At 74.3% G+C, this 55,888-nt stretch carries 41 protein-coding genes, 2 tRNA genes, 1 pseudogene and 1 riboswitch; of the genes and pseudogenes, 13 read left to right on the top strand and 31 right to left on the bottom strand.

Going from position 1 to position 55,888, the window contains the following annotated elements; genetic code table 11:
• Window positions 1-441: 441 nt before the first annotated feature.
• The gene (locus AB0E19_RS24990; RefSeq protein WP_360604667.1) at window positions 442-1,008 is read right to left on the bottom strand and encodes a MarR family transcriptional regulator; all 567 of its coding nucleotides are present in this window, start codon (window positions 1,006-1,008) and stop codon (window positions 442-444) included.
• A 166-nt stretch (window positions 1,009-1,174) separates the two neighbouring features.
• On the opposite strand from AB0E19_RS24990, the gene AB0E19_RS24985 reads away from it, so the two are divergent.
• The gene (locus AB0E19_RS24985; RefSeq protein ID WP_362184272.1) at window positions 1,175-2,443 is read left to right on the top strand and encodes an MFS transporter; all 1,269 of its coding nucleotides are present in this window, start codon (window positions 1,175-1,177) and stop codon (window positions 2,441-2,443) included.
• A 57-nt stretch (window positions 2,444-2,500) separates the two neighbouring features.
• Here the strand turns inward: AB0E19_RS24985 and AB0E19_RS24980 are convergent, their stop codons facing one another.
• Window positions 2,501-4,168 (bottom strand): SpoIIE family protein phosphatase, encoded by a 1,668-nt coding sequence (locus tag AB0E19_RS24980; RefSeq protein WP_362184269.1) that lies wholly within the window; start codon window positions 4,166-4,168, stop codon window positions 2,501-2,503.
• 106 nt (window positions 4,169-4,274) lie between these two features.
• Window positions 4,275-5,678 carry an NAD(P)/FAD-dependent oxidoreductase gene (locus AB0E19_RS24975; RefSeq protein WP_362184266.1) on the bottom strand — a complete coding sequence of 468 codons (1,404 nt, stop codon included), beginning with the start codon at window positions 5,676-5,678 and terminating at the stop codon, window positions 4,275-4,277.
• Between the two features lie 323 nt (window positions 5,679-6,001).
• Between AB0E19_RS24975 and AB0E19_RS24970 the strand changes: the two genes are divergently transcribed.
• Both AB0E19_RS24970 and AB0E19_RS24965 read left to right on the top strand, forming a co-directional pair.
• Window positions 6,002-6,847 carry a helix-turn-helix domain-containing protein gene (locus AB0E19_RS24970; RefSeq protein ID WP_362184263.1) on the top strand — a complete coding sequence of 282 codons (846 nt, stop codon included), beginning with the start codon at window positions 6,002-6,004 and terminating at the stop codon, window positions 6,845-6,847.
• A gap of 215 nt (window positions 6,848-7,062) precedes the next feature.
• Window positions 7,063-9,105 (top strand): sigma-70 family RNA polymerase sigma factor, encoded by a 2,043-nt coding sequence (locus AB0E19_RS24965; protein WP_362184260.1) that lies wholly within the window; start codon window positions 7,063-7,065, stop codon window positions 9,103-9,105.
• Here the strand turns inward: AB0E19_RS24965 and AB0E19_RS24960 are convergent.
• The 3 genes from AB0E19_RS24960 to AB0E19_RS24950 form a co-directional block, all read right to left on the bottom strand.
• Window positions 9,092-12,493, bottom strand: a complete 3,402-nt coding sequence (locus tag AB0E19_RS24960; protein WP_362184257.1) for a BTAD domain-containing putative transcriptional regulator — start codon at window positions 12,491-12,493, stop codon at window positions 9,092-9,094. The two genes, AB0E19_RS24965 and AB0E19_RS24960, sit on opposite strands and share 14 nt — an antisense overlap.
• A gap of 73 nt (window positions 12,494-12,566) precedes the next feature.
• Window positions 12,567-13,163, bottom strand: coding sequence for a Uma2 family endonuclease (locus tag AB0E19_RS24955; RefSeq protein WP_362184254.1), 597 nt, complete (start codon window positions 13,161-13,163; stop codon window positions 12,567-12,569).
• 97 nt (window positions 13,164-13,260) lie between these two features.
• Entirely contained in the window at window positions 13,261-15,468 is a 2,208-nt protein-coding gene (locus AB0E19_RS24950) for an asparagine synthase-related protein (RefSeq protein WP_362184251.1), read from the bottom strand.
• An 849-nt stretch (window positions 15,469-16,317) separates the two neighbouring features.
• Between AB0E19_RS24950 and AB0E19_RS24945 the strand changes: the two genes are divergently transcribed.
• The 4 genes from AB0E19_RS24945 to AB0E19_RS24930 all read left to right on the top strand — a co-directional run bounded on the left by AB0E19_RS24945 (window position 16,318) and on the right by AB0E19_RS24930 (window position 21,486).
• Window positions 16,318-17,772 carry an MFS transporter gene (locus tag AB0E19_RS24945; RefSeq protein WP_362184248.1) on the top strand — a complete coding sequence of 485 codons (1,455 nt, stop codon included), beginning with the start codon at window positions 16,318-16,320 and terminating at the stop codon, window positions 17,770-17,772.
• 108 nt (window positions 17,773-17,880) lie between these two features.
• Window positions 17,881-19,065 carry an L-2-hydroxyglutarate oxidase gene (lhgO, locus tag AB0E19_RS24940; RefSeq protein ID WP_362184245.1) on the top strand — a complete coding sequence of 395 codons (1,185 nt, stop codon included), beginning with the start codon at window positions 17,881-17,883 and terminating at the stop codon, window positions 19,063-19,065.
• A gap of 175 nt (window positions 19,066-19,240) precedes the next feature.
• Window positions 19,241-19,960 carry a tRNA (guanosine(46)-N7)-methyltransferase TrmB gene (trmB, locus tag AB0E19_RS24935; protein ID WP_362184291.1) on the top strand — a complete coding sequence of 240 codons (720 nt, stop codon included), beginning with the start codon at window positions 19,241-19,243 and terminating at the stop codon, window positions 19,958-19,960.
• A 263-nt stretch (window positions 19,961-20,223) separates the two neighbouring features.
• On the top strand, window positions 20,224-21,486 hold the full coding sequence (locus AB0E19_RS24930) for a PrsW family intramembrane metalloprotease (RefSeq protein WP_360604689.1): 1,263 nt from the start codon (window positions 20,224-20,226) through the stop codon (window positions 21,484-21,486).
• Here AB0E19_RS24930 and AB0E19_RS24925 read toward each other — a convergent pair.
• The 9 genes from AB0E19_RS24925 to AB0E19_RS24885 all read right to left on the bottom strand — a co-directional run bounded on the left by AB0E19_RS24925 (window position 21,483) and on the right by AB0E19_RS24885 (window position 30,095).
• Window positions 21,483-22,442 (bottom strand): aldo/keto reductase, encoded by a 960-nt coding sequence (locus tag AB0E19_RS24925; RefSeq protein WP_362184242.1) that lies wholly within the window; start codon window positions 22,440-22,442, stop codon window positions 21,483-21,485. The two genes, AB0E19_RS24930 and AB0E19_RS24925, sit on opposite strands and share 4 nt — an antisense overlap.
• A gap of 81 nt (window positions 22,443-22,523) precedes the next feature.
• Entirely contained in the window at window positions 22,524-23,735 is a 1,212-nt protein-coding gene (locus AB0E19_RS24920) for a M23 family metallopeptidase (protein ID WP_362184239.1), read from the bottom strand.
• Window positions 23,736-23,746: 11 nt separating this feature from the next.
• A riboswitch (cyclic di-AMP (ydaO/yuaA leader) is annotated at window positions 23,747-23,897 on the bottom strand.
• Between the two features lie 240 nt (window positions 23,898-24,137).
• Window positions 24,138-25,307 carry a PP2C family protein-serine/threonine phosphatase gene (locus AB0E19_RS24915; RefSeq protein WP_362184288.1) on the bottom strand — a complete coding sequence of 390 codons (1,170 nt, stop codon included), beginning with the start codon at window positions 25,305-25,307 and terminating at the stop codon, window positions 24,138-24,140.
• A 198-nt stretch (window positions 25,308-25,505) separates the two neighbouring features.
• A complete protein-coding gene (locus AB0E19_RS24910; protein WP_362184237.1) occupies window positions 25,506-26,804 on the bottom strand; it encodes an MFS transporter in 1,299 nt (432 codons plus the stop codon).
• Window positions 26,801-27,898, bottom strand: coding sequence for a PLP-dependent cysteine synthase family protein (locus tag AB0E19_RS24905; protein WP_362184234.1), 1,098 nt, complete (start codon window positions 27,896-27,898; stop codon window positions 26,801-26,803). The genes AB0E19_RS24910 and AB0E19_RS24905 overlap by 4 nt, the downstream gene beginning before the upstream one ends.
• An 87-nt stretch (window positions 27,899-27,985) precedes the next feature.
• A complete protein-coding gene (locus AB0E19_RS24900; protein ID WP_362184231.1) occupies window positions 27,986-28,414 on the bottom strand; it encodes a hypothetical protein in 429 nt (142 codons plus the stop codon).
• 98 nt (window positions 28,415-28,512) lie between these two features.
• Window positions 28,513-29,253 carry a MerR family transcriptional regulator gene (locus tag AB0E19_RS24895; protein ID WP_362184228.1) on the bottom strand — a complete coding sequence of 247 codons (741 nt, stop codon included), beginning with the start codon at window positions 29,251-29,253 and terminating at the stop codon, window positions 28,513-28,515.
• A 133-nt stretch (window positions 29,254-29,386) separates the two neighbouring features.
• Window positions 29,387-29,460, bottom strand: a tRNA-Met gene (locus AB0E19_RS24890).
• 131 nt (window positions 29,461-29,591) lie between these two features.
• Window positions 29,592-30,095: a rhodanese-like domain-containing protein gene (locus AB0E19_RS24885; protein WP_362184225.1), complete on the bottom strand. Its 504-nt coding sequence runs from the start codon at window positions 30,093-30,095 to the stop codon at window positions 29,592-29,594.
• A 408-nt stretch (window positions 30,096-30,503) separates the two neighbouring features.
• On the opposite strand from AB0E19_RS24885, the gene AB0E19_RS24880 reads away from it, so the two are divergent.
• Together AB0E19_RS24880 and AB0E19_RS24875 are read left to right on the top strand one after the other, a co-directional pair.
• On the top strand, window positions 30,504-31,391 hold the full coding sequence (locus tag AB0E19_RS24880) for a sigma-70 family RNA polymerase sigma factor (protein WP_362184285.1): 888 nt from the start codon (window positions 30,504-30,506) through the stop codon (window positions 31,389-31,391).
• Between the two features lie 26 nt (window positions 31,392-31,417).
• Window positions 31,418-32,125 carry a class I SAM-dependent methyltransferase gene (locus tag AB0E19_RS24875; protein ID WP_362184222.1) on the top strand — a complete coding sequence of 236 codons (708 nt, stop codon included), beginning with the start codon at window positions 31,418-31,420 and terminating at the stop codon, window positions 32,123-32,125.
• A gap of 13 nt (window positions 32,126-32,138) precedes the next feature.
• On the opposite strand, the gene AB0E19_RS24870 is transcribed toward AB0E19_RS24875, so the two are convergent.
• From AB0E19_RS24870 to AB0E19_RS24845, 6 genes are all read right to left on the bottom strand, one after another.
• Complete coding sequence (locus AB0E19_RS24870; protein ID WP_362184282.1) at window positions 32,139-32,678, bottom strand: phosphatase PAP2 family protein; 540 nt, start codon at window positions 32,676-32,678, stop codon at window positions 32,139-32,141.
• A 158-nt stretch (window positions 32,679-32,836) separates the two neighbouring features.
• Window positions 32,837-34,285 carry a diacylglycerol kinase family protein gene (locus AB0E19_RS24865; protein ID WP_362184218.1) on the bottom strand — a complete coding sequence of 483 codons (1,449 nt, stop codon included), beginning with the start codon at window positions 34,283-34,285 and terminating at the stop codon, window positions 32,837-32,839.
• 106 nt (window positions 34,286-34,391) lie between these two features.
• Complete coding sequence (locus AB0E19_RS24860; protein ID WP_362184215.1) at window positions 34,392-35,588, bottom strand: FtsX-like permease family protein; 1,197 nt, start codon at window positions 35,586-35,588, stop codon at window positions 34,392-34,394.
• On the bottom strand, window positions 35,585-36,268 hold the full coding sequence (locus AB0E19_RS24855; RefSeq protein WP_362184212.1) for an ATP-binding cassette domain-containing protein: 684 nt from the start codon (window positions 36,266-36,268) through the stop codon (window positions 35,585-35,587). Before AB0E19_RS24855 ends, AB0E19_RS24860 begins: the two co-directional genes overlap by 4 nt.
• Window positions 36,269-36,356: 88 nt before the next feature.
• Complete coding sequence (locus AB0E19_RS24850) at window positions 36,357-37,856, bottom strand: hypothetical protein (protein ID WP_362184209.1); 1,500 nt, start codon at window positions 37,854-37,856, stop codon at window positions 36,357-36,359.
• A gap of 160 nt (window positions 37,857-38,016) precedes the next feature.
• Window positions 38,017-38,478 (bottom strand): hypothetical protein, encoded by a 462-nt coding sequence (locus AB0E19_RS24845; protein ID WP_362184206.1) that lies wholly within the window; start codon window positions 38,476-38,478, stop codon window positions 38,017-38,019.
• 534 nt (window positions 38,479-39,012) lie between these two features.
• On the opposite strand from AB0E19_RS24845, the gene AB0E19_RS24840 reads away from it, so the two are divergent.
• Genes AB0E19_RS24840 through AB0E19_RS24830 form a run of 3 tightly spaced genes read left to right on the top strand, consistent with a single transcriptional unit; the run spans window position 39,013 to window position 40,145 of the window.
• Entirely contained in the window at window positions 39,013-39,384 is a 372-nt protein-coding gene (locus tag AB0E19_RS24840) for an RNHCP domain-containing protein (RefSeq protein ID WP_362184203.1), read from the top strand.
• A 27-nt stretch (window positions 39,385-39,411) separates the two neighbouring features.
• Window positions 39,412-39,840: an RNHCP domain-containing protein gene (locus AB0E19_RS24835; protein WP_362184200.1), complete on the top strand. Its 429-nt coding sequence runs from the start codon at window positions 39,412-39,414 to the stop codon at window positions 39,838-39,840.
• Between the two features lie 56 nt (window positions 39,841-39,896).
• On the top strand, window positions 39,897-40,145 hold the full coding sequence (locus AB0E19_RS24830) for a hypothetical protein (RefSeq protein ID WP_362184197.1): 249 nt from the start codon (window positions 39,897-39,899) through the stop codon (window positions 40,143-40,145).
• Window positions 40,146-40,493: 348 nt separating this feature from the next.
• Here the strand turns inward: AB0E19_RS24830 and AB0E19_RS24825 are convergent, their stop codons facing one another.
• The 6 genes from AB0E19_RS24825 to AB0E19_RS24800 all read right to left on the bottom strand — a co-directional run bounded on the left by AB0E19_RS24825 (window position 40,494) and on the right by AB0E19_RS24800 (window position 47,429).
• Window positions 40,494-43,067, bottom strand: a complete 2,574-nt coding sequence (locus AB0E19_RS24825; RefSeq protein ID WP_362184194.1) for an FG-GAP-like repeat-containing protein — start codon at window positions 43,065-43,067, stop codon at window positions 40,494-40,496.
• Window positions 43,068-43,127: 60 nt separating this feature from the next.
• Window positions 43,128-44,258 carry an FG-GAP-like repeat-containing protein gene (locus tag AB0E19_RS24820; RefSeq protein WP_362184191.1) on the bottom strand — a complete coding sequence of 377 codons (1,131 nt, stop codon included), beginning with the start codon at window positions 44,256-44,258 and terminating at the stop codon, window positions 43,128-43,130.
• A 126-nt stretch (window positions 44,259-44,384) separates the two neighbouring features.
• Window positions 44,385-45,656: an FG-GAP-like repeat-containing protein gene (locus AB0E19_RS24815; RefSeq protein ID WP_362184187.1), complete on the bottom strand. Its 1,272-nt coding sequence runs from the start codon at window positions 45,654-45,656 to the stop codon at window positions 44,385-44,387.
• Between the two features lie 110 nt (window positions 45,657-45,766).
• Window positions 45,767-46,600 carry a hypothetical protein gene (locus AB0E19_RS24810; RefSeq protein ID WP_362184184.1) on the bottom strand — a complete coding sequence of 278 codons (834 nt, stop codon included), beginning with the start codon at window positions 46,598-46,600 and terminating at the stop codon, window positions 45,767-45,769.
• Between the two features lie 176 nt (window positions 46,601-46,776).
• Window positions 46,777-46,941 carry a hypothetical protein gene (locus tag AB0E19_RS24805; protein WP_362184181.1) on the bottom strand — a complete coding sequence of 55 codons (165 nt, stop codon included), beginning with the start codon at window positions 46,939-46,941 and terminating at the stop codon, window positions 46,777-46,779.
• Window positions 46,942-47,105: 164 nt separating this feature from the next.
• Window positions 47,106-47,429, bottom strand: a complete 324-nt coding sequence (locus AB0E19_RS24800; protein ID WP_362184178.1) for a hypothetical protein — start codon at window positions 47,427-47,429, stop codon at window positions 47,106-47,108.
• Between the two features lie 185 nt (window positions 47,430-47,614).
• Here AB0E19_RS24800 and AB0E19_RS24795 point away from each other — a divergent pair, with 185 nt between their 5' ends.
• Complete coding sequence (locus AB0E19_RS24795) at window positions 47,615-48,610, top strand: LuxR C-terminal-related transcriptional regulator (protein ID WP_362184175.1); 996 nt, start codon at window positions 47,615-47,617, stop codon at window positions 48,608-48,610.
• 103 nt (window positions 48,611-48,713) lie between these two features.
• Here AB0E19_RS24795 and AB0E19_RS24790 read toward each other — a convergent pair.
• The 4 genes and pseudogenes from AB0E19_RS24790 to AB0E19_RS24775 all read right to left on the bottom strand — a co-directional run.
• A tRNA-Lys gene (locus AB0E19_RS24790) sits at window positions 48,714-48,786 on the bottom strand.
• A gap of 82 nt (window positions 48,787-48,868) precedes the next feature.
• The gene (locus AB0E19_RS24785) at window positions 48,869-52,042 is read right to left on the bottom strand and encodes an FG-GAP-like repeat-containing protein (RefSeq protein WP_362184172.1); all 3,174 of its coding nucleotides are present in this window, start codon (window positions 52,040-52,042) and stop codon (window positions 48,869-48,871) included.
• A gap of 155 nt (window positions 52,043-52,197) precedes the next feature.
• Window positions 52,198-55,449 carry an FG-GAP-like repeat-containing protein gene (locus AB0E19_RS24780; RefSeq protein ID WP_362184169.1) on the bottom strand — a complete coding sequence of 1,084 codons (3,252 nt, stop codon included), beginning with the start codon at window positions 55,447-55,449 and terminating at the stop codon, window positions 52,198-52,200.
• Between the two features lie 173 nt (window positions 55,450-55,622).
• Window positions 55,623-55,888: pseudogene (locus AB0E19_RS24775) on the bottom strand (RNA helicase); the annotation flags it as partial.

Raw genomic sequence — 55,888 nt, 5'->3', positions numbered from 1 at the left:
TCCTTCGTTCCTGTTTCCAGGCCCTCCGGGCGCTTCCTTCGTTTCCGACTCTATCAGATCTTTCCGATCCGATTTCCTCGGTGCTTTCCGGTCCCTTTCGCTTTCGCTCCGGGCCCTTCCGGCGTTTCCGACTCTATCAGATCCTTTCGGCGTCTGATTCCCAGTCAGTGGGGTTTGTCTTCCCGGCTGTTGGGCCGTTCCGACGTCTCAAACCTTAGCGGATTCCTTCGGCGACTCATAATCGAGTCGTTCGAATTGAATTTCGGCACGCCGAAATTCATCCCGTGAGGGAGATCGTGCTGGGTTGAGGTGCCGCTATCGCGGCGGGATGGCTGTCGCAGAACCGTTCCGGCTCCGTGACAACTCGGAGAACACTACGCGTCCCCCAGGGGGGTGTCAACCCCCCTTCGGTGACGTCCGAGGGTGCCCCGGGGGGCGTCCTCAGTCCAGGTCGGAGAGCCTGCCGCCGGCGTCCGGCTGGGTCAGCTCCACCCGGCGCAGGAGGCGGATCAGGGCGTCGCCCAGGAGGCCCCGCTCCTCGGGTTCGAGGTCCTGGAGGAGCTTCTCCTCGAAGTCCGTGGCCATGCGCATCGCCTCCAGCCACTTCGTACGGCCCTCGTCCGTGAGCTCGACGATCACGCGGACGCGGTTGTTCTCGTCGCGGTCGCGGGTCACCAGGCCCTCGCCGGCCATGCGGTCGATGCGGTGGGTCATGGCGGCCGGGGTGAGACCGAGGCGCTTGGCGAGCTCGCCGGGGCCCAGTCGGTAGGGGGCGCCGGAAAGGACGAGGGTCTTGAGGACCTCCCACTCGGCGTTGCTGATGCCGAGGTCGGCGAGCTGGCGGCCGTACGCCACGTTCATCCGGCGGTTCAGCCGGCCGAGCGCGGAGACCACCTTCTCCACCTGGGGGTCCAGGTCGCGGTACTCGCGCTGATACGCGGCGATCTGCTCGTCGAGCGTCGGCTCCTGCGGCTCTTGCGAGGCGGACCGCTCCGGGGTGTCGGACATGGGGGCGAGTATCCCACGGTCCTCGTTGGCGTTGAAGTCCTTCTATGTGTACTGTTAAGGATCGAACTTTAGGGTTTAAGTCTTCAGGGTTCAGGCGTACAGGGGTGAACCCGGGCCTGACCCGCGACCGAAGTGGGTGAGTGTGACCAAGGCGAGGGGCGCTGCGATGCGCCGGATTCAGGCAGGCAGCGCGCTGAGCGCGTTCGGACTCGGCTTCACCGTGCCGTACCTCTATGTGTACGTGGCGCAGGTGCGGGATCTGGGCGCGACGACCGCGGGTGTGGTGCTGGCCGTCTTCGCCATGGCCGCGCTCGTGGTGCTGCCGTTCAGCGGGCGGGCGATCGACCGGCGCGGGCCCGTTCCCGTGCTGCTCGTCGCCTCCGGTCTCGCCGCGGTCGGCGCCGTGGGGATGGGGCTCGCGTCGAGCGTGCCGGCGGCGGTGGGTGCCGCCGCGCTGCTCGGCGCGGGAACCGCGGTCCTCCAGCCGGCGCTGGCCACGATGATCGTGTGGTGCTCCGAGCCCGCCGGGCGGACCCGTGCCTTCGCGCTCCAGTTCTTCCTGCAGAACCTCGGTCTGGGTGTCGGTGGTCTGATCGGCGGCCAGCTCGTCGACGTGAGCCGGCCCGACAGCTTCCTGCTGCTGTTCTCGATCGAGGCCGTGATGTTCCTGGTCCTCGCCGCGGTGGCCGGCAGCGCCCGGATGGCCGGTTCGCCGGCCTTCCAGGGCGCGCGGCCCGCCGAGGGCGGCAAGGGCGGCGGGGTCCGGGCGCTGCTCGGCCACAAGGCGATGGTCCAGCTGTGCGTGCTCGGCTTCGTCCTCTTCTTCGCCTGCTACGGACAGTTCGAGTCGGGTCTGGCCGCCTACGGCACCGAGGCCGCGGGCATCGAGCCGTCGACGCTCGGCATCGCGCTCGCCGCCAACACGGCGGTGATCGTCCTGGCGCAGTTCCTGGTGCTGAAGTTCGTGGAGCGCCGCAAGCGCACCCGGGTGATCGCGGCCGTGGGGCTGATCTGGGCGGTGGCGTGGATCATCGCCGGGTACGCGGGCCTCGGGCACGGCAGCCAGGCGATGGCGACGGCGGCGTTCGTGTCCACGTACGCGCTGTTCGGGCTCGGCGAGGCGATGCTGTCGCCGACCGTGGCGCCGCTGGTCGCGGATCTGGCGCCGGAGTCGATGGTGGGCTCGTACAACTCCGCCTTCGCCCTGGTGAAGCAGCTGGCGCTGGCGGTCGGTCCGGCGGTGGGCGGTCCGATGGGGGCGTCGCTGCACGGCCCGTACATCGTGACCTTCGTGCTGTTCTCGCTCCTCGTCACGGTGCTCGCGGTACGGCTGGGCAGGCAGCTCACGCCGGTGCAGAACCAGCCCGCCCTGGCCGCCAAGCCGTCCCGGATCGTGGTGCGGCACGAGCCGGAGAAGGAGACCGCCGCCGCCTAAGGCCGTCTCTTCCGGATCGTGCCGGGCCCGATCCGAAGGAAACGGCCTAGGCGCGCCCTAGTCGCGGAGGGCGAATTCGCACCACACCGCTTTGCCGCCGCCGGGAGTGCGGCGGCTGCCCCAGGACGAGGCGATCGTCGCGATGATGGAGATCCCGCGACCCGCCTCGTCCTCCGTTTCCGCCCTGCGGCGGCGCGGGAGGTGGTCGTCGCCGTCGGTGACCTCGATGATCAGGCGGCGGTCGGTGCGGCGCAGCCGCAGGCGCATGGGCGGGGTGCCGTGCTGGAGGCTGTTGGCGACGAGTTCGCTGGTGGCGAGGACGCCGAGGTCGCGGAGTTCGACGGGGAAGCGCCAGGAGGAGAGGACTCCGGAGGCGAAGGCACGCGCGCGTGGGGCGGCCTCGACGCCGCCGAGGAGTTCCAGGGCGGCGTTGTGGAAGAGCTCGGCGTCGGCGCCGTCGCGGGCGGGGTGCTGGACGACGAGGACGGCGACGTCGTCGTCGTGCTCGGCGGTGACGCCGAGGGCGCGGAGGAGCCGGCCGCAGATCACCTGGGGGGTGCCGCTGGCGCCGGCGAGCGCGCGGGCGAGGGCGTCGACGCCCTCGTCGATGTCCTCGCGGCGGCGCTCGACCAGGCCGTCGGTGTAGAGGACGGCGGTGGAGCCGGGCGGCAGGGCGATGGAGCCGGAGGCGTGCAGCCAGCCGCCGGTGCCGAGCGGGGGTCCGGTGGGGTCGCCGGCCTTGCGGACGGTGCCGTCCTCGTCGCGCACGAGGATCGGGAGGTGGCCGGCGGAGGCGTAGACGAGCTTGCCCTCGTTGGGGTCGTGGACGGCGTAGACGCAGGTGGCGATCTGGCTGGCGTCGATCTCGGCGGCGAGGCCGTCGAGGAGCTGGAGGACCTCGTGCGGGGGGAGGTCCAGGCGCGCGTAGGCGCGGACGGCGGTGCGGAGCTGGCCCATGACGGCGGCGGCGCGGACGCCGCGGCCCATGACGTCTCCGATGACGAGGGCGGTGCGGCCGGCGCCGAGGGTGATGACGTCGTACCAGTCGCCGCCGACCGCGGCGTCCGCGACGCCGGGCTGGTAGGTGGCGGCGATCCGCAGGTCGTCGGGCTGCTCCAGCTCCTGCGGGAGGAGGGAGCGCTGGAGGGTGACGGCGGTCTCGCGGTGGCGGCGCTCGCTGGCGCGGAGCCGCTCGGCGGCCTCGGCGTGGTCGGTGACGTCGGCGGCGTGGACGAGGACGCCGGCGCCGTCGAGGTGCGGGCTGTCGACGGGGAGGCAGGTGACGGTGTAGGAGCCGCCGCTCTCGGTGCGGCGGGACTTCACGGTGCGGGGCTTGCCGCTGCGCAGGACCTGGTCGAGGAGGGGCAGCAGGCCGAGGTCCTCGGCCTCGGGGCAGGTGGCGGCGACGGTGGCGCCCGGGGTGCGGGGGCCGAAGGCGGAGGCGTACGCCTCGTTGACGTACGCGATGCGGTGCTCGGGGCCGTACACGAGGGCGACGAGGCCGGGGAGGCGGCCGAGGAGGTCCCGTACGGAGAAGTCCTCCAGGGCGGGGACCTCGGTGGCGTCGGTGTCCAAGGTGGCCTCCGCGTCGGCGGCGGTGCCCTCGGCGGGGTGCTCCGACCGGGGACCGTACTCACCGCGGGCTGCGGGCACGGAGCCTTCGGTCCCCCGGGCCGCGCGGCGCTGCGTGCCGGGGAGCCGGGCGCTCCAACGGGTGAAGTTCACGGATCTGTATGCCTCGTGGTGTCGGTGCCGTGCGGAGTCACGCTGTGCAGGTGTGAGCCCACCTATGGTCACACGTCCAGTGTGGACGAGTGCACTGACAGTGATGTCAGGAGGACGCCCCGTCGTTCCCTTCGGGGCGGGGTCCGGGGGGTGGGGGCGGGGGTGGTGCGGCCGCGAGTTCGAATTCGGCCCTGGGGTGTTCCAGGGAGCCGAGGGAGACGACCTCGCGCTTGAAGAGGCCGGAGAGGGTCCATTCGGCGAGGACGCGGGCCTTGCGGTTGGCGGTGGGCATCCGGCTGAGGTGGTAGGCGCGGTGCATGAGCCAGGCCGGGTATCCCTTGAACTTGCGTCCGTACACGTGGGCGACGCCCTTGTGGAGGCCGAGGGAGGCGACGGAGCCCGCGTACGCGTGCGCGTACTCCTTGAGCGGGCGGCCGCGGAGCGAGGCGGCGAGGTTCTCGGCGAGGACCTTGGCCTGGCGGACGGCGTGCTGGGCGTTGGGCGCGCAGGGGGTGCCGGGCTCCTTCGCGGTGAGGTCGGGGACGGCGGCGGCGTCGCCGGCCGCCCACGCGTGGGGGGTGTCCGCGACGGTGAGGTGGGCGGTGCAGCGGATCCGGCCGCGCTCGTCGCGGGGGAGGTCGGTGGCGGCGAGGACGGGGGCGGGCTTGACCCCGGCGGTCCAGACGACGGTGCGGGTGGGCAGGCGGGTGCCGTCGCTGAGGACGGCGACGCGGTCCTCGCAGCCGTCGAGGCGGGTGTCGAGGCGGACGTCGATGTTCCGGCCGCGGAGCTCGCGGATCGCGTAGCCGCCCATCTCGTCGCCGACCTCGGGGAGGATCCGGCCGGCGGCTTCGACGAGGACCCATCTCAGGTCCTCGGGCTTGACGTTGTGGTAGTAGCGGGTGGCGTAGCGGGCCATGTCCTCCAGCTCGGCGAGGGCCTCCACGCCCGCGTACCCGCCGCCGACGAAGACGAACGTGAGGGCGGCGTCGCGGAGGGCCGGGTCGCGGGTGGAGGAGGCGATGTCGAGCTGTTCCAGGACGTGGTTGCGCAGGCCGATCGCCTCCTCGACGGTCTTGAAGCCGATGCCGTGTTCGGCGAGGCCGGGGACCGGGAGGGTGCGGGAGACCGAGCCGGGGGCGAGGACGAGTTCGTCGTAGGCGAGGGCGACCGGGCCCGCGCCCTCCTCGTCGGTGGCGAGGGTGGTGAGGGTCGCGGTGCGCTTGGCGTGGTCGATGGACTCGACCTCGCCGATGAGGAGGCGGCAGCGGTCCAGGACGCGGCGGAGCGGGACGACGACGTGGCGCGGCGAGAGCGAGCCGGCGGCGGCCTCGGGGAGGAACGGCTGGTACGTCATGTACGGGTCGGGGGTGACCACCACGATCTCGGCGGAGCCGCCGCCGAGCTCCGCCCTGAGCTGCCGCTGGAGGCGCAGCGCGGTGTACATGCCGACGTAGCCACCGCCGACCACGAGAATGCGCGCAGGTTGGGTCACCGTCCCATGAGGCATCGCCGTCCGGGGTTTGTCCACAGGCCCGGCGAATTGTGTGACCGGAGGGGTGCGGAGGCGCGGGGTGGCGCGCGCGCGGCGTCCGTGTGCAACGGCGCAGGTCACGGCGGGCGTGGGTGGTGAGCAGGGTGGTACGAAACGGGCGGCTCCGGCGCCTTGCTCCGATCGGGGGGCGCACCATCCGGAGCTGCCCCTTCTGAATTGACCCGGACTCAACTATGTTCGTAGTTCGTCGGGGTGTCGGGTCGGCGTGCGCGCGGACCGCTTGCGCACATCGGCCGGGAGCCCCGTATCAGGGCGGGGAGTCTCCGGGGGGAGACATCATGAGCGGGGGAACGCTTATGCAGATTCAGGATTCTCGTTGGCAGTCCGTCGTCGGCGCCGAGCGCGACGACAGGGGTGCGGGGGCCGTGGCCTCCGTGCCGGTGGCCGGTGGCGCGCTGACCGGCGGCACCGTCGCGGGCGCGGGCACGGTCGTGAACGGCGCGGCCGCGGGCGGCCGCGCGGCGCCGCTGCGGGTGGACGCGCAGCGCAATCTGGAGCACGTGCTCCGTGCGGCGCGCGAGGTCTTCGGCGAGCTCGGTTACGGGGCGCCGATGGAGGACGTGGCGCGGCGGGCCCGCGTGGGCGTGGGCACGGTGTACCGGCGCTTCCCCAGCAAGGACGTGCTGGTGCGGCGGATAGCCGAGGAGGAGACCGCGCGGCTGACCGAGCAGGCGCGGGCCGCCCTCGGTCAGGAGGACGAGCCGTGGTCGGCGCTCTCGCGCTTCCTGCGGACGTCGGTGGCCTCGGGTGCCGGGCGGCTGCTGCCGCCGCAGGTGCTGCGGGTCGGCGTGGACGAGCCGGTGCTGCCGGTGGACGACACCGAGGGCGGGGCCCGGGTGCCGTACCAGCGGGGGCTCGGCGAGCAGGCCGACGCGCGCGTGGTGGCGCCCCGGGCGGTTCCGGCGGACGAGCGGGACGACGCCGGCGCGGCGGAGCTCCTGGAGGTCGTCGGCCGGCTTGTCGACCGGGCCCGTGAGGCGGGTGAGCTGCGGACGGACGTGACCGTGGCAGACGTCCTGCTGGTCATCGCCACCTCGGCCCCGGCGCTGCCGGACGCGGCCCAGCAGGCGGCGGCCTCGGCCCGGCTCCTGGACATCCTCCTGGAGGGTCTGCGCTCGCGGTAGCGGCCGGCCGGTCGCCTGCCGGTCCCGCCGCCGGTCCGCCGGGCCTCTGGGCCGGGCGGACCAAGGAGCATGACACGAACGCGTGAGCGGTTACGCCGGGTTGCGAGAAGTCGCCCCGGACGGGTGGTATGCGGACGCGGCGCTTCGGCATGCCCGCGTCGTGTGGCACTCTTGCCCGGTGTTCGGGTCTGCGCAGGCGTACGGGGGCTTCCGCGATGAGCGGTGACGGTCGGGACGATCCGCTGAACGGCGGCGGCGCCACGGAGACCCCGGGCCCGCCCGCCGGGCACGTACCGAGCCAGGGAGGCCCCGGCGGCTCCCCGGGAGCACCGCACGGCCCGGGCGAACCGAGCGTGCCGCAGCAGCGCGAGGCGTCCTCCGCGGGCGCCGCACCCCTCGCCGCACCCGCACCCGCACCCGTCGGCCCGTCCGACGGGGACCTGACGGGGGACCTGACGGATGACGACGGCGAGGGCGTGCTGCCGCCGCCCCGGGAGCTCGCACCCTCCGACGCCGATCTGATCCGGCGCATGCGGGACGGCGACGACTCCGCGTACGAGGAGCTGTTCCGCCGCCACTCGGAGCCCGTACGCCGCTACGCCAGGACCTGCTGCCGGGACGCGCACACCGCCGACGACCTGACCGCCGAGGTCTTCGCCCGCACCCTCCAGGCCGTGCGCGGCGGCGCCGGGCCCGAACAGGCCGTCCGCGCCTACCTGATGACCACCGTCCGGCGGGTCGGCGCCGCCTGGGCCAAGACCCAGAAGCGCGAGCACCTCGTCGAGGACTTCGCCGTCTTCGCCGCCGACGCCGCCCGCTCCTCCGAGGTCTCCGACCAGGACACCATGGACCTCGGCGCCGAGGTCCGGGCCATGCAGGAGGCCGAACAGTCGCTGGCCATGCAGGCGTTCCGCTCGCTGCCCGAGCGCTGGCAGGCCGTCCTGTGGCACACCACCGTCGAGGAGGAGTCGCCCAGCGAGGTCGCCCCCCTCTTCGGCCTCACCGCCAACGCCACCGCCGTGCTCGCCAGCCGTGCCCGCGAGGGCCTCAAGCAGGCCTACCTCCAGGCTCACGTCAGCCAGGCGCTCACCGCCGGCGGCGACTGCGCGCAGTACGCCGACCGGCTCGGCGCCTACGCGCGCGGCGGGCTGCGGATGCGGGCCGAGCGCGGCCTGCGCAAGCACCTCGACGAGTGCGCCAAGTGCCGGATCGCCGCCGGCGAACTGGCCCACGTCAACGCCGGGATCCCGGCGCTCCTCCCGATCGCGGTCATCGGCTGGTTCGCCGCCGGGTACTCCCTCAAGGCCGCCGGCATCGTCGCCGGCGGCGCGGTGGGCGCGGCCGGCGCCGGCGCCGCGGCGGCCGCCACCGGCGGGACGACGTCCGGCGCCGCCTCCGGCGGGGCCGCCGCCGAGGGGCTCGGCGCGCCCGCGAAGGTCGGGATCGCCGCCGCCGCGGCGGTCGCCGCCGCGGCCGGGCTCGTCTGGGCGATGACCGGCGACCCGCAGCCCGTCGCCGCGCCGAAGCCGCTGCCGACGACCGCGGCCCCCACGACTCCTGCCCCGCCCCCGCCGCCGAAGCCCGCGCCCGAGCCGGTGGTTCCTCCCGCGCCGCAGCCGAAGCCGAAGCCGGTGGTGACGACGCCCCCGCCGGCGCCGAAGCCCGTCGTGAAGCCGAAGCCGAAGCCGGTGGTGAAGCCGGTGGTCAAGCCCTCGCCGACCCCGACACCGACGCCGACGCCCCCGCCGCCCAGCCCCACCCCGACGCCGACGCCGACCCCCACGCCGACGCCGACGACACCTCCCCCGCCGCCCCCGCCCGCCTTCTACCAGGTCGACGAGCTGGAGTACGAGGCCTTCGGCGACGGCAGCAAGCCCGAGGTCGTCCAGGAGGGCGGCACCTGGATGTGGGCGCGCGACGGCATGTCGATCGGCGACAGCACGTACGCGTACGGCGTCAGCGTGCACGCCCCGTCCTCGCTGCTCATCCGCCTCAACCGGCAGTGCACCGGCTACGACGCGATGGTCGGCGTCGACGACCTCAGCGCCCCGCTCGGCCCCGGAGGCGTCCGCTTCTCCGTCTACGGGGACGGCGAGCGGCTCTGGCGCTCCCCCGTGCTCCGGCCGGGCGACCCGGCGCTCCCGGTCCACGTCGACATCACCGGCCGCTCCACGATGCGGCTCGTGGTGGAGGAGCACACGCCCTTCGGGCGGGCCGCCGTCGCCGACTGGGCGGAGTCCCGGATCAGCTGCTCCTGACCGGGCCCCCGGCACCGGCGGCGTACGGCTCGACGAGGGCCAGTACGGCCTCGGGGCCGAGGTCCGCGCCGGCCGCGCGGGCGGCGGCGAGTCCTTCCTCGCCGAGCGCGGTCCGGCAGGCGGCGGTGACCTCCTCGGCCTCGCGCCGTTCGGGCACCGAGCGGGGGACGTCCCGCCGCCAGGTGTCGACGGCGGCGGCCACGCGCGCGCAGCGGGCGGCGTCGCCGGCCCGGTGCAGGGCGTAGACGAGCCCCTCGCCGAGGCTGATCACGATGATGTCCGCGCAGTGGCCGGTGAGGGCGGCGCGCAGGACCTCGGCGGCGGTGGTGACGGCCGCCGCGCCCGCGCCCTCCTGGGCCTCGATGCGGGCGACGAAGCCCTCCAGGGCGATGGTGAAGTGCGGCGGCGGGGTGCCGCTGCGGACATGGGCGCCGGCCGAGGAGATCGCGGCACGCGCGCGTGCGGGGTCGTTCCGGTCGAGGGCGAGGACCGCGCGCATGAAGTCCACGTAGGCGAGGGCGTCCTGGAGGCGTAGCCGCTCGGACTCCCGGGCGGCCGCTTCGAGGCCGCGCTCGGCGGCGGCCGAGTCGCCGTCGCGGTAGGCCAGTTCGGCGAGCCGGGCGACGAGGAACGGGGCCTCGGCGTGGGCGCCGACCTCGCGGGCGAGCGCCAGGGCCTCCTCGTACGCCTCCCTGGCCTCCTCGCGGCGGCCCCGCATCATGTTGGCCTCGGCGGCGGCGGAGGCGACCTGGGCGCCCATCCAGCGGTCGCCGACCCGGCGGGTGAGGAGGCGGAGTTCGGCGAGGTCCTCGTCGACGCCCTGCATGCCGCCGGGCATGTCCACGATCATGTGGGTGCGGAACATCAGGCTCACCCCGACCTCCCAGTCGCCGCCGTACCGGCGGCAGACCTCGACGCCGGTGTCGAGGAGGGCGCGGACCGTCGCCGGCTCCTCGGTGAGGTACGCGGTGAACGGCCAGAGCAGGCCGGGGAAGCGGGCGGACTCGGGGCCGGGGTCCTCGCCGAAGGCGTCCCGGACGCGGCGGACCAGCGCGAGCGCCTCCGCGTCCTCGCGGAGGTCGCCGGTGTACATGTGCTCGTCCTCCATCCCGAGGAAGAACGACAGCATCCGCAGGTGCATGCGCGGCCAGTGGCGGGGGTCGGCCCGGTCGTCCGGGTCCTCCCCCAGGGCGAGGGCGCGCCGGGTCCAGGCCAGGCCCTCCGGGCGGTAGTTGCGCAGCCACCAGAACCAGCCCATGGCGAAGACCAGCCGGAGCCCGGCGCGCTCGTCGGGCTGGGGTCCCCCTTGCCCGACGAGCTTGGGGGCGGTGCCGAGGGTGCGGTGGAGGGCCGCCCTGATGTTGTCGAGGTCCCGTTCGATCCGGTCGATCCAGGGCAACTGCTCACCGGAGCGGAGCTTCGGCTCGGCCTCCTCCGCGAGGGCCGTGAAGTGCGCGGTGTGGGCGGCCTCGGCGGCCGCGAGCAGCTCCGGGGTCTCGGCGGCGCGCTCGACGGCGTACTCGTGGATGGTCTCCAGGAGGCGGTAGCGCATGGCGCCGTCGTCGGCGGGCGCGGCGACGACGAGGGACTTGTCGACCAGGGCGCCGAGGGTGGTGAGGGTGGTGTCCTCCCCGGCCGGGCCGGCGACGGCCTCGGCGGCCTGGAGGTCCCAGCCGCCGGTGAAGACGGAGACCCGGCGGAGCAGGGTGCGCTCGGCCGGGTCGAGGAGGTCCCAGGACCAGTCGACGACCGCGCGGAGGGTCTGCTGGCGGGGCAGCAGGGTGCGGGCGCCGGAACTGAGGAGCCGGAAGCGGTCGTCGAGCCGGTCCGCGATCTGGCGGGGGGTGAGCAGCCGCAGCCGGGCGGCGGCCAGTTCGATGGCGAGGGGCAGGCCGTCGAGGCGGCGGCAGATCTCCGCGACGGCGTCGGCGGCGCCCGCCTCGCGCGCGTGGTCCCGGTCGAAGGCGGGGCGGACGGCCCGGGCCCGCTCGGCGAAGAGCCGGTGCGCGGGGGCGGGCGGCAGGGGCTCGACCGGGCGGACGGTCTCGCCGGGGACGCCCAGCGGTTCGCGGCTGGTGGCGAGGATCCGCAGGTCCGGGCAGTGCGCGAGGAGGGTCTCGGTGAGGGCCGCGGCGGCGTCGACGACGTGCTCGCAGTTGTCGAGGACGAGGAGGAGGCCGGGGCGGTGGGCGAGGTGCTCGACGAGGTGGGCGGTGGGGTCGTCCTGGAGCGCGGTGCCGTCGCGGGTGATCAGGTTGATCTCGCGGAGGCGGAGCGCGGAGAGGACGGCGCCGGGCAGCGCGCCCGGGTCGTCGAGCGGTGCGAGCTCCGCGATCCACGCGTCGGGCCCGGCGGCCCGCCGGGCGACCTCCTCGGCGAGCCGCGTCTTCCCCGAGCCGCCGGGCCCGGTGAGCGTGACGAGCCGGAACCGCCCGAGGTCCTCCCGGAGCGCCGCGAGCTCGGGCTCGCGCCCGACGAAGGAGGTGAGCCGGGGCCGGATGTTGCCGTGCGCGGCGGGCGGCGGCTGGGGGGCGGGACCGGGGGACTCGGCGGGACGCGGGGGCTCTGTGGGGACGGTGGGGGCGGTGGGGACGGTGGGCGCGCTTCGGGTGGGGTGCGCGGAGTGCACGGGGAGTTCGGCGCGATCGGCGTGTGCGGCGTGTGCGGCGTGCTCCGGGGTGAGGAGTTCGCGGTGGAGGGCGGTCAGTTCGGGGCCCGGGTCGGTGCCGAGGGCGTCCGCGAGGGTGCGGCGGGCCGTCTCGTACGCGGCGAGCGCGTCCGCGTGGCGGCCCTCGGCGCGCAGGGCGCGGACGAGCTGGGCGTGGAAGCCCTCGTCGTACGGGTGCGCGGCGGTGAGTCCGGACAGCTCCGGTACGAGTCCGTCGACGGCGCCGCGCCGCAGGTCGGCCTCGACGCGCCGGCGCAGGGCGGCGAGGCGCTGCGCCTCGGGGCGGATGCCCGCCGGTCCCGGCAGGTCGGCGAGGGCGGGCCCGCGGAAGAGCCCCAGGGCTTCCCTGAGGAGCGCGGCGGCCGTCTCGGGGTCGCCGGCGTCGAGCCGGGCGCCGGCCTCCGCGGCGCGGCGCTCGAACACGTACAGGTCGACGTCCTCGGGTCCGGCGAGGAGCCGGTATCCGGGTCCGGGCGTCGCGGCGACGGCCTCCCGGCCGAGGACCCTGCGCAGCCGGCCGACGAGCGCCTGGAGCGCGGCGGGCGCGTCGAGCGGCGGCTCGTCCCCGTACACGTCGTCGACGAGCTCCCCGACCGGCACGGCCCGTCCGGCGCGCAGCGCGAGCGCGGCGAGCAGCGCGCGCAGCCGGGCACCGCCCAGGGGCAGGGGGGCGCCGTCGGGGCCGAGGACCTCGGTGGTGCCGAGGAGGAGATACCGCACCGGCCCATTCTTGCCGCCGCGAGCCGGGGGCGCCTCGGGGTTTCCCCGGGCCGGTCCCTGAGCCCGGAGGCGGTCAGAACGCGGCGGTGTCCAGGGTGAAGCCGAGGGGTGCGGGGAGCGGGACCTCGGTCCCCAGCTTGTGGATGGACTTGTGGGTGTAGTCGTCGCCGTCGGGCGCGGAGCAGACGACGGCCTCGTCGGCCTCGCGGTCGACCATCAGATAGACGGGGATCCCGGCGCGGGCGTAGGCGCGGATCTTCTGCACGCGGTCGCGGCTCGCGGTGGACGGAGAGGTGACCTCGGCGACGAGGAGGACGGGGTCGGGGGCGTGCCAGTCCTGCTGGTCGCCGAAGCTTCCCTTGGGAGCGATCGCGAGGTCCGGGATGACGCGGATGGTCCCGTTCGTCCCAGGGAGACTGAGGCCGATGCCGGTGTAGCGCCCGAGTCCCCTGTCGTGGTCTCGGACCTGACCGCTCAGCTCCGACACGATCTCCTCGTGCTCGCCGTTGGCCGGAGGCACCACGTAGATCTCCCCTTCGATCAGCTCCACGCGCCAGCCCTTGGGGGCCGAGGCACTGAACAGCTCGAAGGTCTCCTGCACACTCGCACCCTCGAAGTCGGGCGTCTCCTCGGGAAACGCCTCGCCGGGCGCCGGCAGCGGCATGGCCATGCTGGACCTCCTTCGCTCGGTGCGACGCTCCCAGCTTAGGACGGCCGCCGGGACCGGGTCAGGAACGCATTCACTCGAACGGGCGTGCTGTGACGTTTCACCGCGCCGGCAGCGACCGGGACGCCGGGATCAGGGGCCCCTGGACGGCGCGGGGCGCGCGCGGGGTGGCCGTGTCGGTCCAGCAGGAGCCGCGGCGGGCGAGGAGGCGGCGGAGCCAGAGTTCGGTGGAGACGAGGTCGGCGAGGCCGTCGAGGGGGACGCGCGCGCCGTCGGCGGCGGCGCGCAGGGCCTCGCGGACCGTGCCGGCCTCGATGAGCCCCGCGTCGGCGAGGAGGGGTGCCTCGAAGAGGGCCAGGAGGGTCGGGAGGGCGGCGCGCAGGCCCGCGCGCGCGGTGCCGGCGGGGACCGCGGGGTACGGGGCGCCCCAGCCGGGCGGCAGGTCGCGGATGCCGGTGTCGGCGAGGACCGTGCGCAGGACGCCGGCGCGTGCGTCGGGCTGGACGCGGAGCGCTTCGGGGAGGTCGCGGCAGGCGCGGACGACCTGGTTGTCGAGGAACGGCGCGTGCAGTCGCTGGCCGCGGATCTCGGCCGCCTGTTCCAGGACCCGGTGGTCGGCCGCCGCGCGCGCGAGGGCGGCACGCGCGCGTGCCTCGCCGGGACGCTGCACGGTCGGCGGCAGGGTGGCTGCCCGGTTGAGGCGCGCGGACACCTCGGCGAGCGCCTCGCCCGTCAGCCACCGGGCCGCGGGACCCGGCCGGGACCAGGCGAGCGCGGAGAGCGAGGCGGCCAGCGGGCCGTGGGTGTCGGCGGGGTCGCGGTTGGCGTCGAGGACGTGCCGGGCGGCTGTCTCCAGACCGGCCCGGTAGGGCGTACGGGCGAGCCTGCGCGCCGCGCGGTAGACGGTGACCGGCACCAGGAAGGCGCCCGCCGACGGACCGCTCGCCTTGGCGAGGGCCGTCACCGGACGCACCAGGGAGCGGCGCCGGCGGTCCATCAGCAGGTCGGCGAGGCGCGCCGGGTGGGCGTCCAGGACCTGCCGGGCGCCGAGCCCGGTGAAGTGGTCGGCGCTGCCTCCGGCGAGCCGCCTGCGGTGCCGTTCGGCGGTGACGAGCGCGGGCCCCGGCTCGTCGGTGAGCGGCCCGTCGAGGGCGGCGTACGGGAGGGCCTCCTCGCCCGCCGCGACGACCACGTGGCGCAGCCGGGGGTCGGCCGCCAGCTCGCGGGCCCGCTCCAGTTCGGCCGTCCTGCCCGGGCCCGGCTTGGCCGCCAGGTCGTTGAAGGTGACCGCGAGCAGCCGCTCCCCCGCGTCCGCGCCGTGTCCGAGGATCGTGCCGGGCACCCCGGGCAGTCCCGCGGCGAGCAGGGCGAGGGTGGCGGAGGCGCTGCCGCCGGACAGGTCCGCGCCGATGCCGGGCACCGGACCGGCGCCGCGGGCCGCCCGCCGGTCCGCGGGCCCCATCCCGGGGACCGGTCCGGGATCCGGCAGGGGCGCCTCGGGGGCGTGCCGGGGGGCCGTGAGCCGGGCCCGTACGGACTCCACCAGCGCGTCCCTGACCGCCTCGACGGCCTGCCGGGGCTCGGCCTGCGGGGCGGCGACGGCGAGCGAGGCCACCGTCTCGTACCCGGCGATCTCGCGGGAGCCCTCGCGCAGGATCAGCGCGTGGCCCGGCGGGACGCGGCGGACGCCCTCGTACGGGGTCGAGTCGCGCAGCGCCTCCGGGGACTCGGGGCAGGCGAGCAGCGCGGCGAGGTGGCCGATGTCGAGCTGGGCCTCCACGAGGTCGGCGAGCGGCAGGGCGGCGGTGGCGTAGGCGGTGCCGCCTTCCCAGGGGGTGTGGAAGACGGGCCGGGCGCCCGCGAGGTCGCCGGTGACCGTGACCCGGCGGCCGGCCTTGACGACGGCGGTGTAGCTGCCGGGCCAGGCCGTCAGGTGGCGCAGGGCGCCGCCGCGCGCGGTGACGAGGCCGCGGCGGAGTTCGTCGTCGCCGGCGGCGCAGCAGCCGAGGACGGCGAGCCGGGTGCCGTCGTCGAGGGAGACCACCCGGACCTCGTCGGGGCGCCAGTCGCCGACCGCCCACAGCGGGTCGGGATCGCCCCACAGGAGCTGTGCGCCCACCGGCTGCACCGTGCGCCCCCCGACGTGCCCGCCGCTCTCGGCGTAGGGGCGCGCCTGGGGCGGGATGTGGGGGTCGTACGCGCCGGGCGCGCCGTACGCGCCGCGGGCCCCGTCGCTCGCTCCGGCGCGCGCCCCGGCCGTCGTGGCGTACCCCGCGGCGACACTGCTCCAGCCCACCAGCCATCGCATCGGCGCCTCCACGTCCGTTTCGGTGGGGCCATGCTGCCATGACAACGGCGCACGGGGCGGGGTCCGGGCGCACGCGCCCGAAAGCCGAATGCGCCCCTGGCATGCGCCAGTTGGCCACCGGGGGAACGCGGGGTGGCGCGGGGCGCGGAGTGGCGCGGGCGCGGGGCTCCGGAGGCGGGGCTCCGGAGGCGGGCGGCGGCGAGCGCGCGGCGCGAAGGGTCCCGGAGGAGGGAGGAGTCCACCGCGAGGAGTCCACCGCGGGAGCCTGCCGCGGGGAGCCTGTCGCGGGGAGGAGGTGCCCACCGCAGGAAGCCGGCCGGTCCCGTCGGAGGCCGGGCCGCTCGGCGAAATCGGCCGATTCTCATCCCTGTGAAGAAGTTTGACCTGCCGTCAGGCACAGAAGAGATCACGGAAACGGCGGCCCGGGAGCTTGCCGCACGCCCGTCCGCACCCTCGCCGGCGGGTCGACTCCCGGCAGTCCGGGAGGCGACCCGCCCCCCGGCGCCGTCCGCCGCCCGCGGGGAATGGGGCGGCGGTGTCCCCCAGCCCACCGGTGCGGGAACCGGAACACCAGGCGTTCCGCCTCCCGGCCGGACGGGCCGACCCACGCAGGACTCATCGAAGCGGCGCCGCCCCCGGGCGACGAGAGCGCACGGCCGGGCGCACGGCGCCACGGGCGGAGCACGGAGCGGGCGGCGACCGCTTCCGGTCGGCTCGTCACACAACAATCTCGCCATACGGAACTCTGCCCCTTAACGGTGGGGATGCGGCGAACTACGCTGTGTTTACGAATGCCGCCTGCCTATGCCCGGCGTCGCGGCGGCCGTCTGGATGTCGAGGGGTGGCGTCATGTCCAGGGAGCAACGCGGGCCGAACGAGAAGCTCGGCGCCGTTCTCGCCCTCGCGGGAATCAGCAACGCCGGCCTCGCCCGGCGCGTCAACGACCTCGGTGCGCAGCGCGGACTGACCCTTCGCTACGACAAGACCTCGGTGGCCCGCTGGGTCTCCAAGGGGATGGTGCCGCAGGGCGCCGCGCCGCACCTGATCGCCGCCGCGATCGGCCAGAAGCTGGGCCGGCCCGTGCCGCTGCACGAGATCGGGCTCGCGGACGCCGACCCCGCGCCCGAGGTGGGACTCGCCTTCCCCCGGGACGTCGGGGAGGCGGTCCGCGCCGCCACCGACCTGTACCGGCTGGATCTCGCCGGCCGGCGGGCCGGCGGGGGCGGGATCTGGCAGTCGCTGGCCGGCTCGTTCTCGGTCAGCGCCTACGCCACCCCGGCCTCCCGCTGGCTCATCACCCCCGCCGACCCGTCGGTGGAGCGGGACGCCGGCCGGCGCGGCGCAGGCGGCGGGAGCGGGCCCGGACCCGCCGATTCCGGGGAGCACGTGCGCGTGGGGCACAGCGACGTCGCCAAGCTCCGCGAGGCGGCCGAGGACGCGCGCAAGTGGGACTCCAAATACGGGGGCGGCGACTGGCGGTCCTCGATGGTGCCCGAGTGCTTAAGGGTGGACGCGGCGCCGCTGCTGCTCGGCTCGTACTCGGACGAGGTCGGCAGGGCGCTCTTCGGCGCGACCTCCGAACTGACCCGGCTGGCCGGGTGGATGGCCTTCGACACCGGGCAGCAGGAGGCCGCCCAGCGGTACTACATCCAGGCGCTGCGGCTCGCGCGGGCCGCCGCCGACGTGCCGCTCGGCGGGTACGTCCTCGCCTCGATGTCGCTCCAGGCCACCTACCGGGGCTTCGCCGACGAGGGCGTCGACCTCGCCCAGGCGGCGCTGGAGCGGAACCGGGGGCTCGCCACCGCCCGCACCATGTCCTTCTTCCGCCTCGTCGAGGCGCGCGCGCACGCCAAGGCCGGCGACGGGCCCGCGGCGGCCGCGGCCCTGAAGTCGGCCGAGGGGTGGCTGGAGCGCTCCCGGGAGGGCGACGCCGACCCGACGTGGCTGGGCTTCTACTCGTACGACCGGTTCTGCGCGGACGCCGCCGAGTGCTACCGGGACCTCAGGATGCCGCGCGAGGTGCGGCGCTTCACCGAGCAGGCGCTGTCCCGGCCGACGGAGGAGTTCGTCCGCTCGCACGGGCTGCGGCTCGTCGTCTCGGCCGTCGCCGAGCTGGAGTCCGGCAACCTCGACGCGGCCTGCGCGGCGGGCACGCGCGCGGTGGAGGTGGCCGGCCGGATCTCCTCGGCGCGGACCACGGAGTACGTACGGGACCTGCTGCACCGCCTGGAGCCGTACGGGCACGAGCCGAGGGTCATGGAGCTGCGGGAGCGGGCCAGGCCGCTGCTGGTCGCCCCGGCGTGACGGAGCGCGCGGGGGAGCGCGCGAAAGCGTGACGCGCATCCCACGACGTGGGCGTTTAGCGGGATTGTCAGTGGGCCAGTGCACTATCAGGGGTGGGAGGTGGCGCTGGTGTTTGACTGTGACGTGCTGGTGATCGGCGGCGGGATCGTCGGTCTGTCGACGGCGTACGCGCTGCAGCGCGCCGCTCCCGGCACCCGCGTCGCCGTCCTGGAGAAAGAGGACGGCCCCGCGCGCCACCAGACCGGGCGCAACAGCGGGGTCATCCACAGCGGCCTCTACTACCGGCCCGGGTCCCTGAAAGCGCGGTTCGCCGTCGAGGGCGCGGCCGAGATGGTCAAGTTCTGTGCAGAATGGGACATTCCGCACCAGGTGACCGGCAAGCTCGTCGTCGCCACCGAGCGCGAGGAGCTGCCCCGGCTGCACGCGCTGGTCCAGCGCGGGCGGGAGAACGGCATCCCGGTGCGCGAGCTCGGGCCCTCGCAGATCACCGAATACGAGCCGCGGGTCCGGGGGCTCGCCGCGATCCACGTCGGCACGACCGGCATCGTCGACTACAAGGCGGTCGCGCGGCGGCTCGCCGAGTCCTCCGGCGCGGAGATCCTCTACGGCGCGGAGGTCACGGCGATCGACCGGCGCCCGTGGGGCGTCGCCGTGCGCACCGCCGACCAGCGGATCCTGCGCGGCAAGGTCCTGGTGAACTGCGCGGGGCTGCACTGCGACCGGATCGCGCGGCTCGCCGGGGACGACCCGGGCATGCGGATCGTCCCCTTCCGGGGCGAGTACTACGAACTGGCCGACCCGTCGCTCGTGCGGGGCCTGGTCTATCCCGTGCCGGACCCCGCCTTCCCGTTCCTCGGGGTGCACCTCACACGGGGCATCGACGGCAGCGTCCACGTCGGGCCGAACGCGGTGCCGGCGCTCGCCCGCGAGGGGTACGACTGGGGGGTCGTCCGACCCGGCGAGCTCGGCGGCACGCTCGCGTGGCCCGGCTCCTGGAGCATCGCGCGCCGCCACTGGCGGTACGGGGCGGGCGAACTGCGCCGCTCCCTGTCCAAGCGGGCCTTCACCGAGTCCGTGCGGCGGCTGCTGCCGGGTGTGGACGAGTCCGACCTGCGGCCCACGGCGGCGGGGGTGCGGGCGCAGGCGGTGCTGCGGGACGGGACGCTGGTGGACGACTTCCTGATCCGCGAGGGCGTTCGCACGGTGCACGTTCTCAACGCGCCTTCGCCCGCGGCCACCGCTTCCCTCCCCATCGGCCGGGAAATAGCCCGGCGCACGCTGCGCCTGCTGTGACCCGGCGCCCCGGTGCCGGGCCAAGGCTCTCCGCGCCCGAGCCCGCACCCCTCGTGCGGCGGGCATTCGGCACGGGCGCGGCCCGCGGTGGCACGGGCGCGGCCGTACCATGGGCCGCATTGTGTCTGAGCAGCGTGAGAACCACAGCGAGTCCGTCGCCCGCAGGGGCAGTCGTATGTTCGCGCCCGGAGAGGGCCCCAGCCCCGACCCCGCCGGCGCACACTTCGAGCGCCGGATCCGGAGCTTCCAGCCGCGCCGCAGCCGGGTGACCGCCGGCCAGGCCGAGGCGATGCTGAAGCGGTGGCCCGACTGGGGTCTGGACATCGACGGCAAGCGGGTGCTCGACCTCCACGAGCTGTTCGGCGGACTCCCCGTCGTCCTGGAGATCGGCTTCGGGATGGGCGAGGCGACCGCGCAGATGGCCGCCGCCGACCCCGGCACCGGCATCCTCGCCGTGGACGTGCACACCCCGGGCCAGGGAAACCTGCTCGGCCTCGCCGACCGCAACGGGCTCACCAACGTCCGCGTCGCCAACGGCGACGCGATCATCCTGCTGCGCGAGATGCTCGACCCCGCCGCCCTCGACGGCTGCCGCGTCTACTTCCCCGACCCGTGGCCGAAGAAGCGGCACCACAAGCGCCGGCTGATCCAGCCGGAGTTCCTGACGCTGCTCGCGACCCGGCTGAAGCCCGGCGGGGTCCTGCACTGCGCCACGGACTGGGAGCCGTACGCGGAGCAGATGCTGGAGGTGCTCTCCGCGCACCCGGACTTCGAGAACACCGCCCCCGACGGCGGCTACGCGCCGCGCCCCGACTTCCGACCGCTCACCCGCTTCGAGGGCCAGGGCCTGGACAAGGGCCACGCCGTGCATGATCTGCTCTTCCGCCGGAAGTAAGACCCCGTCCCTCAAGTCCGTCGCTCCTGTCGGTGGCGGTCGCTAGGGTCGAAGGCGTGTCGTCACCCCTGCCGCCGTCCCCACCCCCGTCCACCCCGCCGCCCACCCCGCCCGAGTCCACCCCGCCCGAGTCCACCTCGCCGCCGGCGACCGGCCTCCTGCCCGCGCAGGCCGGGGCTCCCGCGGTCGAGAGCCACGACCACGACCACGGCCACGACCACGGCCACGTCCCCGTCCGCGAGGGGGACGAGCCGTCGTTCGCCGTGGCCGCCGACCGGCGCCAGTGGCGGTACCGGCCGCGGCGGGCCTTCTGGCGGAGCCGGATCGTCCGGGCCGTCGCCCTCATCACCCTGCTCGCGCTCTGCGCCCTGGTGATCCTGGCCCTGGTGCGCGAGCAGACCGGCACCGAGGGCTTCCTCGTCGGCCTGGGGCTCGCGGTGTTCCCCGTACCGCTGCTCATGGCGGCGTTCCGCTGGCTCGACCGGGTCGAGCCGGGGCCGTGGAAGAACCTGCTGTTCGCCTTCGCGTGGGGCGCGTTCGCCGCCGCCCTGGTCGCGATCCTCGCGAACTCCTTCGCCGTCCGCTGGATCGCCACGGCGACCGCCGATCCGCGCTCGGCCGACGACCTGGGCGCCACCGTGATCGCCCCGGTGGTGGAGGAGTCCGCGAAGGCCGCCGCGATCCTGCTGCTGTTCCTCTTCCGGCGGCGGGACTTCCGGAGCCTGGTCGACGGGGTGGTGATCGCCGGTTTCACCGCGACCGGCTTCGCGTTCACCGAGAACATCCTCTACCTCGGCACCGCCTTCGGCGAGGACCAGGACCTCGGCGACGGCGGCATCGGCGCCGTCACCGCCGGCACCTTCTTCGTCCGGGTCGTGATGTCGCCGTTCGCGCACCCGCTCTTCACCGTGCTCACCGGCATCGGCTTCGGCCTGGCCGCGCTCGCCCCGCGCGGCAAGGTGCGCAGACCGCGCAAGGTGCTGCTGCCGCTCGCGGGGCTGCTGCTCGCGATGGGCGTCCACGCCCTGTGGAACGGCTCGGCGACCTTCGGCGGCCCGCTCGCCTTCTACGCGGTCTACGGCGTCTTCATGGTCCCGGCCTTCGGGCTGCTGACCTGGCTCGCCGTGTGGAGCCGGCAGAAGGAGCTGCGCACGATAGCCGGGGTGCTCCCGGCGTACGCGGCGGCCGGCTGGCTCTCCCCGGAGGAGCCGCTGGCGCTCTCCTCGATGCGGGCCCGGCGCACCGCGCGCGCGGTGGCGTCCCGTACGTACGGCAAGGCGGGCGCGCGGGCGGTCGGCGAGTACGAGTCCTTCGCGACGACCCTCGCCTTCCTCCGCGAGCGGGCCCGCCGGGGCACGGTCCCGGTGCCGGACTTCGCGGCCCGCGAGCAGGAGCTGCTGCACCACCTGTGGGCGCGCCGGACGACGGCCGCGCCGGCGCTCTCGTACGCGGCGCGGGCCACCGGCCGGGTGTGGGTGCCGCCGCAGTACCTCGACTACGGCGGCTACAACCCCTACAAGGGCTAGCTCTCGGGCGTCTCGGAGGCGGCCGTCAGACGGGCCAGTTCGTCGTCGGTCAGCTTCAGGTCGGCGACCGCCACGAGCGCGGGGACCTGCTCGACCGTGCGGGCCGAGGCGATCGGCGCGGTGACGGTGGGGCGGGAGGCGAGCCAGGCGAGGGCGACGGTCGCGGGCTCGGCGCCGTGGGCCTCGGCGACCTCGTCGAGCGCGGCGAGCACCGCCTGCCCGCGCGTGGTCTCGGCGAGCTCCGAGGCGCGGTAGGCGCGGACGCTCTCGACGGTCCGGCCCGGGCGGTACTTGCCGGTGAGGAAGCCGGCGGCGAGGCCGTAGTAGGGGACGGCGGCGAGGCCGGTCTCTGCGGCGGTGTCGAGGAGCGGGCCCTCGTACTTCCCGCGGGCGACGAGGTTGTACTCGGGCTGGAGCGCCACGTACCGGGCGAGCCCCTCGGCCTCGGCGAAGTCGAGGGAGGCGCGCAGCCGCTCGGCGGAGATGTTGGAGGCGGCGACGGCCCGCACCTTGCCGTCCTTCACGAGCTGGTCGAGGGCGGTGACGATCTCCTCCACCGGCACGGACTCGTCGTCGAAGTGCGTGTAGTAGAGGTCGATGTAGTCGGTGCCGAGGCGGCGCAGGGACTCCTCCGCGCCGGCCTTGATGGTGGTGGCGGCCAGGCCCTTGAGGCGGGAGTGGTGGCCGACCTTGGTGGCGACGACGATGTCGGAGCGGTTGCCGCGGGCGGCCATCCAGCGGCCGATGATGGTCTCGGACTCCCCGCCCTCGTTGCCCTCGACCCACTCGGAGTAGACGTCGGCGGTGTCCAGGAAGTTGCCGCCCGCGGCGGCGTAGGCGTCGAGGACGGCGAAGGACCGCTCCTCGTCGGCGCTCCAGCCGAAGACGTTGCCGCCGAGGGCGAGCGGGAAGACGTGCAGGTCGGAGGTGCCCAGCGGGCGCAGGGGTGAGGACATGACGTACTCAACCCCCTGCGCCGCCGGGCCTATTCCGGTCGAGGAGCCTGAACCCCGGCCGGAACGCTCATGCGTCGGGGGTCAGACCGACAGGCCCTTGGAGCGCAGCCACTCCGCCGGGTCGATGCCCGAACCGTCGGGGGTGTGGACCTCCATGTGGAGGTGGGGACCCGTGACGTTGCCGGTGGCGCCGACGCGGCCGATGGTCTCGCCGGTGGTGACGGTCTGGCCGGCGGCCACGGTCATCGAGGAGAGGTGGCAGTACCAGACCTCGGTGCCGTCCTCCAGCTCCAGGACGATCCGGTAGCCGTACGAGCCGGACCAGCCGGCCGACTTGATGGTGCCGCCGTGCACCGCCTTGAGCGGGGTGCCGGTGGGGGCGGCGAAGTCGAGGCCGGTGTGGTAGCCGGATGACCACATCGAGCCGGACTGCATGTAGGTGGAGGTGAGGGTGTAGGAGGAGAGCGGCATGGAGTAGCTGGCGGCCAGCTGGGCGAGCCGCTCGGCCTCCGCCTTCTCGGCGGCGATGCGCTCGGCCTCGGCCTTCTCCGCGGCGAGCCGCTCCGCCTCCGCCTTGGCCTTCTCGGCGGCGATGCGGTCGGCCTCGGCCTTCGCGGCGGCCTCGGCCTGCGCCTGGGCGTCGGCGGCGGCCTTCTCCGCGGCGGCCTTCTCGGCGGCGAGCTTCTCGGCGTCGGCGGCGGCCTGCTGCTGCTGTTCGGCCTGCTGGAGGATGCGGGCGCGCAGGGCCTCGCCGGCGTCGGCGGTGGTGGCGGTGCGCTCCACGGCCTCGGTGCCGGCGGCGGTGTCGGCCGGGGCGGTGTACGTGACCGAGGTCAGCGGCTTCGCGGCGACGCCGCCGGCCGGGGCCGGCGCGGACTCGCGGACCGGGGCGGTCTTCTCCTCCTCGCCGCCGGGCAGGAGGTCGCCGACGCCGGGCAGGTCGTGGGCGTCCGGCAGGCCCAGGTCGGGCAGGTCGGGGAGGGAGATGGCGACGGGGGCCTTCTCCTGCGCGGTGGCGAGGCCGCCCGCGCCGACGGCGGCGATGACGCCGACGCCGAGGACGGTGGAGGAGCGGGCGAAGTTGGACCGCTGCTTCACGACCCGGTGCCGGCCGCCGGAGCGGCTCTCGGCGCGCAGGGAGCCCTCGGTCGGGTTCCACTCGCCGGGGGCGGGGGTGAAGGAGGCCGTCTCGTACGCGCCGGGCGCGAAGCCGTCCGGATCGTCCGCGCCGACGGCACCCGGGCCGCCGAAGGGGTCGAAGGGGGCTTCGGGTACGGGGGTGTTGGACGCCACGGAGGCGCGCTCCTTTCCTTCCTTCTCGCCTACCGGGTTAGCTGACGGGTTCGGAGCAGGAAGGTCTCCTACGGGCTCTTCGCACGGGGGAGGTGCGAGGGGCCCGATTCACCCCAAGGGTTGGTTCCCCGGTTCCCTTGCGGGATTCGGCACGTGCGCACGGAGCCGTCTCTTGCGACGGCTGGGACGACCGCGCTGCGTTATCGAACGTTAATAGACACCGCACTCCTATTCCAAGCCGTTCCCCTTGATCATTCATTGAATTGGCAGGGAATCGCCCGAGTTGAGCCGCCTTCAGCGAGCCTTCGCTCCACCCCGAGAATCTGACGTTATGTCAATTGTTATCGCTGTGAGACCTCGTGAGCACGGACCGTGACCGGGGTCGGACGTGCGGTACCCGCGTCAACGCGCCGGTCCCGGCGGCACCACCGGCATCGTCCGCCGCCGCTCCGGCGCACCCGCCGCCGGCCGGCTCACCGCGAGCAGCGCCATGTCGTCCGTCGAACGCCCGCCGGTGTGCCGCCGCACGTCGTCCACGAGCGCGTCCAGGAGCTCCCCGGGCCCCGGGAAGACCGCTCCCGCGAGCCGCGCCGCCGGATCGTAGAAGACCCCCCGCGCGTCCCGCGCCTCCGACAACCCGTCCGTGTGGAACAGCAGCGTCGTGCCCGGCGGGTACGGCCACTCGTCGGCCCGGTCCGGCCCCACCGCCAGCTCCCCCATCCCGAGCGGCAGCGCCGCCTCGGTCGGCTCCAGCGGCTCCAGCCGCCCGTCCCCGTACAGCAGCAGCGGCGGCGGATGCCCCCGGTTCACGATCCGTACGACCCCGCCCTCGCGCGGGATCTCGGCGAGCACCGCCGTGGTGAACCCCTCGAAGGCGTCGAGGCCCTCGCGCCGCGTCCCCTCCCGGGTCAGCGCCCGTTCGAGCCGCGCCGCCACCCCCTCCAGGGCCGCCTCCTGCTCGGCCGCCTCCCGGAAGGCGCCGATCACCACGGCCACCGCCTCCACCGCGTCCATCCCCTTGCCCCGCACGTCCCCGACCACGAGCCGCACCCCGTGCGGAGTGTCCTGCACGGCGAAGAGGTCGCCGCCGATGAACGCGTCCGCCTGCGCCGCCTCGTACCGCGCCGCGCACTGGAGCCCCGCGATCCGCTCCGCCGGCATCGGAAGCACCGCCCGCTGCGCCGCCTCGGCGATCACCCGCGCCGACGCCAGCCGCTCGCCGCTGCGCCGCACCACCAGGTTGATCAGCATCGCGAGGGCGGAGACGGTCACCACGGTGAGGGTCTCGGTGAGCGAGGGCACGTCGGAGAGCGTGTCGTTGTACGCGTGCAGCCCGACCGAGGCGAGGATCGCCGCGAGCCCGGTCACCAGGGTCGTGAGCCGGGAGAAGAACGGCGCGGCGACCAGCGGCGCGGCGGAGAAGAGCGGCGCCGCCGTGTACGAGGGCGGGGTGGACAGGTCGAAGGCCACCCCGCCGATGATGATCAGCGGCGGCAGCGCCTGCAGGAACCTCCGGGTCGCCCCGAAGGCGACGGGCGGCCGCGGCTCGCCCCCGTAGGGTCCCCGGGGCACACCGCCGGTCCCGGCGGTACGGCCGCCGGGCTCCTCGCCCCGAGGGTGCGCCACCTGAGAACTCCTGACCGGTCGGGGCCCGCCACCGGGCCGTGCGGTCCGGGGCCGGGACCCGCGACCGCACACCCCTCAAGCCTCCCCGCCCCGCCGCCGCGCGGCGACCGGCGGGGGTCCGACCGGCGTACCCCGAGCCGCCCTCTAGGGCTTCCCCCGTCCCTCGGTCCGCAGGCGGCCGCCCCTGCCGAGGAGGCCGACCGCCGCCGCGCACCCCAGGCCGACCGCGCACAGGGCCAGCCAGGGGACCGCCGTCCACCCCGTGACGTCGAGCAGCACGCCCGTACCGAGGTTCCCGAGGGTGATGCCGACCCCGCACACGGTGTTGTAGAGCCCGTAGTGGGTGGCCACCCAGCGGCCCCGGGAGAGGGCGACGACGGTGTCCATCTCGTACGGGTAGAGCACCGCGTTCGCCACCGCGAGGACCGCCGCGCACAGCAGCAGCGCGGGCACGCCCCGGCCGAGCAGCGCCGGCAGCAGGAAGGCGCCGCCCATCAGGGCGAGGCCGAGGACCAGGCTCCGCTCGCGGGTGAGCCGGGCGGCGCACCAGGCGGTGATCCGCAGCTGCCCCGCGAGCGCGACGAGCGCGGAGACCACGAAGAGCGCGGTCGTCACGCCCGGGCCGCCCGCCGCGAGCGGCAGCGCCAGGTAGACCTGGAAGGAGAGGACGTACGAGCCGGTCATGGCGAGCGAGAAGAGCCAGAAGGTCCGGTTCCCGAGGACGGTACGGAACTGGCCCCGGGTCCCGTCCTCCGCGCCGCCTTCCGCCCCGTCCTCCGCGCCGCCCTTCGCGCCGCCCTTGGGCGACGGTCGGCCGCCGCCCGCCGTGACCGGCAGGTGGCGCAGCTGCACCAGGGTCAGGCCCAGGAAGAGCACCGCCGCGACCAGGCACGTCAGCCGGAACGACACCCCGGTGAGCGCCACCCCGACGAGCGGGCCGAGCAGGATGCCCGCCTGGTAGTAGGCGTTGAACAGCGCGAACGCCTCGACCCTGCGCTCCTCCCCCGCCTCCGCCGCCAGGCAGGCCCGGACGGCCGGGTTGAAGAGCGCGCCCGCGAGGCCGGTGGCGAGCGAGGCGGCGATGAGGAAGGGCAGCGACTGCGCGAAGGCGAGCGCGCCGAAGCCGACGGTCCGCAGCGCGCACCCGGCGACGATGAGCGGCTTGAAGCCGAGCCGGTCGGCGAGCGCCCCGCCGACCAGGAACATGCCCTGCTGGGAGAGGTTCCGGACGCCGAGGACGAGTCCGACCGCCCAGGCCGCCAGACCGAGCCCGTCGGCCAGGTGGGCGGCCAGGTAGGGCATCAGCATGTAGAAGCCGAGGTTGATGGTGAGCTGGTTGAGGAAGAGCAGCCGGACGGACGGGTCGAAGCCGCGGCTCCGCTTCCAGATCCCGCCGCGGGCCGGCTCCGCCGGGGCGGGGGTGGCGGGGGTGGTCGTGCTCACCGGCCGCCCTCCGTACCGCCCGTGATCCCGCCCGCCGCGACCGCGGCGCCCGTCCCGGCTCCTGTCCGCGCCCCGCTTCGGTCGAGGACGCGCCGGGTCCACGCCTCGATCCCCTCCGGGCCCTCATAGGGCGCGGGTTCGTCCCGTACGGGTCCGTCGAGGAGGCCGTGGGCCGCGCAGTAGGCGTCGTTGAAGACGGTGTCGAAGTAGCGCTGCGGGCCGTCGGGGAAGACGGCGGCGATCCGGGTGCCGCGCGGGCGGGTGCGGGCCAGCCAGCCCGCCACGAGCGCGACCGCGCCGACGCTCCAGCCGCCGGTGGCGTACTGGCGGGCGGCGAGCCGGCGGGCCGAGCGGACCGCTTCCGCCGGGGCGATCCAGTGGATCTCGTCGAAGGCCGCGTGGTCGACGTTGGCGGGGTGGATGGAGGAGCCGAGCCCGCGCATCAGCCGTTCCCCGGCGGGCAGGCCGAAGACGGTGGAGCGGATCGAGTCGACGCCGACGAGCTCCAGGGCGGGGCTGCTGGTGGCGCGCAGCGCGCGGGCGATGCCGGCGGAGTGGCCGCCGGTGCCGACGGCGCAGACGAGCACGTCGATCCGGTCGAGCTGCCCGGAGAGTTCGGCGGCGAGGCCGGCGTAGGCGGCGGGGTTGTCGGGGTTCGCGTACTGGTCGGGCCACCAGGCGCCGTCGAGGACGGCGAGGAGTTCGGCGACCCGGTCCTTGCGGGCCTGCTGCCAGCCGCCCCGCGGATGGGGCTCGGTGACGACGTGCACGGTGGCGCCGTGGGCGACGAGCATCCGCTCGACGATCGGCTCCAGGCCGGGGTCGGTGACGACGTGCACGGGGTGGCCGTGGAGGACCCCGGCGAGGGCGAGCCCGAGGCCGAGGGTGCCGGAGGTCGACTCGACGATGGGGGCGCCGGGCCGCAGATCGCCCCGGCGGCGGGCCTCCTCGACCATGTGGAGCGCCGGGCGGTCCTTGATGCCGCCGGCGTTGAAGCCTTCGAGCTTGGCCCAGTAGCCGTCGTCCGTCCACAGGACGGGGGTGTTGCCGACGGTGGGGTGCGCGGGAGAGAGCAGGGGAGCGTGCGGAGGCATGGCTGTGTCCTCGGAAGTGGGTGGTGCTCCGGGTGGTGCTTCGGAAGGAGGTGCGCCGGGCCGTCGCGTGCGGCGACGGGGGCGGTCTCAGTTCCGGTCCACTCCGAGGGAGATGAGCAGCCGTCCGGGCTCGGGGCAGGGCCCGGCCCGGGTGCGGACGTGCCGGAGCTCCGCCGCGGGCGGCAGCGGGGTGGTGTGTCCGACGGTGACGACCGCGCCGGGTCCCGGCGGGTCGAGCTGCGGGACGGCGGCCGTCTGCGCGGGCGGCGGCAGCTCGGCGGAGTGCCCCTCGCCTTCCTGCCCGCAGCCGTGCACGGCGCCGTGGGCGGGGCCGACGACGGCGACGGCCGCGCCGGTCGCCGGGTGCCCCGGCAGGGCGGGCCCGGCGGGGCCGGGGACGCCGTGGCAGATCCCGGCGAAGAGCGCGAGGAGCGCGAGGAGCAGCAGGAGGACGGGCGCCCGTCCTCCTGCTGCTCCTCGCCGGTCCGTCACGGTCTCGTCACACATGGCGGTCACGACGCTACGTTCCGCGTTTGCGCCCGCGCAAAGAGGCGGGGCTCGGAGCGGTACGGTTTCGGCCGCCGTTTACTTCGGACGCCGGGGACGCACGGGCCTCACAGATTCCGCTCGGCCCACACCGCCAGGGCGTCCCGCACCAGGACGGCGGTGCCCTCGCCGTGCTTGTCGTAGTTCTTGGTGAACCTCGGATCGTCCACGTACATCTGGCCGAGCCCGATCAGGTACTCCTTCGTCGGCGCGGTGGTGACCGACAGCCACTCGTACTGCCTCCGGGCCAGCGCCTGCACCTCCTCGCCGTCCGCCGCGAGTCCGGCCGCGGCGGCCGCGCCGAAGTCGCGGGCGATGGCCGCCTGCGTCTCCATGAACTCCTTCTTCTCGGCCTCGCCCAGCGAGCGCCACCAGCGGTCGCCCCGCTCGTAGGCGTCGCGGCCCCACCGCTCGGTGACCTCCGCCTCGTACCGCGTGTGGTCGAAGCCGTCGAAGACTTCCTCGGCCATGAGCCGTTCTCCTCTCTCGGTCTTGTGGAGAGTGGTCCGCACGGCCTCGATCTGCCGCCCGATGCGCTCGCGCTCCTGCTGGAGGAGGGCCAGATGCGTGCGCAGCGCGGCCGAGGTGTCCCGCTGGCCTTCGAGGACCTCGGCGATCGCGGGCAGCGAGAGCCCGAGCTCGCGCAGCAGCAGGATCCGCTGCAGCCGGACGAGCGCCGCCTCGTCGTAGTACCGGTAACCGTTCGCGCCGATCCGGCTCGGCTCCAGCAGCCCCAGCTCGCCGTAGTGGCGGAGCGTGCGGCTGGTGGTGCCGGCCTTCCTGGCGATCTCCTGGATCGACCACTCCATGCCGAAAACGGTAGAACTTGACGTTGCGTAAAGGTCAAGCCGCGGGTGGGGTGCCGCGCCCTCCGCGCCGAGCGTCCGGGAACGCCGAAGGCCCGGATCGTTTGGATACGATCCGGGCCTTCGGGCTACTGAGTAGCGGGGACAGGATTTGAACCTGCGACCTCTGGGTTATGAGCCCAGCGAGCTACCGAGCTGCTCCACCCCGCGTCGGTGAATACGACCTTACGGCATGGACGCCCGAATCCGAAATCCGATATCCAGGCAGCCGGTCCGGGCACCCCGGCCGGCCGCCGACCCGCAGTCGGCCGGCAGTCGGCCGGCAGCCGTTCACCGGCCTGTCAGCAGCCGCAGTCCTCGGCGTCGACCGGGGCCGTCAGCGGGTCGGCGGCCTTCTGCGCCGCCCCCTCCCAGGTCTCGTACGCGAAGCCCTCGCGCACCCAGTACTCGAAGCCGCCGAGCATCTCCTTCACCTGGAAGCCCAGCTCGGCGAGGGCGAGCGCGGCGCGCGTGGCGCCGTTGCAGCCGGGGCCCCAGCAGTAGGTGACGACCGGGACGCCCTTGTCGAGGAGCCGCTCCGCCTGCTCGGGGATGAGCGCGGTGGGGAGGTGGACGGCGCCGACGACGTGCCCCTGGTCCCAGGAGGCGGTCGAGCGGGTGTCGATCAGCACGAAGCCGGGGTCGGCGCCCGTCTCGCGGGCGTCGGCCAGGGCGGAGGCCACGTCCGAGACGTCCGCGTGGAAGGCGAGGCTGGCGGAGAAGTAGGCGGCCGCGGCGGCGGGGGAGGCCGGCGGGGTGCGCAGTACGGGGTTGAGGGGCTTGACCTGGTTGTCCGTCGTCGTCATGGTGATCAATCTACGGATGATGATCATCGCGCTGAAGTGACATTCCACGGGGGTCGACGGCTTCGCCCGGGGAAACCCGGGCGATCGTATGCGTACGGCGGGGATCTCACGGGCCGAGACGTCAGCGGGTCACATCCGCTGATTCTGATCCGTCATGGAGGCATGACGGGACGCGAGGGGGGACACGGGCGGATGGACGAGACGACGCCGGAGCGGGCGGCCGAAGGCACGCCGGACGGCACGACCGGAACCGGGACCACGCCCGCAGCCGCACCCGAGGCCGGGACGGGGACGGGGACGGGGACCACGCCCGCAGCCGCGCCCGAGGCCGGGACGGGGGCAGCGACGGGGACGGGGACCGCGCCCGGGGCAGGCGCCGGGACCGGTGACGCGGGCGCCGCCGAGGCGCTGGCGCGGCGGTTCGACGCCGACCGCGGCCATCTGAGGGCCGTCGCCTACCGCATGCTCGGCTCGCTCAGCGAGGCCGAGGACGCGGTCCAGGAGACCTGGTTCAAGCTCAGCCGCACCGACGTGAGCGGGGTCGCCAACCTCACCGGCTGGCTGACCACGGTCGTCGGCCGCGTCTGCCTGGACATGCTGCGTTCGCGCGGCACCCGGCGCGAGGACCCCCTCGACACCTACGTACCGGACCCGATCGTGCACGTCCCCGGCGTCGGCGACCCGGAACACACGGCCGAGCTCACCGAGTCCGTCGGCCTCGCCCTCCTCGTCGTCCTGGAGACGCTGTCGCCCGCCGAGCGGCTCGCCTTCGTGCTGCACGACATGTTCTCCGTCTCCTTCGACGAGATCGCGCGGATCGTGGACCGCACGCCGACGGCGACCCGGCAGCTGGCGAGCCGGGCGCGGCGGCGCGTCCAGGACGCCGATCCGGGCCCCGGCCCCGACGCGCGCCGCCAGCGGGAGATCGCCGACGCCTTCCTCGCCGCCTCCCAGGGCGGCGACTTCGAGGGCCTGCTCGCCGTCCTCGACCCGGACGCGGTGCTGCGCGCCGACGGCGGCCCGCTCCTCGCCGGCGCCTCCAAGGTGGTGCGCGGCGCCGAGGAGATCATCCGCCAGGCCCTCCTGTACGCGAGCTTCCGCAACGCGGCGCTTCCGCTCGTCGTCAACGGCGCCCCGGCCGTCCTCGGGGTCGTCGACGGCAAGCCGGCCTCGCTCCTCGCCTTCACCATCGTCGGGGACCGCATCGTCCGGATGCAGGTCCTGGCCGACCCGGAGCGCCTCGCGGCCCTGGACATCCCGGCGGAGGCCCTGGCCCGCGCCGTGTACCCGGACTGATCCCGGGGGGCCGTACCGTCGGCCCCATGAACAGCCACCAACCGAGGAGCGGCGACCCGGCGGGCCCGGAGCACCGGGACCACCCGGACCACCCGGACCACCGGGACCACTGGCAGTCCACGTACACCGTCCACCCCGGGATGTACGGGTACGAGCCCTCCGCCCCGGCCCTGTACGCCGCCGGGCTCTTCCGGGTGGCGGGCGTCCAGGACGTCCTGGAGCTGGGCGCCGGGCACGGCCGGGACGCTCTCCACTTCGCCCGTGCGGGATTCTCCGTACGGGCCACGGACTTCAGCGCCGCCGGCCTGGCCCAGCTGAGGGCGGCGGCCGAGGAGCGCGGACTCGGGGACCGGATCGGCACCGCGGTCCAGGACGTGCGCGAGCCGCTGGCCGCCGCCGACGGCACCGCGGACGCGGTCTTCGCCCACATGCTGATGTGCATGGCCCTGTCGACGGCCGAGATCCGGGCCCTGACCGCCGAGGTGCACCGGGTGCTGCGCCCCGGCGGCCGGTTCGTCTTCACCGTCCGGCACACCGGGGACGCCCACTACGGGACGGGCCGCGACCTCGGCGACGACATCCACGAGCACGGCGGCTTCGCCGTGCACTTCTTCTCCCGCGAGCTGGTCGAGGACCTGGCCGCCGGGGGCTGGCGGCTCGACGAGGTCACCGCCTTCGAGGAGGGCGAACTCCCGCGCCGCCTCTGGCGGGTGACGATGACCCGCGTCCCGTAGACCGGCGGCTCCCCTACCCGGCCGCCGCCCGGCGGGCCTTCAGCACGGAGGCCCCGACGGCCAGGGAGGCGGCGCCGCTGGCGAGTCCGAGGACGGCGCCGGCGGCCACGTCGCCGGGGTAGTGGACCCCGGTGTGGACGCGGGAGTAGCCGACCGCCCAGGCGAGCAGCCCCAGCGGCACCGCCGCGGGCGGCAGGACCACGCCGGCCGCGGTGGCGAAGGCGACCGCCGAGGCGGTGTGCCCGGACGGGAACGAGGCCGACTCCGGCATCGGCACGTGCCGGCCCACCACCACCCGGGCCGCCTCCCGGTCCGGGCGCGGCCGGCGGACCAGCCGCTTGCCGAGGAGGTTGGCCGTCGCCGAGGCGATCGCGATCGCGCCGAGACCGGCGGCCGCGGCACGGCGCGGGCGCCCCGGGAAGAGGGCCAGCCCGGCGGCGACGGCGAAGGAGATCTTGGAGTGGTCGGCGGCGCCCGACAGCCGGCGCAGCCCGACGTCCAGGGCGGGCGTGGGCGTCGCGGCCACCGCCCCGTACACGGCCCCGTCCACCATCCGCAGGTCGTGCAGCACGGCCTGGGCGGTGGAGACGGCGGCCCGGGGCCGGTCCCGCAGCCGCACGGGAGGCACGGTCCGCGTGCCGCCCGCCTCCTCGTGCCCGCCGCCCTCCTCGTACCCGCCCCCGTCCTCGTGCCTGCTCGCGTCCTCGCTGCTCATGCGCCACTCCTGTAGGAGTCCTCGGACGACGCCCGAGGACGGTTGATAGCCGAACTGCTCGACACCCCGGCCCGGTACGGGTCGGGGAAGGCGATCCGTACGAGCCGCCGCCAGTCCAACGGCGGGGGCGGCGGAACCACTCCCGGCCTGACCCTCGGCACCAGCACGCGCAGCGCCCGCGGCCGCAGTTCGCAGACGACCGGGGTGGGCAGGACGAGCGCCTCCCCGTCCACGGCCACCGGCAGGGTCCGCTCCGCCTTCGGCACACCCGTGTTGGTGACCCCTCCGTGGACTTCGACGCGGTGCGCGGTCAGGACGTTGAGCGCGGCGGAACGGTTGCCGAGGACGGCCAGCTCGGCGGCGTGCGCGGCGCCGTCGACGCGGATGCCGATGACGCCGAGCCGCCCGCCGTCCAGCCGGGTGCGGTGCCCGGCGCCCGCGCTGAACGGATCGGGCGCGGCATACGGGTTGTTGCTGACGAGCAGGGCCTGCTGGCCCGGCAGCCGGGTGGCGTCGGCGGTCGCGTCGAGCCGGTCGCCGAGGCCGCCCCGCAGCAGGTCGGGCAGCGCCTCGAACGCGGTCTCGGCCTTGGCGTCGCGGTACTCGGGCCGCCGCACCACGTCCGCGTACACCCCGAAGGAGACGGTGTTGACGAACGGCCGCCCGGCGACCGTGCCGAGGTCGACGCGGAGCTCCTCCCCGTCGGTGAGCGCGTCCAGGCAGGCCGCCGGATCGTTCCGGTCGAGCCCCAGGTCCATGGCGAAGTGGTTCCGCGTCCCGGCCGAGATCACGAGAAAGGGCAGATCGTGCTCGACGGCCACCGCCGCGACGAGGGCCTGGGTACCGTCCCCGCCGGCGACCCCGAGCAGATCGGCGCCGTCGGCGACGGCCTTCCGGGCGAGCGCCGTGACGTCGACGGACGCGGCCGGATCGAGCACGACGACCCGCGCCCCGAGCCGCTCCGCCTTGCGGACGAGCCCGAACCGCTCGACCTTCCCGCCCCCCGACTTCGGATTCATGATCAGCACCGGGTTCCGGGGCCGCACGGCGGCCACGGCGGGCGCGGGCGCGTCGACCACCTCGCCCGGCCTGCGCAGCGCCGCCCGCGCACACGCCAGCGCCACCGCCCACAACCCGAGCGCGGCCAGCGCGAACAGCCACAACCCCCCGACCACGTACAGCACGAGCACGCCCACCGGCGCCCCCACCGCCACCACACCCCCCGCGACCCGCAGAACCCCCCGGTGCGCGACGAACCACCACAACCCCACGGCCCCGGCGACCAGCCCCACGACCCCGCTCAGCAGCACATAGAGCCCGCCACCCCCCAACGCCGACAGCAGCACGACCACCGCACCCGAGGCCGCCCCCAACGCCCACCGGGCCAACTCCCGGGCACCCCCCGCCCCGGCCCCGCCGCCCCACCACCGCGCATCCCCGTCCACGACCCCACCTCCACCTTCCAAGCCTCCCCCACCCTCCCCCGAACCACCCCACGACAGCAGCCGTTCGAAGGAAGATCACCCCTCTCCCGCCGGGAGCCCGGAGGCGTCAGCCGTGTGCCCGGACCGTCAGATACGGATCGCGTCGCAGCACTTCGCGGCTGCCGAGCAGCACGCCGACGGCGAGCCCCGTCGCGGGCAGGAGCAGCAGGGCGAGCGCCTCGTACGGCCTGGGCAGGGCGTCCGCGAGGGCGATGGGCAGCCCCAGGACGCCGCTGAGCGGCCCGGCGGCCAGCACCGAGCAGAGCACCCCGGCGCCCGCGCCGGCCACCCCGGCCACACCCCCTGACAGGAGCGCCTCGCCGAGCAGGATCCGCCGCACCTCGCCGCGCCCCACGCCGAGGACCCGCAGCACGGCGAACTGCCCTAGCCGCGCCCGCGCGCTGTCCGCGGCCCGTACGGCTCCGAGGACGGCCGCCGCGACCACGAGCACCGGCACCCCGAACCGCATCCCGAGCGCGGCGAACCCGAACAGGCCGGGCAGATGGCGGACCCGGTCGGAGACGGGGGCGGCGGCGAAGCCCTGCTCCTGGAGCGCCCGGGTCACGGCCGCCACCCGGCTCTGGTGCGCGACCACCACGACGGCGGACTCGGCGCCCTCCCGGTCCCGGAACGCCTCCGTCTCCTGCCCGGCGCGGGCCGCCGCGAGCCGGGCAGCGGTCGGCTCGGCGAGGTAGGCGACGTCCCGTCCGTCGCTCTGCCAGGAGGGGTCGTACAGGGCGACGACCCGCAGCCGGACGACGTCCGTCGTCCCCGAGGCGACCCCGGTGGCGCGGGTGTGGCCGAAGGCGACGGTCCGCCCGAGCACCGGACGGAAGTCGGTGCCCTGCGCGCGGGCGGGCAGCACCACGTCCCCGGCGCCGAGCGCACCGGGGATCCGGCCGGCGACGACGGGCAGGTCGTCGGCCGGGGTGAGCGTACGGCTGCCCAGGTCGTACGTGCCGTCCTCCGCCGCGTACAGCGTGGCCGGGTGGTCGGCGACGACCCGCTCGACGCCGGGCACCCGCGCGGCCTCCCGCAGCGCCCGCGTGGTCAACGGCCGCACCGAGGCGTCCCCTTCGAAGGAGGACAGCTCGATCTGGGTCAGCCCGCCGGACCCCAGCACATCCCGCTCGACCGCTCCGGCGGCGCCGCCCGCGACCCCGGCGCAGAGCCCGACCGCGGCCGTGAGCAGGGCCAGCGTGGGCAGCGAGCGGCGCAGCGACCGCCCGTCCCGCCACCAGGTGTACAGGCTCCACCGGCTCACACCAGCCCCCCTTCGCGGACGGCCGCGAGAACCCCGTCCTCCAGCACGTACCGCCGGTCGCAGGCCGCCGCGACGACCGGATCGTGGGTGACGAGCAGGACGGCTGAGCCCTGATCCGCGCAGGAGCGCAACGCGCCCAGGACCCCCTCCGCGTTCGCGGGGTCGAGCCCGGACGTCGGCTCGTCGGCGAGGACGAGCAGGGGCCTCTTCACCGCTGCCCTGGCCACGGCGACCCGCTGCCGCTGGCCCCCGGAGAGCTCCTCCACGCGCGCGTGGGCCAGCCGTTCCATCCCCAGCTCGCGCAGCAGGCTCCGGGCCTCCTCCTCGTGCCGGGCGAACCGGGGACCGAAGGCTGCGGCGACGTTCTCCCAGGTGTCCAGGAACGGCAGCAGCCCGAGGTCCTGGAGCACGATCCCGATCGACCGGAGCCGCATCAGGTCCCGCTCGGCCGCCGACAGCCCGCCCACCTCCGTACCGCCGACGCGCAGCGTCCCTCCGGACGGGGCGAGGACCAGCCCGAGCAGCGCGACCAGCGTGCTCTTCCCGGAGCCCGACGACCCCTCGACGGCCACCGTCTCCCCCGCCTCCAGACGGAGATCGGCGCGCGCGAGGCCCGCGCCGGAGGCGTACCGGAAGGACAGCCCGTCGGCCTCGACGACGGGTGGGGCGGAACGGTTCACAGGACGTCCTCGGGGGCTGGGGTCGCGGTCAGGACGGGTCCTGACCGCCGGTTGTCGTCGGGTTGTCGTCAGGTGTCGTCAAATGTCGTCAGGCGAGAAGGAGGTACGCGGCCAGGGTGGCGTCCGCGGCGGCGGTACCGCCCGCGGCCTCGGAGTACAGATCGGGGTAGCGGGCGTCCCGGTGCCGCGCGAGCAGGGCGGGCAGCTCGTCCCAGAACGCCTGAGGGACGGTCACCCCGGCGGCGAGCGCGGCCCGCACCGCCTCCGCGGCCGCCACCAGGTCACCGTTCCGCAGCGCCCGCCGGGCCAGGCCGACGAGGTCGGTGCCGTCCACGAGCTCCGCCGCCCGCTCCGTACAGCCGGCCTCGCCGAGCACGGCGGCGACACCGGCCAGGTCGGGATCCCCGGCCGGCAGGTCCACGACGGTCGGCCGGCACCCGAGCCCGAACTCGGCACGGGCGCTCATCGCCCCGTACCAGCTCCGCCGGTTGTCCGGGGTGAGCCGCCCCGGCACCGTCAGCGCGGCCGCCTCCTCGGCCCCCTTCTCGGCCTGCGGACCGCACTCCAGCGACAGCCGATGGCACGTCATGGCGAGCAGCACCCGGTCCGCCGGATCGAGCCCGTCCTCCGTCCCGAGCCTCCGCAGCCCCGCCACCAGCCACCCCGGCGCCTCCCCCGGCCGGCCGCCGGCGGCGAGGGCGCGGGCGGCGTCGTAGGTGGCGCTGAGCGTGCCCATCTGGGCGGGCGTCCTGGCGACGAGCCCGTCCGCGCCGACCCGGGCGGCCGGCGGGGGCAGTGCCGCCGCGGCCTCCGGAGCGTCCCTGGTGAGGGCCCGCCGGACGAGCCAGCGCGTCTGCGGATCGGGGTCGCTCAACGCGGGCCGCAGGCACGCGCGCGTGGAGCGGTCCGACCGTCCGCCGAGGAGGATCAGCGCGGCCCGCTGAACGGCTTCGAGTCCGGCGCAGTCGTCCGGCGCGCGGGACGCGTCCTCCCGCAGGACCCGGGTCGGCGTGGCCTCGACGCCCGCGGCGCGCAGCGCCTCCACCGCGTAGAGGGCGGGCGCGGGCTGATCGACGCGGGCGGTATCGGCTGCGAGCCGTGTCACGGCCGCCCGCGGCACGTCACGGCCGCGGCCCAGGCAGTCGAGGACCCGCAGGAAGGCGGCGCGGGTCATCAGCGACGTCGGAGCGTCGTCGCCCCGGTCGGGCGCGCGGAGATAGGCGCCCGCCTCGCGCTCCGCCTCCCGCCGGATCCCCGCCCGGTCGATCACGCCGCCGGCGGTCCGCCGGTCGGCGTCCGTCGCGAGACACACGTAGTACGCCCGCCAGGCGGCGGTGTCCATGGCGTCCCGGCGGACGACCTCGGCGAGCGCGTCCCCGCGCACCGGCGGCACGGCGCCACCGACCGAGGCTTCCAGCCGCCCGTACGCGGTCGGGTACAGGGCGGGCTCCCGCCCGACCTCGTCCCGCCCGGCCCGCACCAGGTCGTTGGCCCCTCGCAGGGCACCGAGCTGCACCCCGAGCCCGCTCCCCGCCGCCTCCGGCCGCGGCACCTCGCCCCCGCCGCCGAAGAGAACCACTCCGAGCACCGAGGCCCCCACGACGGCTGCGACCCCACCGGCCCACCGCATGTGCCCCTGCTGACGCATGAGCCCTGTCTGCCGCGCGAGCCCCACTCGCCTCTGCCGCGCGAGCCCCACTCGCCGCGTGAGCCCCACTCGCCGCATCCGGCTCGCCCGACGCAACGGCTCAGTCGTTCGCGCAGGCCGAGGCGAACGCCTTGACCCCGGACTTGAAGATGCTGCCGTCCGAGCAGGTCGTGATGCTGGTGTTGAGGGAACCGCCCGGATCGGCGATCCCGCTGATGTCCGCGATCCAGGAGTTCTGGTTCGTCCAGGTGACCTGCCGGGTGTTCTCGCTCACGGGCGTACCGCTGGGACTCAGCGAGAGGGTGGCCTGGACGCCGTTGGCCTTGACGGTCGCCACGTTGGTGATCTTGCTGACCGTGTACCGGGCGGACCCCTTCAGGGCCTTCGTGGAGGTCTTGAAGGAGCACTTGTCGGCGTAGACGTTGCAGTGCCAGGCGTTCACCTCGACCCGCGCACCCGTGCTCGGCAGCGCGGCCGAGGCGCTGTCGGAGACGGCCGAGGTGGGTACGGTCGCGGCGGCCACGAGCAACCCGGCCACCCCGACGATCTGCAGTGTCCTCATCACGTGTCTCTCCCCTGTGTCCGTGGAACACCGGAGCCTAGGGATCACCGCCCGACCGGAAGGTGGCCGAAAGAGCGCGAAGAAACGTCCACGGCACCCACGCGACGAGCATGCCGAAGGCCACCCGGCCGACGAGACGACCCGTCGGCACGAAGGAACACCGCCCCCACCCACGGCCCGTTTCCGGCCAGTGCCCTCCCCCTCTCATTCACCCGTCCGCAGCAGCCGGATAATCCGTTGACGCCCCCGGGCCGCGCCCTGTTGGCTGAGGGGGTCGTTCTGATTTCGTTCTGGGCCTGTGGGCCCTGGAAAAGGTGGTTGATGTCCCGGCCCGCGCCGAGTGCGCCTCGCCGTACCGCGTAACCGTCCGTCGCCTTTCGCCGCCCGTCTCGGGTGGCTGCCGGACCTGTTCCCGGTGCTCCGAACCGCCCGCCTCCGCGCCATCGATCCGTGGCGCGTGATCGGGTGCCTTCCGACGAGGCCACTCGGCCTGCTCTTGCTGTCTCGACCGACTTCTCAGCAAGGAGCAACCGGGTGTCCCACCACACCTCCCCCACCCACCACACCCTCGGTCTCGGCACCTTCGCCTGCGCGTGGTGCGGTCTGACCGTGTCCGCGTACGCCTCCGACGGCGTGCCGCGCAACCACTGCCCGTCCTGTCTGCACTCCCGGCACGTCCTCGACCACGTCGAGGGCGGGGCGAGCGACTGCGAGGGGCGGATGTCGCCGATCGCCATCGCCGTCCTGCGCACCGGTGACTGGAGGGTCATCCACCGCTGCGTGCGCTGCGACGAGCTCACCTCCAACCCGGTGTGCGTCGACGACAACCAGCTCATCCTGATGCGCATGGCGGTCCGCCCGCTGGCCCAACCGCCCTTCCCGCTCGAAGCGTTCGGAACCCTCTGACCGCCCGGATAGGGAAGGAGCACCGCCATGCCCCGCAACAACCGCAACAACCGCACCAGCCGTGGCCGGCGTCGGCCGCAGCGGTACAAGGACGTCCTGCACACCCAGGGCGGGCACCGGGCCAACGACTTCCGGTGCGCGTCCTGCCGGCTCGACGTGTCCCTGGTCGCCCCCGGTACCGCGCACCGCAACCACTGCCCCCACTGCCTCGCCAGCCTGCACGTGGACCGGCGGATCCCGGGCGACCGCGCCGCGGACTGCCACGGCCGGATGGAGGCCCTGGGCATGTCCGTCCGCCCGGACGGCGAGTGGCTGCTCATCCACCAGTGCGCCTCCTGCGGCGAGCTCAGCGCCAACCGCGTCGCCGGCGACGACAACCCGCTCGCCCTCGTCCGCCTCGCCCTCCGCCCCCTGGCCGACCCCCGGGCCGCCGGCCGCGTCCTGCTCACCCTGTGACCGGGGGAACCGGCGGAGAACCTGCAGAGAACCGTCAGAGACGGAAACACCCCACCATGAAGATCAGAACCGAGACCCCGTCCGACCGAACCCGCGTCCGCGAGGTCGTCACCGGCGCCTTCGGCTCCCCCGAGGACGCCGACCTCGTCGACGCCCTGGTCCGCGCCGGGCTCGACGCCGCCCGCGCCCTGGGCGAGCGCACCGTCACCGTCCTCGGACACCCGACGTACCACCCGAGGTTCGACTTCGAACGCACCGGCGCCCACGGGGTCACCTGCGCCGTCGGCGCCTACCGTCCCGAGTAGGCAGAACGACGGAACGCCCCACCCGGACCGAGTCGGGTGGGGCGTTCTGCCGGCGGTAGGCCGCGTCGGACTCGAACCCACAACCCATGGATCACAAGTCCTGGCCGAGTCCGGCCGGGTGATGCCGGGCTGTGCCGGAATTTTCGCTCACGCAGCCCTCGCGAGAGCGGATGATGGCCGTTCGAACCCGCGCTTCGAGCTTGGGAGTCATCGGGGCCGAGGTCGGCCAAAGCCTCGCTGCGCTAGGGAAACGCGCTCCGGTGGTGCAGATTCCGTAGGCTGTGGACACCTGTATCGACCGCTGTTGTCCGCCCTGAAGGGCACGGTCGGGGCACGCTCCTCTCCGGACTACCAACCGCCCGTCAGGTTGCGGGCGCTGCCGAACGTGGTGTCGCCGCGGCCCGACCAGGCTTTCAGGGTGCCGGTGGCGTTGTCCCTGGCGAGGATGTCCGCCTTGCCGTCGCCGTCGATGTCGGCGGCCGCGGTGGTCTGGGAGAAGTTCCAGCCTCCCGTCACCGTCGTGGCGCCGTTGAAGTAGCCGCCCGCGTTGTGGGTCCACATCTTGAGCGTGTTCGTCGCGGGGTCGCGGGCGATGATGTCGGCTTCGCCGTCGCCGTTGAAGTCCGCCGCGACGGTCTGGGCGAAGTTCCAGCCGGCGGAGAGCTGGGCGGCGGCGCCGAAGGTGCCATCGCCGTGGCCGGCCCAGATCTTGAGGTTGCCGCTCGCGTCCCGGGCGATGAGGTCGGTCTTGCCGTTGCCGTCGAAGTCGGCCGCGGCGGTCTGGGTGAAGTTCCAGCCTCCGGTGACGTTGGTGGCCGCACCGAAGGTTCCGTCGCCGCGGTTGACCCACAGGCGGAGCGTGTTCTTGGGGACGTTCGCGTCGAGGGGTCCTTCGTAACGGGCCATGATGTCGGCCTTGCCGTCGCCGGTGAAGTCCCCGGCGACAGTCTGGGAGTAGTTCTGCCAGCCGCCGGTGAGGTCCTTCGACGACGTGAAGGTGCCGTCGCCGCGGCCGTACCAGATCCGCAGGCTGCCGGTGGGATCGTGCCGGGCCATGAGGTCGGAGACCGAGTCGCCGTCGAAGTCGGCGGCCGTGGTCTCCCCCATGGGCAGGGAGGCCCGCACCGGACGGTCGGCCATGGTGCGGCCGAGGAGTTCCGTACCCGCGTCGTTGAAGTGGAAGCCGTCGCGGGTGCTCGCGATGGCGGGCCGGATGGCGTAGGGGTCGTCGAGGTCCTTGGTGACGGCGTCGAGGTCGACGTAGCCGTCGATGTCGCTCGTCGTGCGGATGTAGTCGTTCACCGTCTGCCGGACGGCCTCGCGGAGGCGGAAGGACTCGCCCGTCGCGGAGTAGCCGGAGAAGCCGGGGATGGTGGCGACGGTGACGCGGATCCCGCGGGCACGTGCCTGGGCCGCGATCGTGCGGATGGCGTTCGTGACGTCGCTCGCCGACTCCCCGTTGACGATGTCGTTGACGCCCTCGTAGAGGATGACCTCGCGCACGTTGGGCTGGGCGAACACGTCGCGGTCGAGGCGGGTGACCGCGCTGGGGCCCGCTGTGGTGGTGGAGTCGCCGGTGAGCCAGTTCCCGCTGATGCCGGCGTTGAGGACACCGGGCGCGGAGGCCCCGCTGTTCAGGAACGACGCATAGAAGTCGGGCCACCGCCGGTTGGTGTTCGCGGTGCTGTGGCCGCCGTCCGTCTGGGAGTCGCCGATGGCGACGACAGTCCCCTGGGAGCCCGCCGTGGCGACGTCGACACCGCTGACGAGGCTCCAGAAGCTCAGCCCCGTGGTGTAGTCGCCGCCGCCCACGTCGGTGGACCGGTCACCCGCGAGCCGGGCGGTGGCGTACGAGGTCGACAGCGCGTACGAGTGCCGGGGCGCCACCTTCACCGTGCCCGGCAGGTAGGAGCTGACCAGCAGGTTCTTCCCCGCCGTGACGGGGAAGGAGACCGGGTCGCTGACGAGTTCACCGCCGGCCGGGAGGGTCGCCTGCTGGCTGCCGCCGAAGGTCAGGGTGACCGGGGTCTGCGCGGCGGTGGCACCCCCGGACTGGGCGGCGACCGTGACACGGCCGAGCTTCACCGGCGCGGCCGAGAAGGTGTTGGCGAAACGCAGCCGGACCGTGCCGCCGCTGGTGTGCGGGTTGACCACCATGCGGATGGTCTGGTTCGACCAGTCGGGGTCGCTCCCCTGCGCGGTGGACGCGGCGTGGCTGAAGGACGCGGCCCAGCTTCCGGTCCAGGAGGCCCCGCCGGGCGCGGCGGATGTGGAACGTACCGCCATGGAGAAGACGTGGAGGCGCCTCCCGTCCGCGGGGGCGGTGGGCAGGGTGACCGAGGCGACCGTCTTTCCCGCGGTGAGGGGGACGGTGACCGCGTACAGCTTCACCGGCGTGGTGCCGCGTGCCGAGCGGCCGAGGACGACCGCCGCGGCGACCGCGCTGCCGGACTCCCAGTCACCGACGCCGGAGAGGCTGTACGCGGAGGTGGTCCCGTCGCTGTAGTGCACGGTGCCCGAGCCGGATATCGCGCCACCCGTGGCGGTGAGGAGGAAGCCGAGGGCGTTGCCTGAACCGGAGACGGCCACCCGCTGGCCGGCGGCCACGACGTTGTCCATCTGGCCGGGGGCCACGTCCGGGCGGGTATAGGTGGTGCCGTTGACGGTGACACGCGCGCCTCTGGTCCACCCCGCGGCGTCGAGGGCGTCGGCCGACAGGCTGTCGCCCTCCCCGTCGAGGTTCGCGAGCCCGGGATCGGCCTGTGTGGCGATACCGGCGTTGTTGAAGGCGCTGCTGAAGGCGGGGTACGCGGTCTCGGCCGCGGTCGCCTGGGATGCGGCGAGCCCGGTGGAGACCAGGCCGACGACGACGGCGGCCGCCACCGCTCTCGTCCGGGCGGAACGGAGTGTGGTGCGGGACATGGGGAGGGGTTCCTTTCTTGCTTCGTCGACGTCGGAGAGGGCTGCCACCGGTGTGTGTGGTTACCAGCCGCTGGTGAGGACGTTGGGGGCGCCGAAGGTGGTGTCACCGCGGCCGGCCCAGATGGTCAGGTCACCGGTGCTGTCGTTGCGGGCGATGAGGTCGGCCTTGCCGTTGCCGTCGACGTCCGCCGCGGTCGTCTGCGAGAAGTTCCAACCGCCGGTCACCGTCACCGCGGGGTTGAAGACACCCGCCGGGTTGTGCGTCCACAGCTTCAGGTTCCCGCTCGCGTCCTTCGCGATGATGTCGGCCTGGTTGTCGCCGTTGAAGTCCGCCGCAGCCGTCTGCGTGAAGTTCCAGCCGGAGGACACCTGGGCCGCCGCCCCGAACGTGCCGTCACCCCGCCCGGCCCAGATCTTCAGGTTCCCGCTCGCGTCCCGCGCGATCAGATCGTCCTTGCCGTTGCCGTCGAAGTCCGCCGCAGCCGTCTGCGTGAAGTTCCAGCCGGCCGTCACCTGGACAGCGGCATTGAACGTGCCGTCACCACGACCCAGCCACATCTTCAGGTTCGCGTCCGCGTCCCTGGCCACGATGTCGGCCTTGTTGTCGTTGTTGAAGTCACCCGCCACGGTCTGCGTGAAGTTCCAACCACTCGTCACATCGACCGCCGAGTTGAAGAAGCCCTCCGGATTGTGCTTCCACATCTTCAGCTTCCCCGCACCATCACGAGCGATGATGTCCGCCTCACCATCCCCGGTGAAGTCCGCCGCAGCCGTCTGCGTGAACACCGGAGCCGGCGGGACGTCCTCGGGGAAGGGCTCACCCGGATCCGATCCGAGGCCCACCTTGGGGCCGCAGACGGGCCACTGGCCCTCGCCGTACAGGTCCAGAAGCTTCTCGCCCATCAGGATCTGCTCGTTCTTCGTCGCCTGGTGCGGGTAGGCGGCGTACTGCGTGCCGCCGATCGACTGCCAGGTGGAGAGGCTGAACTGGAGCCCCCCGTAATAGGTGACAGATCCGCTGCTCACGATCGTCCAGTCACCGCCGCTCTCACACTCAGCGAGCTTCTCCCACGTGCTCAGCGAGGCGGCGTGGGAGGTCCCCGCCGCTCCGCCCAGCGCGACGATCGCGGAGCTGGTCGCGAGGAGGAGCGCGAGGGTACGACGGTGGCGGGCGGCGGGACGCGAGGACATGGCGAGGAAACCTTCCGGGCAGGCAGGCGGGGAACGAGAAGTGGGGACCGTCCGCGACGGGGGACGGCGGCCGGGCCGGGGGGCGTACGGAAGGAATCCGTACGCCCCCCGGCACGCGGGCGGTGATTACCAGCCGCTGGTGAGGACGTTGGGGGCGCCGAAGGTGGTGTCACCGCGGCCGGCCCAGATGGTCAGGTCACCGGTGCTGTCGTTGCGGGCGATGAGGTCGGCCTTGCCGTTGCCGTCGACGTCCGCCGCGGTCGTCTGCGAGAAGTTCCAACCGCCGGTCACCGTCACCGCGGGGTTGAAGACACCCGCCGGGTTGTGCGTCCACAGCTTCAGGTTCCCGCTCGCGTCCTTCGCGATGATGTCGGCCTGGTTGTCGCCGTTGAAGTCCGCCGCAGCCGTCTGCGTGAAGTTCCAGCCGGAGGACACCTGGGCCGCCGCCCCGAACGTGCCGTCACCCCGCCCGGCCCAGATCTTCAGGTTCCCGCTCGCGTCCCGCGCGATCAGATCGTCCTTGCCGTTGCCGTCGAAGTCCGCCGCAGCCGTCTGCGTGAAGTTCCAGCCGGCCGTCACCTGGACAGCGGCATTGAACGTGCCGTCACCACGACCCAGCCACATCTTCAGGTTCGCGTCCGCGTCCCTGGCCACGATGTCGGCCTTGTTGTCGTTGTTGAAGTCACCCGCCACGGTCTGCGTGAAGTTCCAACCACTCGTCACATCGACCGCCGAGTTGAAGAAGCCCTCCGGATTGTGCTTCCACATCTTCAGCTTCCCCGCACCATCACGAGCGATGATGTCCGCCTCACCATCCCCGGTGAAGTCCGCCGCAGCCGTCTGCGTGAACACCGGAGCCGGCGCCGGGTCGGAATCCACCCCACCGATCGGAGAGACGTAGCCGTCGACCTTCTGGGTGTTGTAGTAGCCGTTCTTGATGGTGCCGTAGGTCACCGAGTTGTTCTGGTTGCCGCCGATGGTGGTGATGGTGCCGTCGGCGTTGATCGACTTCACCAGCGCCACGTGATCGGCGTAACCGGCGCCGTTGTAGTTGAACACCACCGCGTCGCCGACGTGCGGGGTGCTCTTCAGCCCGCCGTTGTACTGGCCGAAGCTGCCGGCGGCCGCGGTGAGCCCGGTGACGTTCACGCCGGACTGCGCCCAGACCCACTTCGCGAAGTCGGCGCACCAGGCCTCGGAGCAGCTGTTGTAGTAGCCGCTGCCCCCCTCGCTGTTCGTGTCGCACGGGCCGTTGCCCAGGTTCGCCTGGGCTATGCCGATGATCGTCGAACCCACACTCGCCGAGGCGGTCTGGGCGGCGGCGAACACGAGCGTGGGAGTGAGCACGGCGGTGGCGAGGACGCCCTGCAGCGTGCGGCGAAGAGCGGTCTTGGACATGCGTTCTCTCCTGTTTTCGGGCAGGACGAAGTCCTGGGCGGCGCGCGCGGCGCCTAGGTCTGGGGAAGGAGTGGGGCCATGAGGATGAGGCCCCGTGGTTCAGGGACGGCTCAGGGCGCGATCGTGACCCTGGCCGCGGCCGTTCCGGCCTGGTGGTTGGACGGCTGGGAGACGGCGTGCACCTGGAGTTCGGTGACGCCCGCGCCCAGACCGGTGTCGAGCGCGACCCGGTAGCGGATCGTCATGACCGCGTTCCTGGGCAGGGGAGCGCCGCCGGTGGCGACGAGGAGGAAGTCCATCCCGGCTGCCTGGGGCAGCGGTGCGGGCTGCCAGGTGCCGCTCGCCGGGTCGAAGCGCTCCAGTCGTCCGGAGACGGACCCGAGAGGCGCGAGTCCGCCGTCGTACTGGTCGAAGCGCACCACGGGGGCGATGAGCGGGAAGTCGGTGTCCCCGGTGTTGCGCAGGGTCACGGTGAACTCGGTCGGTGCGGCGCCGGGCACGAGCCGGGCCGGCGTCGGCAGGCCGTCGATCTCGGCCGTGATCCGCGCGGTGTCGGAGACGGCGAGCCGTCCCTCGGGCAGGTGACGCGGTACGGCCGAAGCGGTGGGAGTCGGAGCGGGAGCGGCCTGGCCCGACTGGGTGTGACGGGGCTCGGCAGAGGTCGTCGCACCCTGCTGGGGGCGCACGGACGCCGGAGGGGGAGTGTGCTGAGAGGGCTCCGTCGCGCGCGGGGTCTCGATGGGGCGCGGAAGCCCGGAGGACTGCGGAGCCACCGACGCGACCGGCTCCCCGGGGCTGAGGGCGCGGCTCGATCCGGCAGCCGTGGGTCCCGCCTGGGAGGCGGACGGCTGGCCGCCCCCGCAGGCGGTGAGCAGGGCGGCGAGTCCGGCGGCCGCCAGGGCGGTGGTGACGAGGCGCTGAGTACGGGACCTGACGGACTGCATGGCTACGGGAATCCTTCACGAGGGCTGATGGGAGTGACGGCCGGACGCGGGGCCGGGCCGGGATCGCGTCGTTGCCGGAGAGGACCGACGGAGGCGAGGAGATGTGGGGGGCGTCCGACTCGGGCCTGCTGAGACCCACGTACGGGAGAGGCGTGCCGCTGTCCGCGTGAGTGCCGCTACTGCCAGGTCATGTTGTCGGTGCCCGCGACCGGAACGGTGTCCACCACCGGCGCCCCGGCGACGACCGGGCCGGCGCCGGCCTGGACTGCGGTTCCCAGAAGGGCGGCGCCGAGGGCGAGGACGACGACCGCGGTGGTCTCGGCGATACGGGTGCGCAGCATGACGGGATCCTTTTCCTGGGTGGGCGGTACGTCTCCGGACCGCATCCCGCGGTGATGCCGCATCCGGTGCGTCGACCGGGCCTCCCCGGCGACGAGCTCCACTTTTCCCTCGCTCGGGGCCCAGCAGAAGAGTCTTCCCGTGGACGGAATCGGCCGTGGACGGATCAGTCCACGGCCCTCGGGCCGCCGTCGGCGAGGGCGTCGTAGACGGGGGCCAAGAGCGGCACGTACCCCTCGATCACCGTCCACCCCGCCAGCTCCCGCCGCTCGGCCAGCGTCCGCAGACAGGCCGTCAACGCCACCTGCTCGGCCTCCTCCAGGCAGTCGGCCAGCAGAAAGACGCCCAGAACGGGACGGGTGGGCGAGGCGGCGTGGACCGTGACGTGCTCGACGTGTCCGGATTCGGCCGCGTGGGCCACCCAGGCACCGATCTCCTCGGGGACACAGGCACCTGGGGGCTGGCGCAGATGGACATGAACCAGATACATGTCCGCCAGGCTTCCAGGGCCGAAACCCGATATGCGTCCTGAGGCCGGGACGATTCGGGCCACGTCCGGAACAGGCCAGGGGCCGCGCGCTCCGCTGTTCTCCGTAGTCACCCGGGCGACGTGACTGGCATGATCCTGTGACCACTGATGTTCACGTCAAAGACATTCCGGGGGGGATGTTGGGCATGCTCACCGAACTGGGCCTGGACAGCACGGCGGAGGCCGTCTACCGGATCATGCTGGCCCACCCTCAGCACGGAGTGCGGGCCATCGCACAGGAACTGGACATGTCCGAGGACAAGGTCCGTCACGCTCTGGACACGCTCAGCGAGCTCACCCTCGTCCGGGCGTCGTACGAATCCCGGAGCCAGTTGCGGGCCGTGCCGCCGGCCTTGGGGATGGAGGTGCTGATGGCGCGCCAGCAGGCCGAGCTCGCGGCCCGCCAGCAGCGGCTGGAGGCCTCACGCGAAGCCGCGGCGCGGCTCATCGCCGACTACGCCGCCCTCACCCCTTCGGTCGGCGGCCCCGGCGTCGAACAGCTCGTCGGCCTCGACCGGATCCGCGACCGCCTCGCCACGCTGACCCGGGACGTCCGGGAAGAGGTGCTGGGCCTGAACACCGACGGGGCCCAGACCGCCGAGGCCATGGAAGCGTCCCGCCCCCTGGACCAGGAACTCTTCGACCGCGGCGTCCGCATGCGTACCGTCTACCTCGACAGCGTGCGCAACGACGAACCCACGCTCGCGTACGCCGACTGGCTGGCCACGCGCGGCGCCCAGGTGCGCACGGCGCCGACGCTGCCGACCCGGATGATCGTGGTCGACCGGAAGACCGCGGTCATCCCGCTCACCAGTCAGGACACGGCGGTCGGAGCCGTCGTCCTGACGAGCGACGGCATCGTCACCGCGCTCTGCGCGCTCTTCGAGACCATCTGGGCAGCGGCTCAGCCCCTCGGCAGCGGCTCCACACCTGACGAACACGGGCTCACCGCCCAGCAGAGTGCGACGCTCCGCCTCCTCGCCGCGGGTCACACGGACGAGGCCATCGCCAAGCGGCTGGGCGTCTCCTCCCGCACCGCCCGGCGCATCGCCACCGATCTCATGGACCGGCTCGACGCCCGCAGCCGCTTCGAGGCGGGAGTGCGCGCGGTCCAGCAGGGCTGGCTTCCGCGTTCGTCCTGAACGACGGAGCACCCCGGCCTGAACGACAGAGCGCCCCGACCGGTCGAAACCGGTCGGGGCGCTCCATGGCGGGTCAGAGGGTCTCCCCTCCCCCACCGCTCGGTAGGCCGTGTGGGACTCGAACCCACAACCAATGGATTAAAAGTCCACTGCTCTGCCAATTGAGCTAACGGCCCGTGTGCGAGCACTCCGTGCAGCATAGCCCGACGGGCCCGGGGAACCGATCGGGTATCGGAACCCGCCGCGCCGTGCCCCGGGTCAGTGGAGGGTGCGGAAGGTGTTCCAGCCGCCGTTGCCGATGAGCTCGCGGGGGCCGTAGCGGTCGCTGGTGCGGCCGCGGCCGTAGCTGTAGTAGGCGTGGAGGCGGCCGGACGCGTCGCGGGCGACGAGGTCGCCGTCGCCGTCGGCGTCGAGGTCGCCGACGCCCTGGACGGCCGTGTAGACCTGCCAGCCGCCGCCGACCCTCACGCGCGGGGTGACGCCGCCGGACGGGGTGCCGAAGTAGGCCCACAGGATGCCGGAGCCGTCGATGCCGAGGAGGTCGCCGCGGCCGTCGCCGTCGAGGTCGCCCGCGCCGGTGATCCGCTTGTACAGCTTCCAGTTGATGCCGATCCGGACCCGGGGCGCGAGGCGGTGGTCGGCGGTGCCGGCGTAGAAGTACATGTCGCCGGTAGCGGTCTGGCGCGCGATCAGGTCCTGGTGGCCGTCCGCGTTGACGTCGCCGGGCGGGGTGAGCACGTCGTACTGGGCCCAGCCGGCTCCGATGGCGGTGTACGGCGACGAGGCCGTGACGACCCTGCCGCAGCCCGGCCGGTAGGCGCGCAGCTCGTTGCCGACGCGGCCGAGGACGTCGGCGCAGCCGTCGCCGTTCACGTCGCCGAAGGGCACGAGGAGGGTGCCGGCCGGGAAGGCCGCGCCGGCGGCGGTGGTGCGGGCGGAGAGCCCGCCGAGGCCGTTGCCCCGGTAGAGGGAGACGGCGCCGGACGTGTTCACGCCGAGCAGCTCGCCCTGGGCGTCGGCTCCCGCGAGGTCCCGGAAGGCGGGCCGGCTGCCGGAGACCGTGAACCGGCCGGAGGCGTACAGGTCGCGGCCCTTGCCGTCGGCGGTGAGGGCGCGCACCTCCCACGCGTACGGCCCGTTCGGCGCGGGCAGGCCCGCCGCGTTCCTCCCGTCCCAGGTGACGTCGATCCGCCCGCGGGTCTCGGTGCCCCGGAAGGTCCGCAGCGGCTCGAAGCTGTACGCGTCGACCACGCTCACCTCGTACTGGGAGGCGGGCTTCGACAGTGCCCAGGACGCCTTCCAGGTCCCGGGCATCCGCAGCCCGGTCGGGGTCGAGGCGGCGGCGGCCCTCAGGTCGGAGGCGGGGACGTCGGTCCAGACGACGTGCACCCGCTGGTCGGCGCCCCGGTAGGCGACGGCGCCGCCGAAGCGGTCGACGGTCCAGGTGACGCGGCGCTCGCCGGAGACGGTCTCGGCGCGGGTCAGGTCGAAGGGCGTGCCGGCCGTCCCGGTGGGGAAGGGGGTGACGCGCAGGTACGAGGCGGGGCTCTGGTCCACGAAGTAGCCGTCGCCGAGGAGTCCGCCCCGGTGGGCCCCCGCCGGCAGGGCGATGCGGACGGGCGCGGCCGGGTTCCTGAGGTCGAGCACGCCCTGCTTCTCGTACCGCGCGCACGACCAGTAGAGCCAGCGGCCGGCCGTCTGCAGCTCGGTCAGGGGGCAGCCGGCGCCGGTCGTGACGGTGCCGAGGGTCGTGCCGGTGGCGAGGTCCTTGCGGACGACGTCGCCCGCGCTCCCGGTGCCGGTGTAGAGGGTGTCGCCCCAGACGGCCGCGGCGGTCTGGGTCTGGCGGGAGAGGATCCTCGGGGCGTCCAGGTCGAGGACGAGCGTCTCGCCGCCGGCGACGAGTTCGCCGGGCCGGCCCGGGGTGCCGGTCTGGAAGACCGTCCACCGGCCGAAGGCGTCGGCGATGCGGCCGTCCCGGTCGACCGCCACCCGGGTGGTCCGGCCGGCGGTCGCGCCGGTGGTCCTGCGGGAGACGACCGCGCGGGCGGCGTCCGGGATCCGCGGGAAGGAGACCACCCGGCCGTCGCCGGTGTCGAGGAGCGGCGGCTCGTTCGGCTCCGCGCCCGTCTCGGCGCCGGCCCACGCCGCCGCGGACTGCCCGGTGTGGAGCGGCCCGACCGGCAGCGTACGGCTGTAGAAGCCGGGGCCCTTCGGGCCGTCGTGCTCCAGCGTGGTGAGCCGGCCCATGCCGAGGGCCAGCGACTCCACCTCGGCCGGAAGCGGCGCCACCGGACGCAGCTTCTCCAGGGCCGGGGCGGCGCCGCCCTTGCCGGGCACCGCCTTGAGGACGGCCCAGTCGGTGGCGGACGTGCCGCCGACGACCGCCGCGCCCGACCCGTCCGCGAGCTGCGTGATCCGCGCCTCGGCCCCGGCGAGGAGCGTCTGCCGCTCCCCGGCCGGGCTCACGGCGACGAGCGCCCGGGTGAGGGAGTCGCCCGCCGACCGGGGCTCGGCCGTGGTCAGGAGCCGGTCGCCGACGAGCCCGATCCGGGTGGCGTTCAAGCCGGCCGGCAGCGGGTAGCCGACCTCGGGTCCGGCGAGGTCGGCGCGGCTCCGGATGTGGACGTTCCGGTCGGGGTCCACCCAGGCGATCCGCTCGGCGGTGACGGCCACACCCGCGACGAGCGCCCCGTCGGCCGCGGTCGCCTCCGCGAGCACCCGCATCCGCCCGGTCGCCGGGTCCACGAGGCCGAGCAGGGAGTCGCGGTCCGTGCCGGAGGTCCCGACGGTGAATCGGAGCACGGCGACGCCCTCCGCACCGGCCACCAGCCGCGCCCCGTGGAGGTCGGCGCCGACGGGCCAGCCGGTGACGGGGACGGAGGCGCCGTTCGGGGCGCTCGCGGCCCGGAGGAAGTACCCGCTGGTGGCGCCGAGCGACGTACCCGCCACGTACTGCTGGAAGAGCAGCCGGTCGCCGACGAGGCCCCGGTAGGAGGCGTCGTCGGGGACGGTCAGGGCCGTCGTCGTACCGCTCTCCAGGTCGAGCACCCCGTACGCGCCGACGCCCCGCTCCACGTACGCGTACCGGCCCCCGGTCCCGAACTCCGCGAAGGCGTCGTTCCCGTCGCCGTACCCCAGCGGCCGGCTGGTTCCGGTCGCGAGGTCCGTCCACTCCACGCCCGCCCCGGACCCCTCGGCGCGATGCGCGTATCCGCCCGCCCCCACGGCGAGCACCGCCTCCGCGCGGGGCGCGCTCCGGAGGTTGGGCTCCACGTCCACCTGGTCGATCCCGACCACCGGCGCCCCGGGCGCGGCCACCGCCCCCGGGGCGAGCCCCCCGCCGGTGACGGCCAGGACGGCGGCCAGCAGAGCGACACGGGTACGGGCGCGACGCACGCGACGCGCGGGCGCGGAAGCGGTACGAGACAAGAGGCCCCTCCCCAGGGTCCGGCACTGTGGCGGGTGGTGCGGTCGGCGCGGGCGATCGGACACACGAGCGTCCCACGTCCCCGTGTACGAGACCGGTCCGGCCCCGTGATGGTTGTACGGGAACGGACCGGCCTCTCATCGATGGCGCGGGCTCGTCAGGAGAGCGTCCGGTACATCTGCCAGCCGCCGCCGATCTGCACGCGGCCGGCGAACTGGCCGGCGCCCGACCCGGTGTACCGCCACAGCATCCCGGTGGTGTCGCGGGCGACCATGTCGGCCCGGCCGTCACCGGTGAGGTCGCCGACGCCGACGAGGGCGTTGTACGTCTGCCAGCCGCCGCCGATCCGCACCCGGACGCCGAAGTTGCCCTTGCCGGTGCCGAGGTAGCGCCAGAGCACACCGGTGGTGTCGCGGGCGACGAGGTCGCCGTGCTTGTCGCCGGTCAGGTCGCCGGTGCCCACGATCCGGTCGTACGTCTGCCAGCCGCCGCCGATCAGCGTCCGGGTCGTGAACGCGCCGCTGCCGTTGTCGGCGTACAACCACAGCTGGCCGGCCGGGGTCCGGGCGAGCAGGTCGGGACGGCCGTCGCCGGTGAGGTCGCCGGGGGCGGTCAGGGCGTTGTAGATCTGCCAGCCGCCGCCGATCGTCCGGCGCGGGCCGCCGGGCACGAACGCCGCCTTGCCGCACGAGCCGTCGTACCGGGTCAGTGTCCCGGCCGAGTCGCGGACGAGCAGGTCGGCGCAGCCGTCGCCGGAGAGGTCGCCGAAGGGCACGGTGACCGAGGAGGCGGGCCACCCGGAACCGACGGCGCCGGTGCCGAGCCCGCCGGTCCCCGTGCCGGTCCGCACGGCGAGCTGCCCGGCCGAGGTGAGGCCGAGCAGATCGCCCTTGCCGTCGCCGCTGAGGTCCCGCCAGGCGGGCTGCGGCGCAGGGGCGCCGCCGGACACCGTCAGGGAGCCGGTCAGCGAGAGGTCGGCGCCGATGCCGTCGGCGGGGCGGGCGGTGAGGGTCCAGGTGTACGCGCCGTTCCGCGCGGCCTTGCCGGAGCCGTCCTTCCCGGTCCAGCCGGCGTCGATCCGGCCGCGCGCCTCGGCACCCGAGACGGTGCGGACGACCGTCCCGGTGGCCTTCTCCTTCACGGTGACCTTCCAGGCGCCGGTGGGCTTGGAGGTCCACCAGCGGCCGGACCAGCCGGCTCCGGAGGAGGCGAGGTTCAGGGAGGCGCCGGTGACGGAGGAGTCGATGACGTCGACGGGCGGCGCGTCGACACCGGTGTCGACGATGCGGACCCGCTGGTCGGTGCCGGCGTAGGCGACGTGTCCGCCGAAGCGGTCGACGGTCCAGCCCCAGCCGGCCCGGTGCCATTGCCCCAGCGCGGCAGCACCCACGAGGACGCGCGTAGGAACCGTCGACCCGGTGGCGGGCAGCCCGGCGGACAGGTCGTGGAGCCGCAGCCCGGCCGTTGCGTCCTGCTGGACGAGGTAGCCGTCGCCCAGCAGGACGTTGCGGATGTTCCGCCCGGGCACGGCCATGGTCCGCCCGGTCTTCCGGTCGTAGACGCCCGAGCCCTGCGCCGGGCCCCATTCGCTGTCCTCGCAGGACCAGTACACCCAGCGCCCCGCGGCCTGGAGTTCGGTCGGCAGGCAGGAGTTGGGCGTGGTGAAGGAAGCCCCGGCCGCACCGGTCGTCAGCGACTCCGAGGAGATCTTCGGACTGCCCTTGGCGACGCTCCACAGGCTGGACCCCCAGACCGCGGCCAGACTCGCGCCGGCGCGTCTCGTGACGATCGCGTCGCCGGCCCCCTTGAACCGGACGACGGACGGCTCGTCACCGGGCACATCGGTGACCACCACCCCGAACCGGCCGGAGAGGTCGGTCAGCCGGTCGCCGGTCGTCGCTGCGTAGGGCCCCCAGTCCCGTTCTCCGTTGCGGTACAGGACGGTGTACTCACCGAGGGTGGTGCCCCGCAGCCCGTGGGCTCCGTCGCCGCTCGCAGTGATCCGGTCGTAGGGTCGCTGCCCGGGGGGCTCGTAGCCGCTGAACTGCATGCTGGTCATCGGGGCGTCCACGGTCGTCCTGACCGGCTGCGGTTGACCGGCGACCGTAGACATCCAGGTGGACCGGTAGACCCCGTGGACGCCCCCCGGGTAGAAGTGCGTGCTGTTCGCGGCCGTGGTGAGGATGCCGCTGCCGAGAGAGAGACCGAAGATCTCGGCGGGCATCGGCGCGATGGTGCGAAGGCGGTGCTTGGTCACGCCTCCGTCGGCGGTCGGCGAGATCCGGAAAATGGCCCAGTCGACGTCGCCCGAGGGTTCGGCGGTCTCCGCGCCGGCGACGAGCGCGTCACCCTGCGGGGTCAGGACGATCTGGGTGTACGCGCGCTGCAGCAGTGGCTTCGACAGGCTCTCGCCCGCCTCCGGCAGGTTCCACAGCTCCGCACCCCGGTACTCGTTGTCTCCGGGGTTCTGCGGCTCGACGGCGAGGACCGCCGTGCCCACCGGCGCGAGGGTCGCCCTGTACGAGCTGCCGTGGGAGCCGACCGCTCGGATCAGGGTGTGGGGAGCCGCGCGGTCCAGGATCGCCACTCCGTCCCGCAGGATCGTTCCCGCGCCCAGGCGGAAGCCGCTCACGGCCCAGGGCTGTTCCGGATTCGGGCGGTCCGGAAGCTCCTTCGCCACCCCGTCGGCGATGTCCACGATCCTCCACCGATTCCAGGTCTCCCCAGCGGATTCCTTGTAGCGGAGGACGAGGGAGGTCGCGTCCGCGTCCTCCAGTCCGCCGAGCACGGCGCCCTCGGGGAAGCCGGTGATCGGGCCGGCCGTCACCTTCCCGGACACGGAGTCGTACCGCAGCAGGTGGTAGGCGGTGGGCGCCTCGGCCGTGCCCGTACGGGTGAGAACGGTGTCCCCGTAGGTTCCGACGTACTCCTGCCCCGGCGGGATGACGATGTCGGCGAAGACCGCGCCCGCGCCCTTCTGGAGGGTGACGTGCGGAGCGGGGGTGGCGGAGTGGAGAGCGACGGTGTCGGAGCCGTCGCCCCAGTATCCGGTGTCGCCGAGGAACAGCGGCCGCTGGTTGTAGTCCCAATACCCGTCCACGTAGTTGTAGCGCGGCGCCTCGGGCAGGGTGACGGCGAGCGGGGTCGCCTTGCCGGTGGCGTAGTCGATCCACTGGAGGCGGGCGTCGCCCTCCTGGGCCAGGAGGTAGCCGGTCTCGCCGGCGTTGAGGATCGAGGTGGCGCGCGGCGAGAAGCGCGGCGCGGCCGGGAGCACGGTGGTCTGCGGTGCCGTGTCGGCGACCGCGGGCGGTGCCACGATCCCGGCGGACGTCGCCGCCGTGACGGTCGCGAGTGCCAGGACGAGGGCGGCGCGGGCGCGCGTCCGCCGCGCGGGTGCGGTACGAGACAAGGAGGCCCCTCCAGGGGTGGTCCATGAGTACGGCGGGCGGGCCGGACGCCTGAGCGTCGCGCGCGCCCGCGTACGAGACCGCCGGAGGGGCCCGATGGTTGTACGCCGGACGCGACGAACCCCCGTGACGGTCGGTGTCACGGGGGTTCGTCGGTGTGTCAGGTCACGCGGGCTCAGCCGTTGCGCTTCCAGCGGGGCTTGTCGTCGCGGCGGCCGCCACCGAAGGAGGAGCCGGACGGGCGGTGGTCGTCGCGGCGGAAGCCACCGCCGGACGGGCGGTCGTCGCGGCGGAAGCCGCCGCCCGAGGGGCGGTCGTCGCGGCGGTCGCGGTTGAACGGACGGTCGTTGTCGCGGCGGAAGCCACCGGACGGACGGTCGTCACGACGGAAGCCGCCACCGGCCGGACGGTCGTTGTCCCGGCGGAAGCCGCCCGACGGAC

This window comes from Streptomyces sp. NPDC047974 (assembly GCF_040653375.1).
Classification (GTDB): domain Bacteria; phylum Actinomycetota; class Actinomycetes; order Streptomycetales; family Streptomycetaceae; genus Streptomyces.
This window is presented reverse-complemented; position numbering and strand designations above follow the sequence as displayed.

Coding starts and splice junctions, on each gene's coding strand:
- AB0E19_RS24990 (WP_360604667.1), bottom strand. CDS start 1,008: ATGTCCGACACCCCGGAGCGGTCCGCCTCGCAAGAGCCGCAGGAGCCG.
- AB0E19_RS24985 (WP_362184272.1), top strand. CDS start 1,175: ATGCGCCGGATTCAGGCAGGCAGCGCGCTGAGCGCGTTCGGACTCGGC.
- AB0E19_RS24975 (WP_362184266.1), bottom strand. CDS start 5,678: ATGCCTCATGGGACGGTGACCCAACCTGCGCGCATTCTCGTGGTCGGC.
- AB0E19_RS24970 (WP_362184263.1), top strand. CDS start 6,002: ATGAGCGGGGGAACGCTTATGCAGATTCAGGATTCTCGTTGGCAGTCC.
- AB0E19_RS24965 (WP_362184260.1), top strand. CDS start 7,063: ATGAGCGGTGACGGTCGGGACGATCCGCTGAACGGCGGCGGCGCCACG.
- AB0E19_RS24955 (WP_362184254.1), bottom strand. CDS start 13,163: ATGGCCATGCCGCTGCCGGCGCCCGGCGAGGCGTTTCCCGAGGAGACG.
- AB0E19_RS24950 (WP_362184251.1), bottom strand. CDS start 15,468: ATGCGATGGCTGGTGGGCTGGAGCAGTGTCGCCGCGGGGTACGCCACG.
- AB0E19_RS24945 (WP_362184248.1), top strand. CDS start 16,318: ATGTCCAGGGAGCAACGCGGGCCGAACGAGAAGCTCGGCGCCGTTCTC.
- trmB (WP_362184291.1), top strand. CDS start 19,241: ATGTTCGCGCCCGGAGAGGGCCCCAGCCCCGACCCCGCCGGCGCACAC.
- AB0E19_RS24925 (WP_362184242.1), bottom strand. CDS start 22,442: ATGTCCTCACCCCTGCGCCCGCTGGGCACCTCCGACCTGCACGTCTTC.
- AB0E19_RS24905 (WP_362184234.1), bottom strand. CDS start 27,898: ATGCCTCCGCACGCTCCCCTGCTCTCTCCCGCGCACCCCACCGTCGGC.
- AB0E19_RS24895 (WP_362184228.1), bottom strand. CDS start 29,253: ATGGAGTGGTCGATCCAGGAGATCGCCAGGAAGGCCGGCACCACCAGC.
- AB0E19_RS24885 (WP_362184225.1), bottom strand. CDS start 30,095: ATGACGACGACGGACAACCAGGTCAAGCCCCTCAACCCCGTACTGCGC.
- AB0E19_RS24875 (WP_362184222.1), top strand. CDS start 31,418: ATGAACAGCCACCAACCGAGGAGCGGCGACCCGGCGGGCCCGGAGCAC.
- AB0E19_RS24870 (WP_362184282.1), bottom strand. CDS start 32,678: ATGGTGGACGGGGCCGTGTACGGGGCGGTGGCCGCGACGCCCACGCCC.
- AB0E19_RS24845 (WP_362184206.1), bottom strand. CDS start 38,478: ATGAGGACACTGCAGATCGTCGGGGTGGCCGGGTTGCTCGTGGCCGCC.
- AB0E19_RS24835 (WP_362184200.1), top strand. CDS start 39,412: ATGCCCCGCAACAACCGCAACAACCGCACCAGCCGTGGCCGGCGTCGG.
- AB0E19_RS24830 (WP_362184197.1), top strand. CDS start 39,897: ATGAAGATCAGAACCGAGACCCCGTCCGACCGAACCCGCGTCCGCGAG.
- AB0E19_RS24825 (WP_362184194.1), bottom strand. CDS start 43,067: ATGTCCCGCACCACACTCCGTTCCGCCCGGACGAGAGCGGTGGCGGCC.
- AB0E19_RS24820 (WP_362184191.1), bottom strand. CDS start 44,258: ATGTCCTCGCGTCCCGCCGCCCGCCACCGTCGTACCCTCGCGCTCCTC.
- AB0E19_RS24815 (WP_362184187.1), bottom strand. CDS start 45,656: ATGTCCAAGACCGCTCTTCGCCGCACGCTGCAGGGCGTCCTCGCCACC.
- AB0E19_RS24810 (WP_362184184.1), bottom strand. CDS start 46,600: ATGCAGTCCGTCAGGTCCCGTACTCAGCGCCTCGTCACCACCGCCCTG.
- AB0E19_RS24805 (WP_362184181.1), bottom strand. CDS start 46,941: ATGCTGCGCACCCGTATCGCCGAGACCACCGCGGTCGTCGTCCTCGCC.
- AB0E19_RS24800 (WP_362184178.1), bottom strand. CDS start 47,429: ATGTATCTGGTTCATGTCCATCTGCGCCAGCCCCCAGGTGCCTGTGTC.
- AB0E19_RS24795 (WP_362184175.1), top strand. CDS start 47,615: ATGCTCACCGAACTGGGCCTGGACAGCACGGCGGAGGCCGTCTACCGG.